Here is a 53,733-nt window from a genome sequence, read left to right on the forward strand (position 1 = left end):
CCGGGTGCTGGCCAGCGTCCGCCGCCGTCACGGCCCGAAGGCGCTGCTCTACTTCGGCGGCAATGCCGAGGCTGTGGCGGGCCAGTTGCCGCTGCTGGAGGCCGCTTTCCCGGATCACGCCCTCTACCTGATGCACTACCGGGGGTACGGCGGCAGCAGCGGCCAGCCCTCGGAGCAGGCCCTGTTCGCCGATGCCCTGGCCCTGTTCGACCGGGTGCGCACCGACCACGACCACATCGCGGTGCTGGGCCGCAGCCTGGGCAGCGGCGTGGCGGTGCATCTGGCGGCCCACCGTCCGGTGGCCGGGCTGGTGCTGGTCACACCGTTCGACAGCATCGAGGCCGTGGCCTCCCAACAGTTCCCGCTGGTGCCGATGGCCCTGCTGCTGCGGGACAAGTACCGCTCCTGGGCGGACGCCCCCCGCGTGAACGCTCCCACCCTGCTGATCGCGGCCGAGCGGGATGAGGTGATCCCGCGGGCCAACACCGACGCCCTGCTGTCCCACTTCCGCCCCGGCCTCGCCTCCCTGGTGGTGTTGCCCGTCGACGGCCACAACGCCGTGGAGGGATCCCCCAGCTATATCCCGCTGCTGCGGGAGTTTTCGGCGTCGCGCTCGGCGCTGTAGGCCCCGCGGGCCCCCTGGCCGTTCCAGGGGGTGAGCCGCACCATCAGCAGGAAGGCGGGCAGGGCTGCGGCGGTGGTGGCCAGGAAGAAGCCCGGCCAGCCGAGTCGTTCGGCCACCAGCCCGGCGGGTGCGGCCAGCAGCGAGCGGCTCAGGGCATAGACCCCCGACAGCAGGGCGTACTGGGTGGCGGAAAAGCGGGGGTTGCAGAGGCTCATCAGCAGCGCCACGAAGGCGGCGCCCACCATGCCACCACCGATGTTCTCCAGCGCCACGGCCATCAGCAGGCCTGGCATGCCGCCGTCGAAACGGGCCAGGGCCCAGTAGGCCAGGTTGCCCGCCGCCCCCACCAGGGCGAACAGCCACAGCGAACGGTTCATGCCCAAACGGCCGAACAGCAGGCCCCCCAGCAGCGTGCCCACGATGGTGGCGCCGATGCCCCAGCCCGCCAGCACCGACCCCACCACCTCGGGGCTGAAGCCCTTCTGGATCAGGAACGGCACCGCCATCAGGCCCAGCAGCCCATCAGGCCAGCGGTAGAGCAGCACCAGGGTGAGCAGGGCCACGGCCCTGGGGCCGCCGCTGCGGTGCAGGAACTCCCGCGCCGGACCCAGCACCGCCTGGCGCAGGCTGCTCACCGGCACCGCCAGGGGTTCCAGGCGCGGCGCCGTGAGGGTGAAGGGCACCACCACCAGCATCAGCAGGGCCGAGAACACAAAGGCCAGGGGCCAGTCGTAGCGGCCGGCCAGGATGAAGCCGCCGGCGCCCACCGCCAGCATCGCTGCGCGGTAGCCGAGGTTGGAGGCGGCGGCCCCGGCGCCACGCTCCAGATCCGGCAGCAGGTCGGTGCGGTAGGCATCGACGGCAATGTCCTGGGTGGCGCTGACCACGGCCAGCAGGACGGCCATCAGGCCGATCGCCGTCAGGCTGGATGGATCTGAAGAGGGCCGCAGCAGAGCCATGGCGCCGATCACCGCCACCAGGGTGAGCTGCAGCACCAGCAGCCAGCCGCGGCGGCGGTCGGGCCAGGGCAGGGGCCAGCGGTCAAGGGCCGGAGCCCAGAACATCTTCAGGGTGTAGGGCAGCTCCGCCAGCCCGAGCAGGCCGATCAGGCTCAGGGGGATCTGGCTGGCGGTGAGCCAGCCCTGCAGAAGCTTGGTTCCCACCATGTAAGGGGTGCCGCTGGCCACCCCCTCGGCGGCCACCGCCAGGAGGCGACGCCATGGCCGGACGCTGCTGGAGGCACGGGTGGCCATGGCCGCTTGCGGGTGGCCGAACCCTAGAAGCGACCGCTCGGACCACAATGCAGCCAGCATCGCCGCACGGCCCCCCATGTCCTTCCTGCGCTCCAAGCTCCTGCCGGCTGCCATCGTGCTGCTGTTCGGCCTGGCCCTGTTCGCCGTCAGCGCCCGCATCTGGCTGCCCGGCGACATGGCCGCCCCCGCGCCCCTGGGCTGATCGCCTGGCCGTCCTCCTTTTACGATGCCGTGACCTGGATGGCTCCATGCCGGAAGACGGCCTGCCCTTTCCCGAAACCACCCATGAGCTGGCCCTCGACCCGGAGGTGCTGGCGAGGGAACTGGCGCAGGAGTTGCTGGGTGATCCGCTTGATGAGATCGACAGCGTTGCCCCCTCCAGCTCCGATGTGGCCGCCGAGTGCGACTTCGGCATTGAGCTGCTGAAGGGGGGGCGTGAGGAGCGGCTGCAGGGGCTGCGCATCTTCTGCGAGCACCGGGACCCCCGGGCCATTCCCCTGCTGCTGCCGTTGCTGAAGGCCGGCTGCCCGATCGTGCGCATGAGCGCCGTCTACGCCCTGGGGCGCAACCCCCACCCCCTGGCGGTGGAGCCCCTGCTGGGCCTGCTCGGGGCCGACGACAACGGCTATGTGCGCAAGGCTGTGGCCTGGAGCCTGGGGAACTACCCCGAGGCCCCCGTGCTCAACCCACTGATCCGTGCCCTGGAGATGGACATCTCGGCGGTGCGGCTGTGGGCCGCCAGTTCCCTGGCCGATGCCGGCGCCACCGGCGTGGCCAAGGCCGACCCCGCCGCCGCCCAGTTGCTCCTCACCCTGCGCATCGACAGCGAGCCGGCCGTGCGCAGCAACAGCGCCTGGTCGCTGGGCCGCCTCTATAGCGATCTGGTGGAACCGCGCCAGCGGGACGTGGTGGAAGCTTTGTTGCACACGATGCTGCATGACGGCGATTCCACCGTCCGGGACGAAGCCCGGATGGCCCTGGAGCAGCTGGAGCAGCCGGAGGTGCTTGAGCGGCTCCAGACCCTGGTGGATGAGGGCCTGATCAGCTGAAGGGCCTGTCGCCGGGGCGATCGACTCGACCGCGGCCACCGGAAATCGCGGTTAAGATCCGGCTCTCACCTGTACCGCTCGCCCGGGATGGCCCAACGCACCATCCGCTTCCGCATTCGTCCTGACGGACGGGTTGAGGAGCTCGTGGAGGGCGTGCAGGGCCAGGGTTGTTCGCAGCTCACCGAGCGGATTGAGGCCCGGCTGGGCAGCGTGCAGCAACGTCAGAGCACCTCAGACGCGTTCCAGGTCCAACCCCTCGATCTCCAGGACCCCCAGGTGGTCGTCCAGCACCACGGCACCTGAGCCACCGCACCTCCTTCCCTTCCGTCCCATGTCGCACTTCAGCACCGTCAAAACAGAGTTGCGCGATCGCGAGGCCCTGGTCGAGGCCCTCCGCGACCTGGGCCTTCCCCCCGCTGAGGGTTCCCGCCAGGTGCGTGGCTACCGCGGCCAGACGGTGACCGCCGACCTCGCCATCCCCCAGGCCGATGGCGTTGACATCGGCTTCCGCTTCAACCCCGACAGCGGCAGCTACGAGCTGGTCACCGACCTGGAGCTCTGGAAACAGCCCATCCCGGTGGAGCGTTTTCTGGCCAAGCTCACCCAGCGCTACGCCCTGCGCACCATCCTGGCCAGCACGGCCGAGGAGGGCTTCCAGGTGAGCGAGCAGACCAGCCACCTCGACGGCAGCATCGAACTGGTGGTGACCCGCTGGGACGCCTGAGACCATGAGCGCGACGGGCCCCTGCGCCGGCCTTGATCCCGCCCTGGCCTTCCGCACCGTGGCGGCCCCGGAGTCTGAGGCGACAGGCCGCGAGCCGGTGCTGGGAGGTGCCCTGCGGCAGCAGGCTGTCTGGGTGGATGAGGCCGTCTGCATCGGCTGTCGCTACTGCGCCCACGTGGCCGGCAACACCTTTGTGGTCGAACCCGACTGGGGCCGTTCCAGGGCCCTGCGCCAGGACGGCGACAGCACTGAGAGGATCCAGGAAGCGATCGACACCTGCCCCGTGGACTGCATCCACTGGGTGGCCTACGAGCAGTTGCCCGCCCTGAGGGCCCAGCTCGACGAGCAGGAGATTCACCCCCTGGGTCTGCCCTCCCAGGGTCGCCGCCGCCGCACCCTGCCCCGCTCCGCCCCGCCATTGCCGTGATCATCCCCAGCCGGCGTTTCGGCCGCACGGGATTGGCCATGCCGGTGCTCTCCCTGGGGGGCATGCGTTTTCAGCAGAGCTGGAGCGACCTGCCGCCTGAAGCGGTGGAGGTCGAGAGCCAGGATCGGCTTGCGGCCACTCTCCAAGCCGCCATGGCGGCGGGCCTGCACCACATCGAAACCGCCCGCCACTACGGCACCTCGGAGCGGCAGCTGGGTTGGTTGCTGCCCAGGCTGCCGGATCCCCGACGCCTCCTGCAGACCAAAGTCCCCCCCAGCGCCGACCCGGCCGCCTTCGAAGCCGACCTGCAGACCAGCTTCGAGCGGCTGGGCCTGAATGGCGAAGGGGGCCGGGTTGACCTGCTGGCCATCCACGGCCTCAACACCCCGGAACTGCTCGATCAGACCCTGCGTCCCGGCGGTTGCCGAGAGGTGGCCCGCCGCTGGCAGGAGGCCGGCCGGATCGGCCACGTGGGTTTCTCCACCCATGCGCCGCTGCCCCTGATCCTGGAGGCGATCGCGAGCGATCAGTTTGATTACATCAACCTGCACTGGTATTTCATCCGCCAGGACAACCGGCCCGCGATCGAGGCCGCCACCGCCCACGACATGGGGGTGTTCGTGATCAGCCCCACCGACAAGGGGGGCCACCTGCACAGCCCGTCGCAGCGCCTCTGCGAGTTGTGCGCGCCGTTGCATCCGATCGTCTTCAACGACCTGTTCTGTCTGTCGGCGCCCGGAATCCACACGATCAGCGTCGGCGCCGCTTGTCCAGAGGATCTGGCCCTGCACTTGGAGGCGGTGGCGCTGCTGCCCAGGGCCGGGGAGCTGCTGCCGCCGATCCTGGCCCGGCTTGATCAGGCCCGCCGAGAGGCCTTGGGGGAGACCTGGCTGGCCAGCTGGGACCGGGGTCTGCCGGCCTGGCAGGACACCCCTGGCCGCATCAACCTGCCGGTGCTGCTGTGGCTGCACAACCTGCTGGAGGCCTGGGACCTGGAGGTCTACGGCCGGGCCCGCTACGGCCTGCTGGGCCAGGGGGGGCACTGGTTTCCGGGGGAGAACGCCGATGCCCTTGATGGCACGGTGAGCGAGGCCGAGCTGCGGGCGGTGCTGGGGGGCAGCCCCTGGGCCGCCGAGATCCCTGACAAGCTGCGGCGGTTGCGCCAGCGGCTGGGGGGTGAGGCTGTGAAACGCCTGCAGTTGGCCTAGGTCCCGGGGGTGCTGGCACCCGGCGCGATCGGCGTCTTCTGGGGCACACCGACGGCCCGGGGGTAGGCGGCCGGACAGCGGCCGGAGGGCCGCAGCCACAGGCCATGGCGCACCCCCCGGCCTGCGGGTAGATCGCGGCGCTGCACGGGATCCACGGTCGCCCGCAGCACTCCCACGGCGGCCTCCAGGTCGCGCTGACCGTCGGCCCCCCACTGGCCCCGGTAGAGCAGGGCCAGGCCGTCCGGCTTCAGGAGCGGCACCAGGTATTCGGCCACCACCGGTGCACTGGCCACGGCGCGGGCCATGGCCCGATCAAAGCGGCCGCGGCAGTCCGGGGAGCGGCCGGTGCGCTCGACCCGTTCGCAGCGCAGGTGCAGCCGTCCCTCCTGGAGCCCCAGGCTGCGGGCCATGGCCCGCACCGCCTCCAGCTTGCGGCCCACCGAATCCACCAGGGTGATCCGTGCTGTGGGCAGGGCGATCGCCAGAGCCAGGCCAGGAAAGCCGCCGCCGGTGCCCACATCGATCAGATCGAGGCCGTCGGGGACGCCGCCGGGGGCGCTCAGCAGGGGCACCCAGGGCCAGAGGCTGTCGAACACCTGGGCGATCCAGAAATCGTCGCCTTCCACCAGGCGGGTGAGGTTCACCCGGCCGTTCCAGAGCCTCAACTGCTCCTGCAGGGCCACCAGCGTCGCAAGCTGGCCGTTGTCGGGGGTCCAGCCCAACGCTTGCCAGAGGCCGGCATCGGGGGGGGCGCTGGGGTCGGGACTGGCGGCCATCCGCTACGGCAATGGGGCTTCTCCCTAGGATCCCTCACGCCGGGCAGGCTGCCATCGCCGCCTCAGGGACCATGTCCTCCACAGCCAAGCCCCCCACCCACTACCAGGTGCTGCAGCTCCAGCCCACCGCCACCGATCAGGAGCTGCGCCAGGCGTTCCGGGGCCTCAGCAAGCGCTACCACCCAGACACCACGGCCCTGCCGGCGAGCGAGGCCGAAGTGGCCTTCCAGCAGCTTCGGCAGGCCTATGCCGTACTGAGTGATCCAGCCGCCCGGAGGCTCTATGACGCCGCCCTGGCCCAGCCGGCCCCCACGGCGCCGATGCGGCCTGCCCCGGCGTCCGTCGTCCGGCCCGTGTCGGTGCGGCGGGCCTTGTCGGGCGGTGAGTGGTTCGCCCTGCTGCTGCTGGCCCTGGCCCTGGTGCTCAGCCTGGTGCTGGGCCTGGGTGTGGCCTGGGCGCGCGGCGCCGAACTGATGGCCTGGCCCAGCTGGTGGGCCGACCTCGAGACAGCTGCCGTTCCGGTGTCCCCGTCCAGCGCCCCCCCCCAGATCCAACCGTGACCCTGCCTACCGCGGCCACCCCCCTTTACAACCACCCCCTGCCCGCCCTGGAGGCCTGGTTGCGCCAGCTGGGCGCCAAGCAGTCGCGAACCAACGTCGCCCACTGGGACCTGCACCGCCCCGAATGGAGTGCCCGCATCGAGCTGGAGGTGGAGGAACTTCGGGTGAGCTGGCACCAGGAGGGACGCAGCACGGCGCGTCAGTTCCCCTATGGACTCTCGCGGGCCGATGTGGAGGCGGCGATCCTGGCGGGTCCCTGATCTCCAGAAGGGCTAACCCCTTCAGAGGCTGGAGAGGGCTGCCTCGATGACGGCGTAGCAGTGGGCCAGCTGGTCGTCGTCGATGCACAGGGGCGGCAGCAGGTAGACCACCTGCCCCAGGGGCCGCAGGAACACCCCTTTGGCCAGGGCCTGGCGTTGCAGCCGCTGGCCGACGGGATTGAGGTAGCCGGGGGCGTCGGTGGCCACCTCGAAGGCGGCGACGCTGCCCAGCAGCCGCGGCCGCCGCACCAGGGGGTGGCGCGCCAGGGCCTCCAGGTGGGGGCGGTGGCGGGCCTCCAACTGCTGGTGGCGCTCCGGACGCTCCTGCAGCAGGGTCAGGCTGGCCAGGGCGGCGGCGCAACCCAAGGGGTTGGCGGTGAAGCTGTGGCCGTGGAAGAGGGTCAGGCCGGGGGTGGTGCCGATGAAGCCCTCGAAGATGGCCTCCCGCGCCAGGGTGACGCCCATGGGCAGGAAGCCGCCGGTGAGCCCCTTGGAGAGGGCCATGAGGTCGGGGTGGATGCCGGCCCGCTGGCAGGCGAACAGGTGGCCGCTGCGGCCGAAGCCCGTCATCACCTCATCGGCGATCAGCAGGGTGCCGCTGGCGCGCACCAGCGTTTCCACCTGGCGCAGGAACCCCTCCCGCACCAGGGCCATGCCGCCGGCCCCCTGGAGCAGCGGTTCGAGGATCACCGCCGCGGTGGGCGTTTCCAGCAGCTGCTCCAGCCGCTCCAGGGCGGCGGCCTCCCGCGCTTCCACCCCGTCGTCGCCCCACCAGGTGGCGGGCCAGGGGGCCCGGGCCACGGCGAACAGCAGCGGCTCGAACGCTTCGGAGAACAGGGAGCGCTCCCCGACCGCCATGGCGCCGAAGGTGTCGCCGTGATAGGCCCCATCGAAGGCGATCAGCTGCCGGCGCGGTTCGCCCCGGTTGCGCCACCACTGCCAGGCGATCTTCAGGGCCACCTCCACCGCCGTGGAGCCGTTGTCGGAAAAAAACAACCGCTCCAGGCCGCTGCAGGCGGCCAGCCGCTCAGCCAGCTGCTCGGCGGCCGGGTGGCGGAAATCGGAGAAGCCCACCTGCTCCAGGGTGCGGGCCTGGCGGGCCAGGGCGCCGGCGATGGCGGGCTCCCCGTGGCCGTGCAGGGTCACCCACCAGCTGCTGATGGCATCGATCAGCCGGCGGCCGTCCTCCAGTTCGAGCAGGGCGCCTTCACCACGCACCACCCGCAGGGGCGGGTCGGCGGTGGCCACCTGGGTGAAGGGGTGCCAGAGGTGGGGATGCCAGCCGGGGCGATTCAGCGGCAGACCTCCGAACGGCGTTCGCCCTCGGTGGCGATCGGCCCGCAGTTCACCCAGCGGATGACGCTGGTCTCGATGTCGGTGAACAGCACCAGGATGCCCGCACAGAGCGCGGCCACGGCAGCTGTCACGAGCAGATGCTTTCGGCTCATGGCTGCAGGCTACGGGCCAGGCCACTGCGCTGCCATTGCCGCTCCAGGGTCTCGCGGTTGAGGGGATCCAGGGGCGGCAGCTCCGCCAGCACCGGCACGCCCCCGAGGGCTTCCAGGGTGCGGGGATTGTCGGGGTGGGGGTCGCCGTTGAGCACCAGCCCGAGCACGGGGATCGAACGCCGGGAGAGGGCCTCGAGGGAGAGCAGGGTGTGGTTGAGGGTGCCCAGGCCGCTGCGGGCCACCAGCAGCACCGGCAGACCCCAGACGGCGATCTGCTCGATCTGCAGCCAGTTGCGCCGCAGGGGCACCAGCAGCCCGCCGGCCGTCTCCACCACCAGGGGGCCGTCCCCGGCCGGCAGGGCCAGCCGGGCCGGATCGATGCTGACCCCGTCCCGCTCGGCCGACCAGTGGGGGGAGACGGGGGCGGTGAGGCGGTAGGCCTCCGGCCACACCCGCTCCGGCGGCAGCCCCAGCAGCTGCTGCACCCGGCCCGTGTCGCCGCCCCCCTCCATCCCGCTCTGCACCGGCTTCCAGTAGGTCGCCCCCAGCCCCTGGACCAGCAGGGCGCTCACCACCGTCTTGCCCACGTCGGTGTCGGTGCCGCAGACCACCAGCTGCAGGGGGGTGCTCATGGGACGGGGACGCCGGGGTGGTCGCGCTGGCCCAGCAGCAGCAGCACCTCCCAGGTGAGGGGCGTCTCCTGGGGCCAGTGGGCCAGGAGTCGGCGCAGCTCCCCGGCCGACAGGGGCGGCCGCTGGCTGGCGTCGGCGCCGAGGCGCCGCAGGTGGCGCAGGGCGGCCAACCCCCCCTGGTGGGGCCGGCTGAAGCGCAGCACCCGGCTGTGGCGGGGATGCAGACCCGCGGCGGCGGCGGCGCGGAGCAGGCGCTCGGCCGCCGGCAGCTCCAGGGCCGTGCAGGCCACGCCGGCGGTAGCGGCGGCCCTATGCCACTGGGGGAAGCTGCCGGCGGTGGGCACCGCCAGGGCCAGCCAGCCGCCCGGGGCCAGCGAGCGGCACCAGTGGCCCAGCTGGTCGGCCGGGTCGTCGAGCCACTGAAGCGCGAAGCCGGAAGCCAGCAGGGCCGCCCCCTGCAACGCCGCCGGCAGCCCGTCGTTGAGGTCCCACACCAGATGGGGTTGCAGGGGGTTGCGCTGCAGCAGTTCCGGGCAGAGGTCCAGTTGCAGCAGCCCCTGGGCCGGCAGCGCCCGCGACAGCAGGCCGCTGCCGGCCCCCAGGTCGGCGCGGGGGCCGGCAGGCAGGGGCAGATCGCGGCAGAGGCGCCCCAGCCGACAGGCCACGGCCCGCTGCAGCAGGGCCTGGGCCTCGTAGCCTGCCGCCCCGCGCCCGAAGTGACGGCGCACCAGGTTGTTCACGCCGCGCCAAGGCCCTGCAGCCACTCCAGCACCGTCGCCATCACCGGGCTGCGCAGCAGGCAGTGGCCGGCCCCCGCCAGGCTCACCACCTCGGCCTGGGGCAGTGCCTGCCGCAGGAGGGCGCGGACCTGGGGGCCCACGATGCGGTCGGCTTCGGCTTCCACGATCAGTACCCTGGCGCCGCTGGGAAAGCCGGCCGGCAGGCCATCGCAGCGCTCCAGCAGCGCCAGGTCCTGCCGCAGCCGCGCCCGGCCCGCCGCCGACACCGGCTGGTCGGCGGGCCCGGGAGGCAGCAGTTCGGCGGGATCGGGGCTGGCCGCCTCGATCAGAAAGCGCCGCAGCAGGGTCTGGGCCCGCAGGGCCGTTTCGGCGTCGCTGGGGCCCTCGGCCAGCTGGGCGGCCATGGCCGCCAGGGCGGCGCGCACCTTGCGGCCCTCCGCCCCCGGCGGTACGAAGCGGCCGAAACCGGCCAGCAGCACGACGGCGTCGGCCCCGGCGAGCACCGCGGCGTCCAGCAGGTGGGGGCCCATGGAGTGGCCGATCACCACCCGCCGCCCGGCTCCTTCCCAGGCGGGGCTGCGCGGGGCGTGGGGGCCGTAGCCACGCTCTCCGCAGGCCCAGAGCCAGCCCAAGGGAGCGCTCATCTCCTGCCAGGCGGTCCAATTGGTGCCATCGCCGGCCCAGCCGTGCATGGCGATCACCTGGAGGCTGGCGGGGGCGCTGGAGGCCATCAAGGGGTGAGGGGGGACGGGGCCGGGCCGAGGGCCTTGAGCAGGCGAGGAAGGGTTCCGCTGGGGAGATCCTGGCGCAGCACCAACCGCAGCCGGGCCGTAGCGGCCGGCACCGTGGGGGGACGGATCGCCACCGCCAGCAGACCGGCGGCCTCGAGGCGCCCCTGCAGGGCCAGGGCGGCCCCGTCGTCCCCCACCAGCAACGGCAGGACCGGCCCGTGGCCGGCGGGCCGTGGCCAGCCCGCCGCCGCCAGCACCTGCCGCCAGCGGCTTGCCCGCGCCAGCAGCGCCGTGCCGATCTCGGGCTGGGCCTCGACCTGCCGCAGGGCCGCCAGGGCCCCGGCCGCCAGGGGCGGCGCCAGGGCCGTGGTGTACCGGAAGGCTCCGCTGGCCTGCAGCAGCCAGTCGCCCAGCAGGGCGTCACCGGCGAGGAAGGCGCCACCGCTGCCGAAGGCCTTGCCGAAGGTGCCGCAGACCAGGTGCACCCCCTCCAGGCCATGGCCCAGGCCGCGGCCGCCCGGGCCCAGCACCCCCAGGGCATGGGCCTCATCGAGCAGCAGCAGGGCCCCGTGGCGCCGGCACAGGGCGGCCAGGGCCGGCACGTCAGGACTGGTGCCCTCCATGCTGAACAGGCTCTCGCTGAGCACCAGCCGGGTCTGGTCGGGTTGGTTGGAGCGGGCCTGGGCCAGCCGCCGCTCCAGATCCTCCAGGTCGTTGTGGGCGAAGCGCACCAGCCGCGCGCCGCTGGCACGCACCCCGGCCAGCAGCGAATGATGCACGTGGCGGTCGGCGCAGACCAGGGCACCCCGATCGGCCAGGGCCGTGACCGCCGCCAGGTTGGCCTGGAAGCCACTGGGGAACAGCAGCACCCGCTCCCGATCCAGCCAGGCGGCCAGGGCGGCCTCCAGCTGCAGATGCACCGGCCGGGTGCCGGTGACCAGCCGCGAGCCGCCGGCTCCCAGGCCGCTGCTGTCCAGTTCCGCCCGGGCAGCGGCGATCACGCAGGGATGGCGACTCAGGCCCAGGTAGTCGTTGCTGGCCAGATCCAGCAACGGCACGCCAGCGCCTGTCTCCGGCCCGGCCTCCCCGATCTCCTCCTGCAGGGCGATGCCATCGGTCGGACGGAAACTGCGCAGCCGCCGGTGTCGCTGCTGGTGCAGGGCGGCCAGCCCGTCATGGAGCCGCTGTCGCCAGGGGGGCCTCAGGCCGTCGGCATCCAAAGGACGACCCCGAACAAGGGTGCAAAAAACCCTAAGTGGCTGGCAGGTCGCGGCCAGCCCATAAGATTCCCCCATGCTCGACCGCCCCGACGTTGGCAGCACCACCCGCGCCGACGGGCCCAGCAACAACGCGATCGGCAGCGACGTGACGAGCAGCATGGCCATGGCCGCGAACAACGCCGTGCCGCCGGTGGAGGAGTTGTTCCCCTTCCCCCTGGATGATTTCCAGCTGGAGGCGATCGATGCCCTGAACCAGGGCCACTCGGTGGTGGTGAGCGCCCCCACCGGCTCCGGCAAGACCCTGGTGGGCGAGTACGCCATCCACCGCGCCCTGGCCCATGGCCAGAAGGTCTTCTACACCACCCCGCTCAAGGCGCTCTCGAACCAGAAGCTGCGGGATTTCCGCCACCAGTTCGGCCACGAGAAGGTCGGCCTGCTCACCGGCGATCTCAGCCTGAACCGGGAGGCGCAGGTGGTGGTGATGACCACCGAGATCTTCCGCAACATGCTCTACGCGGAGATCGACCACGCCGACGACGATCCCCTGGCCGATGTGGAAGCCGTGGTGCTCGATGAGTGCCACTACATGAACGACACCCAGCGCGGCACCGTCTGGGAGGAATCGATCATCCACTGCCCGACACGGGTGCAGCTGGTGGCCCTTTCGGCCACGGTGGCGAACGCCGGCCAGCTCACCGACTGGATCGAGCGGGTCCATGGCCCCACCCGGCTGATCCACAGCGACTTCCGCCCCGTCCCGTTGGCCTTCAGCTTCTGCAGCGCCAAGGGCCTGCACCCGCTGCTCAACGACGAGGGCACCGGCCTGCATCCCAACTGCAAGGTCTGGCGCCCTCCCAAATCCACCCGCCGCAAGGGACCGAAGGAACCGCGGCCGCCCCAGCCGGAGGCCCCCCCGATCGGCTTCGTGGTGGCCCAGATGGCGGAGAGGGAGATGCTGCCGGCCATCTATTTCATCTTCAGCCGCCGCAACTGCGACCGCTCCGTGCGCGATCTGGCCAAGGTGTGCCTGGTGAACGCCGAAGAGCAGGCGCGGATCCGCCAGCGGCTGGACGCCTTCATGGCGGTGACCCCCGAGGCGGTGCGGGAGGGCGGCCATGCCGAGGCCCTGCTGCGGGGCATCGCCGCCCACCACGCCGGCGTGCTGCCGGCCTGGAAGGAACTGATCGAGGAGCTGTTCCAGCAGGGGCTGATCAAGGTGGTGTTCGCCACCGAGACCCTGGCCGCCGGCATCAACATGCCCGCCCGCACCACGGTGATCTCGGCCCTCTCCAAGCGCACCGAGCGGGGCCACCGGCCCCTGATGGGCAGCGAGTTCCTGCAGATGGCGGGCCGTGCCGGCCGCCGCGGCCTCGACACCCAGGGCTACGTGGTGACGGTGCAGAGCCGCTTCGAGGGGGTGCGGGAGGCCGGGGCCCTGGCCACCAGCCCGGCCGATCCCCTGGTGAGCCAGTTCACCCCCAGCTACGGCATGGTGCTCAACCTGCTGCAGCGCTACGACCTGGCCAAGGCCCGGGAGCTGGTGGAGCGCAGCTTCGGCCGCTACCTCGCCGGGCTGGATCTGGCCGAGGACGAAGCCCGCATCGCCGAGCTGATGGCCCAGCTGGCCACGCTCGAATCCAGCGGCGGCGAGGTGCCCTGGGACGATTTCGAGGACTACGAGAAGGTCCGCGGCCGCCTGCGGGAGGAGCGGCGCCTGCACCGGATCCTGCAGCAGCAGGCCGAGGAGACCCTCGCCCACGAGCTCACCCTGGCGCTGCAGTTCGCCAGCGAGGGCACCCTGGTGAGCGTCAAGGCGCCGGCCCTGCGCAGCCGGGTCACGCCGGCGGTGATCGTCGCCAAGGTGCCGGGCTCCGGCCAGTTCCCGCTGCTGCTCTGCCTCACCGACGAGAACGTCTGGATCCTGCTGCCCTGCCACGCGGTGGTGACCCTGCACGCCGAGCTCAGCTGCCTGCAGGTGAACCAGCTGGAGTCGCCGGAGCTGCACCACGCCAATGAGCTGCGCCACGGCGACAACGCCAGCGGCGGCCTGGCCCTGGCGGTGTCCTCGATGGCCCGCCGCCACGACATGCACACCCCCCGCTACGACCTGGCCGGCGAGGTGCAGCAGCAGGGGCAGCTGGTGCAGCAACTGGAGCAGGAGCTGGAGGCCCACCCCGCCCACCGCTGGGGTGACCGCAAGCACCTCAAGAAGCACCGCCGCCGCATGGAGGAACTGGAGGAGGAGATCGGCGAACGGCAGCGGCTGCTGCACCACCGGGCCAATCGCCACTGGGACACCTTCCTGTCCCTGATCGACATCCTGCGCTTCTTCGGTGCCCTCGACGGCGAGGAGGGGCTGGAGCCCACCGAGGTGGGCCGCACCGTGGCGGCCCTGCGGGGCGATAACGAGCTCTGGCTGGGGCTGGCCCTGATGAGCGGCCACCTCGATGGCCTGAATCCGGCCGAACTGGCGGCGGTGCTGGAGGCCATCTCCACTGAGGTGAACCGGCCTGATCTCTGGTGCGGCTACCCGCCGCCACCGGCCTCCGAGGAGGCGCTCCACGACCTGCGTGGCCTGCGGCGCGAGCTGCAGCGCCAGCAGGAGCGGGCGTCGGTGGTGGTGCCGGTGTGGTGGGAGCCGGAGCTCACCGGCCTGGTCCACGCCTGGGCCCGGGGCGCCAGCTGGAACGACGTGATCGCCAACACCTCCCTCGACGAGGGCGATGTGGTGCGGATCCTGCGCCGCACAGTGGATCTGCTGGCCCAGGTGCCCTACTGCGAGGCGATCAGCGAGCAGCTGCGCCGCAACTCGCGCCTGGCCCTCAAGAGCATCAACCGCTTCCCGGTCTGCGAGATCGAGGATCTGCTGGCGGGTGGCAACGGCAAGCTTGATCCAGCGACGGAACGGCCTCCGGCCGCTTAGATCCCCAGCCGCTCCCAGATCACATCCAGATTCGCCCGGTGCAGGTCGGTGGCGAAGCAGGCGTCGAGCGACTCGGGGCCCAGGTGGCTGGTCACCACAGGATCTCCCGCCAGGTTGGCGCGGAAGTCGCCGCCCTCGGTGTTCCAGGCGGCATGGGCGTGGCGCTGCACGATCCGGTAGGCCTCCTCGCGGCTCAGCCCCGCCTCCACCAGCGCCAGCAGCACCCGCTGGCTGAACACCACGCCGCCGTAGACGTTCATGTTGCGGGCCATGTTCTCGGGGTACACCCCCAGGCCTTCCACCACGGCGGTCATCTCCCGCAGCATGAAGTGCAGGGTGACCGAGCAGTCGGGCAGCATCATCCGCTCCACCGAGCTGTGGCTGATGTCACGCTCGTGCCAGAGGGCCACGTTCTCCAGGGCCGCCACGGTGTAGCTGCGCAGCACCCGGGCCAGGCCGCTGATGCGTTCGCTGCGGATCGGGTTGCGCTTGTGGGGCATGGCCGAGCTGCCCTTCTGCCCCTTGGCGAAGTTCTCCTCCACCTCCAGCACGTCGGAGCGCTGCAGGTTGCGGATCTCGGTGGAGAAACGCTCCAGGGAGGTGCCCACCAGGGCCAGGGTCTGGACGTACTCGGCGTGGCGGTCACGGCCGATCACCTGGGTGCTGGCGGTGTCGGGCACCAGGCCCAGCAGCCGGCAGGTGATCGCCTCCACCTGCGGATCAGTGTTGGCGTAGGTGCCCATGGCGCCGCTGATCTGGCCCACGGCCACCACTGTGGCGAGCCGCTCCAGCCGCTCCCGGTTGCGCTCCGTTTCGGCCAGCCAGCCGGCCACCTTGAAGCCGAAGGTGATCGGCTCGCCGTGGATGGCGTGGGAGCGGCCGATCATCACCGTGTCCTTGTGGGCCCGGGCCAGCCGGCGCAGGGCATCGGCGAGGCCATCGAGCTCGGTGCGCAGCAGGGCCACCGAGGCCTTCAGCTGCAGGGCCAGGCCGGTATCCAGCACGTCGGAGCTGGTCATGCCCACGTGGATGTAGCGGCCCGCATCACCGACGTGCTCGTTGACGTTGGTGAGGAAGGCGATGACGTCGTGGCGCACCTCCTCCTCGATCTCCAGGATGCGGGGCACCTCGAAGGCCGCCTTCTCCCGGATCGTGGCCAGCGCCTCGGCGGGCACCCGGCCCAGCTCCACGTTGGCGGCGGTGGCGGCGATCTCCACCTCAAGCCAGCTCTGGAACTTCGCTTCCTCGCTCCAGAGGCGGCCCATCTCGGGCAGGGTGTAACGCTCGATCAATGGCCGGGCGGTGGTGAACGATCCACCAACCTATCGAGCCGCCCTTACCGGCTCAGGCGGCGGCGGTGAGGCGGCGGTAGGGCAGCTCCAGGTGCACCATCGATCCCCAGGCCTGCTGTCGCACCCAGCAACGGGTGCCGCGGCGGCGGATCAGCTGGAAGGGGGGCAGGTCCTCCGGATGGTCGCGCAGCCTGACGAAGCTTCCTGGGTGGAGCAACTCCACCACGTTGGATCCGGGGGCAGCCGTGGATCCGGGGGCAGCCATGGGAGGAAGCGAGAGAGACTGTGTCGCCATCCTGCGACTGTTCCGAGCCGAACCCTCCGGTCATCGGTTTTTGTTCGGTATGGGTCGCAGTTCGATGACAACATTCCGGTGGAGCGGTAGCACCCATGGCCGAAACGCACGATGGCCCGTAAGGAACGGCTCGATCGCCGGCTGGTGGATCTGGGTCTGGTCACCAGCCGCCAGCAGGCCCAGCAGTTGATCCGGGCCGGTCGGGTGCGCGGTGGCGGTGAGGTGCTCGACAAACCGGGCACCGAGGTGCCCGAGACCCTGCTGCTGGAGGTGGAGCAGCCGCCCCGGTTCGTCTCCCGGGGGGGGGAGAAGCTGGAGGGGGCGCTGGCGGCCTTGCCGGTCCAGGTGGCAGGCCGTGTGTGCCTCGACGGCGGCATCTCCACCGGCGGATTCAGCGATTGCCTCCTGCAGCACGGTGCCGTGCGCGTGTATGGGATCGATGTGGGCTACGGCCAGACCGCCTGGAGGCTGCGCACCGATGAACGGGTGGTGTTGCGGGAGCGCACCAACCTGCGCCACCTCACTCCGGAGGCCCTCTACGGCGAGGGGGACCCCTGGCCCGACCTGGCCGTCGCCGACGTGTCGTTCATTTCCCTCACCCGGGTGCTGCCGGCCCTGCGGGCCTTGCTGCTGCCGAGCGGCGAAGCGCTGCTGCTGGTCAAGCCCCAGTTCGAGGTGGGCCGCCAGCGGGTGGGCAAGGGGGGGGTGGTGCGGGATCCAGCGGCCCACGCTGATGCGATCGCCACCGTGATCGCGGCGGCCAGGGAACTGGCGTGGCAACCGGCGGGACTGGTGGCCTCGCCCCTCACTGGGCCGGCAGGCAACCACGAGTACCTGCTTTGGGTCGTCCCGCCCGGCCACGCCGAGCACGACGCCGAGAGCCGGGATTGGTGCGAAAGGATCGCCAGCCTGGTGACGGCCACCCTGGCGTAGGGAGGCCGTCACCAGGCTGGCGGGCGATGGGGCCGTTCAGATGGCGCCGCTGTCGAGGTCGCCGGTACGGATCCGGATCACGGAATCGACGGTGCTGATGAAGATCTTGCCGTCGCCGATCTCGCCGGTGCGGGCGGCGTCCTGGACCGCCTGGACCACCGTGGCCACCCGGTCATCGTCGACGACGATTTCGAGCTTGAGTTTCTGCAGGAATTCGACCGTGAATTCGGAACCGCGATAGCGCTCCACCTGCCCTTTCTGCCGACCGAATCCGCGAACCTCGCTGACGGTCATGCCAACGATGCCTGCATTGACAAGGGCGATCTTCACGTCCTCGAGTTTGAAGGGGCGGATGATGGCCTCGATTTTCTTCATGGCTGTGCTGCGGTCAGGAAGGCGACGGGTGGAGTCTCTCAGAGTCCCCACCTGCGGAGGGGACGGCTCCATTACCGCCGAGCCTTGCCGGGGTCGTCGTAACGGTTGCTACGCGGACTCCGGGCCGCTGACCGCGGCTGGGCGACCCCGTGGGTCCAGTACGGTCGAAAACCGACCCCTTCCCCCCACCGACCATGGCCACGCCAACGCCGGCGGCCCTGTCTCAGACCGTGACGCCTCTCTACGGCGAGCGGGCCATCGCCGAGGCCCAGCTGATCTGTTTTCCCAATCCCCGGGTGGGTCGGCCCTACGAAGTGGCGATCGAACTGCCGGAGTTCACCTGCACCTGCCCCTTCTCCGGCTACCCCGATTTCGCCGTCCTGCGGCTCCTCTATCAGCCGGGGCCCCGGGTACTGGAACTCAAGGCGCTCAAGCTCTACGTCAACAGCTACCGCGATCAGTCCATCTCCCACGAGGAGGCGGCCAACCGGATCCTCGACGATCTGGTCAGTGCCTGCGATCCAGCCTGGATGCAGCTGGAGGCCGATTTCAACCCCCGTGGCAACGTTCACACCGTGGTGCGGGTCAGCCACGGCGTTCGCCAGCCCTGCTGAGTCAGGGCTGGGGTTCCAGACGCTGCAGCAGGGCCGGTAGCTCGGCGGCGAAGGCGGTGAGGTTGCGGTTGCAGAGGCCCGCCACGTGCAGCCGGCCGCCGGCCCCATCGGCGATGGCCCAGAGCTGGCGGGTGGCCACCAGGCTGAGGCCACCGCCCAGCAGGGCAATGGCGAAGCCGGTGTAGACGAGGGGCACGCCGGGATCGCGTTTGAGCAGGATGCCGCTGGCCGGCAGCACGCTCGCCACCCGGATTGGCAGCCCCTTCACCTCCTGGGCCTCCCCGCCGGGCACCAGCTGGGCCAGGGCCACCCCATCGGGGCCGAACACCTGCACCGGCCCCTGTTCGCTGGTGAGGCTCAGCAGCACCGGCTCGGAGCCATCGGGGCGGGTGGGCAGCACCAGCCCCCAGAGCTGATCGCCGAGCTGGGGGAAGCTCTGCAAGGGCAGCTCCAGCACCGGGCTGCGGCCCAGCTGCAGGCTGATCGTCGCCAGGGACCAGTCCGCCTGGTACAGGGTCATGCCCCGGTAGCGCAGGGGGTGGTTGACGCTGATCGCGGCTTCAGTGGGCGGGGCGGTGTCGGTGGGGGGGATCAGCCGCAGGCTGGAGGAGAACTGCTCCGGCCTGCCGGCCGGATCCCGCTGGATATGGAAGTCGTCAAGGGCCAGGGTCACCTGGGTGTTGCCGCGGCTGTCGAGCAGTTCCAGTTCCCGGCCAGGGGCCAGAAAACGCTCCAGCCGCTGGCCGCCCAGGGCGCCCCAGGCCGCCCCCACCATCAGCACCACCATGCCCGCATGCACCAGCAGCGGGCCGACCCGGCCGAGCACCCCCCGGCGGGCCGCCAGGCGGTCGTCCTGCCGATGGATCTGCCAGCCCGAACGGCGCAGATCGGCCTCCAGCCGCTCCAGGCCGGCAACGGGCTCCGCGGTGATCAGGGTTTCGGCCACGCTGAGTTTGCTGAGCTGGCGCGGGCTGCGGTAGTCGACCCAGCGCCGGGAGGCCTGCAGGGCGGGCCACTGGCGCCGCCAGCTGCAGAGGATCAGGGACAGGCCCAGCCAGGCCAGCAGGCCCAGGAACCAGCCACTGGAATAGACGTGATCCAGCTGCAGCCGCAGCACCCCGTCCCCGCCCAGCAGGCCCAGCCAGGGTTTGGGGTCATAGAGCTGGTGGTAGAAGACGGCCTCTTCCTTCTGGGGGATGGCCGTGCCGACACCGCTGGCCAGGGCGATCAGCAGCAGCAGGCCAATGGCCAGGCGCAGGTCGGAGATCCAGCCGGCCAGGCGTTGCAGGGGGCGCCAGGGCGAGGCGGCGGTGCTGGTCATGGCAGCACCGACAGCAGGGTGAGGCCGCCGCTGGCGAGCAGCACCACGCCGCTGATCGGTGGCACCCACTGGCCCAGCCGGCGCAGTTGCAGCAGCCCGGGCAGGGAGGCGGCCACGGTGCCCGCCAGCAGCAGGGGCACCACCTGGCCGGCGCCGAAGCTGCAGAGCAGCAGCATGCCGACCAGGGGCTGGCCGCTCTGGGCCATCCAGGCCAGCAGCACCGCCAGGACCGGGGTGGTGCAGGGGGTGGCGGCCAGGCCGAAGGCCAGGCCGGCGGCCAGGGGCGCGAGCGGGGCCGGCACCAGGCGTCGCCAGCGCTCGGGATCGGGTCCGGCCGGCAGGGGCAGGCGCAGCAGACCCAGCAGGTTGAGGCCCATCACCACGGCCACGACGGCCACCAGCAGGGGCAGCTGGCCGGGGATGCGCCCATAGAGGCTCCCCATCAGGCCACTGGCCAGGCCGAGCAGCACCAGGGCCGCCACGATGCCGGCGGCGAAGCTGACGCTGCGCTGCCAGGGTGCACGGCCCTGCCCCTCAGCGCCGAAACCGGCCAGGTAGGCGAGGGTGACGGGCAGGAGCGAGAGGGAGCAGGGGCCGAGGCTGGTGACCAGGCCGCCGCTGAACACCAGCGCCAGGGTCAGGGGGCCGGGGTGGGCCAGGGAGCCCTGGAGCAGCAGTTCACTGCTGCGGGCCCAGTCGGCGAACGGCAGCCCGGAGCTGAGCATGGCCGGTCAGGTGTGGCAGCAAGGCTCAGCCTATCGGGGCAGGCCGTGGGGCCCGGCGCCGGGGCCGGACGGGTTCCAGTCCGGAGGACTCCAGGGAGCAGCGCAGCAGCAGACCCGCCAGGAACAGGCTGCTCAGCAGCGAGTTGCCGCCGTAGCTGATCATCGGCAGGGGCAGGCCGGTGGTGGGCATGGAGCCGCTGGCCACGGCGATGTTGAGGATCGACTGGCCCACCAGCAGGGTGGTGCAGCCAATGGCCACCAGCCGGTGCTGGTTGCTGCGGCAGGCCAGGGCCACCCGCAGACCCACGAAGCCGAAGATCACCAGGAACAGCAGCAGCATCACCGAACCGATGTAGCCGAACTCCTCAGCGAAGACAGCGAAGATGAAATCGGTGGTCTGGATGGGTAGGTACTGCAGCTTCTGGGTGGAGAGCCCGAAGCCCGAGCCAAGCACCCCCCCTGAGCCGATGGCCAGCAAGCTCTGCACCAGCTGATAGCCGTCCCCCTGGGCGACGCGCCAGGGGTCCAGGAAGGAGGTGACCCGGGCTAGCTGGTAAGGGTTGATCATGATGCTGAGGCTGCCCAGGACGACACCGCCGCCGGCGGCCCCCAGCAGCAGCGTCAGGGGCAGCCCGCCGGCCAGGGCCATCAGCCAGAGCAGCAGTCCGAGCAGGGCGGCGGTGCTCAGGTTGGGCTGCTTGAGGATCAGCAGGATCACCACCCCGAAGATGCCGATCCAGAGGAGTTTCTGGTCGAGGGCGATGCGGCGCCAGTGGGAGAAGATCACCGCCCCCTGCAGCACGATGAAGGGCTTGATCAGCTCCGAGGGCTGCAGCTGCACCGGGCCGAGCACCAGCCAGCGACTGGCCCCGTTCACGGTGGTGCCCACGACAAGGGTGGCGGCCACCATCAGGGCACCCACCAGCAGGGCCGGTGCCGCCAGGTGCAGCCAGCGCCGCATTGATGTGCGCAGGCCCAGCCAGAGCAGCCCCCAGCTGGCCACCAGCCAGATCGCCTGACGCTTCACGTAATAGGCCCCGTCCCCCATCTCCCGCTCGGCCACCCACCAGCTGGCGGAGGTGAGCACGAGAAGGCCCACCAGACTCCAGAGGGCCACCAGGCCCAGCAGCAGGCGGGATTCTGCCGGCCACTGCTGCCAGGGCAGCGGCATCAAGCCCGCGCCCGGGCGGCCGTGGAGCAGGCGTGGCGAAGAAGGGGACAAAGCCGCGGCGGGGATCCGGGAATGGCCCATTCAGCCGTGACGAAGGCGGGTTTGTCGAGTCGCGCGGCACATTTCTCCGTCTCCACCGCTTGCCATGGGTCGAGCCACAAAAAAGCCCGGCCATGGGCCGGGCGCTGGAGGAGTGGTGCCCGGGGGCACTCAGTTGCCGCAGTTTTGCTGGCGACGACCGGTAGCCAGTTCCACCTTCAGGATCCTGCCGCCCTGCTTCATGATCCGCTGCTGTTCGGCGAACCAGCTGTGGTAAGGCACCCACTTGGTGAAGTAGGTGTTCTGCAGCTCCCTCTGACTGCGTGCCTTGTCGGGGCAGGGGATGCAGGCTGTGATCTTGAACAGGCGCATGGGGTGATCCTCGGAAAACGTGCCGTGGTGGGGGCGTTGCTGGGGATCAGTTGCCCAGGCCGGAGCTGATGTAATCGAAATAGACGCCCATCTCACGACCGGCATCGGGGCCGACGAGGGAGGCGGTGGTTTCCTTCATGGCCTGGATCGACTGCACCGTGGCGCCGATGGGCACGCCCAGGGAGTTGTAGGTCTCCTTGAGGCCGTTCAGCACGCGCTCGTCGAGGATCGACGTGTCACCGGCCAGCATGGCGTAGGTGGCGTAGCGCAGGTAGTAGTCGAGGTCGCGGATGCAGGCCGCGTAACGACGGGTGGTGTACATGTTGCCGCCCGGACGGGTGATGTCCGAGTAGAGCAGGGCCTTGGCGACGGCTTCCTTGATGATGGCCGAAGCGTTGGCGCTGATGGTGGCGGCGGCCCGCACCCGCAGCTCACCGCTGGCGAAGTACTGCTCGAGGCGGCCCATGGAGCCGCCGTCGAGATAGAGCCCCTGGACGTCGGCCTGATTGATGACGTTGGTGATGGCGTCTTGCATGGATCCTGGGTTTGATGGCGATGGACGGGAGGGAGGTGAAACCTCAGGAGAGGGCGCCGACCACGTAGTCGAAGTAGAAGCCGGCCTCTTCGGCATCGGAGCCGGTGAGGAGACCTGTGGCTGCGGTCTTCATCTCGCGCACGGCTTCCGCCATGGCTTCGAGGGGGGTGCCGAGGGCGCGATACATCTCGCGGGCCCCGATGACGCCGATCTCTTCGATCGGGGTCACATCCCCGGCAACCACGCCGTAGGTGACCAGGCGCAGGTAGTAGTCCATGTCGCGCAGGCAAGAAGCCGTCATCTCCTCCCCGTAGGCGTTACCGCCGGGGGAAACGAGATCGGGGCGCTTCTGGAAAAGCTGGCCTCCGGCCTGCTTCACGATGCGCTCCCGGCTTTCGGCCAGGACCTGGGCGACGCGCAGACGACGCTGACCTCCTGCCACGAACGACTTGATCTGGTCAAGTTCGCCAGGGCTGAGGTAGCGGGCTTCGGCGTCCGCGTTGATGATCGAGTTGGAGACGATGCTCATGCAGTTCTGCCTCGAAACAAGCGGTCACCGTGAAGGAGACCGGTATCCGGTGGGTAAGGGTGATCGGCTTGGCCGACCGTCGCATCATTCTGTGGCAAGGCCCGTCGCTCCCATGGGGGCCGGTAACAGTTCTTCACGGCAGATGTCTTGGCGAGATCCCTTGGCTTGCAAGGGCTTTCGCGGGAGTTCTTAACACCGGACAAGCGCAGCAATTGTTCATCTTTTGTTGTCGCGGCCCAGCGCACCGCACGCGCATTCACAGACGAATCTCCCCGTCTCGTTGTAGAGACAGGCCATAAGAAACCCCCCGGGGCTGACCCGGGGGATCGCTCAAAGCATGGGGACCGCTCCCTTCAGGGGCGAGCCTCGATCGGCTGGGAGGCAATCAGATCGCGCCCCTCACCGAGGGGGTGAGACCGCCATTGCCGCCATAGAGAGAAGCGGTGCGGTTCACGGTGGTGAGGGGCACGCCATCTTCGGTGGCCAGGCCGCGAAGGTAGGGCACCGTGTCCTGGCCGAAGGCCGTGGCGTATTCCCGGGCGTTGAGCAGTTCGGCCACGGCGGCCTGCTGGCCGGCTGTGGCACGGGTGGCGAGGAACTGGCTCACTTCGGCGGGCATGGCGGCACGGCCGAGCAGGGCCAGGTAGGCGGCCGAGGCCGCCCGCAGGGGGGCCATGCGCTGGAGCCGTTGCTGGAACAGATCACTGCCGGCGATCTGGGACACGAATTCGGCCACCGAAAGCTGGCCGTCCCGCAGCTGGGATTCGGGATCCATCTGCCGTTCGGCGGCGAAGGGCACGCGATTGAGGAGTTGGCGATAAGCGGCCTGCACCACCTCCTGGACCTGGGTTTCGCTGGGATCCCTCAGCAGCTGCACGGGACGCGACAGGCTCTGACGACGGCTGAAGCCCTGGGGGGAGCCGGGCCGCAGGGCCTTGGCCATCGCCCCGTCGGGAGCCACGGCGGCGCCGCTCAGCAGGCTGGTGCCCACCGAGGCTTTCCAGTTGCCGGCGATGCCGAGGCTGGCGGGGGCCAAGTAACCATTGCTGCCGCCCGTCGTGGAGACGCCGCTGCGCCAGACCGGGGCGGATCCGCCGCCGGGCTGCCAGCGGGACTGGCTCCAGCTGCGGGTGGGGGCCGGCGGCTGTTTGACCGTCTGGGGACCACTGGGGACCCCGGATGGGGCCGTGGTGCTCTGGCCACCGGCCACATCGGCCTTCCACTGCCCGCGCACGGTTGGCCTCGCCGTCAGGTTGCGCGGCACCAGATCGCCCACGGTGCGTAGCGCCTGGGCCACGGGGACGGTGGGACGCTGGAGGGGGGTGATGTCGGCGACCGGCACCAGGGTTTCCACCAGGCCTGGCACCCGGCGGGCATTGCGATCGGCCGGAGTGATGAAGCGCTCGTAGGGGACGGTGTCCTCGCCGAAACAGTCGTTGTATTCGCGGCTTTCGAGCATGGCGTCAACGACGCCATAGAACCCCTTACGGGCCGCCGTGTCGAAGTAGGCGTTGATCTCCCAGCGGCCGAAGCTGGGCCGGCCGAGCAGGCGGCGGTGCATCACCTCGATGGCCTTGGTGATGTAAAGGTTGCTCCAGTAACGACGACGGAAGGCCGTGGAGCGGGCCACCTGGCGCACGAACTCCCGCAGGCTGATGTCACCGTTCTCAAGCTTGATCTCCTCCACCTTGTTGCGCTCGCCGGCGTAGCCGGCGGTGCCCAGCACCTGCACATAGACCGCATTGATGACGGCCTGGGTGCTGGATTCGGTGCCACGGATGCTGGGCTGGCCGCCGCGACGGGGCGTGGAGCTGCCGCCGGTGGCGATCTGCCGCAGGCGTACCACCTTCGGACCCACCCGGCGTGGGACGGCCTTGCGGAACTGGGCGCTGTCCATGGGCCCGGGCTGGGCCATGCCGTTGCCAATCAGGATCCGACGGGTGTCGTAGCTGAAGGGCGCCGGCCGGGTGGCCACCGAGGCCGTGCTGGAGGGGAAGATCGCCCCGTAGGTGAGGGCCAGGGGATCGTTGCCGCCGCCGTAGGGGTGCTGGTCGGCGAGGGGTTGGCGGTAGGAGGCGTAGAGAGTGATGTACTGGGGGGCGCCCTCAAACGGGGCGCTGAAGCGGAAGAGGTTGCGGTTGGACCCCCAGCCAGCGCTCTCCTGGGCTTCCTCGCCGATGTCGCGAAGGTAAGGAACCGTTTCCTCACCGAAGACCCGGGCATATTCCATGCCGTTGACAAGGGCATCAACGAGGCCGTTCAGACCCTTGGCGCTGACGATGGCGAAGTACTGGCGGAACTCCTCGATCGAGCTGACACCGCGGCCGAGGAAATGGCGGAAGGCCAGTTCCACCACCCGGCTGTTGGAGAAGCGGCCATAGAACTGCCGCTGATAGACCTTGCTGCGGCCCAGGGCGCGGATGAACTCCCGCATCGAGAGTTGGCCCTGGCGCACCTGGGTGGCCTCCACCGGGCAGACCACCTGGGAATAGCCCTTGACGATGTCCCGCTCGAACACCTGGCGGTAGGCGGCACGGATGATCTCGGCCTTCTCAGCGCCGGATAGGCGTGGCCGCATCACGAAGCGCTGGGCACCTTCGGCGGCGAGGGCATAGGTCGCCGGAAGCTGCAGCCCCTGGTTGACGGGGCTGCCGAGGCGGGCGCGGGTGGAGGGGGTGGCCACCTCGAGCTCCTTGAGGAGCACGTTGAAACAGTCGATCACCAGCTGGCGGGCTTCTGCCTCGCCCTTGAACAGGCCGGCGGCGGCGGCGCGCATCTCCTGGAGCGCCACGTTCGTGGCCGAAAGAGAGCAGGCCTTCTCGAGCACATCGCGGAGGCCGCGGGTGTTCACCGCCAGGATGCTGGGATCGCCGGCGATCACCGCGTAGCCCACATAGCGCAGGAACCAGGCCATGTCCCGCAGCGACTTGCGCATGCGGGCGTTGCCGTAGATCGCCACCGAGATGGGGCTGAAGCCACTGGGCAGAACGACCCGCACGTCGGCGTCGGCCTGGACGCCCTCAAGGATCCGGCCGAGCAGACCACTGCCCCCGGAGCCCTGGGCGAAGGTGCGCACCGAGCGCTGGAAGGCGGCCTGGTCGGCGGCGAGGGCGACACCATCGGCGGCCCCGGCGCTGGGGGTGCTGAGGGGGGCGTCGAGGTAGGAGAGGGGGGTGCCGCCCGTGAAGATGCGGTTGGCGGCCCGGGCCACGATCGCGTCGGCGTTGGCGGAGATCCGTCGGGCGGCTTCGACGCGGATCTGGCCGCTGCGGAAGAAGGTGGTCAGGGCATCCAGTTCGCCGCCGTCGGGGAAACGGTCCTGCTGCTCCGCCTTCCGGACGCTGGAGAGCGGCAGGGTGTCGTAGCGCTGGGGGGCGACCCTGGTGCTGCCGCTGCTGGCGGTCACGGTCATGAACGAGAGCGAGCCGGGCTGGGTCACGTTACGGCTGCCCCCCTGGCCCCCCGGCGGGGGATGAACAAATGTTTGCAGCCTTGCCTGAGGCTCAGGCTGAACGGCGGCCGGCGCCGTGGAATGCTGCCGGACCCCGCACCTAGGCACGGATGAATCACCCCCCGGAGGCCCCATTGGATGCCGCCACACCGGTGGTGAGCGCCTTCTACGACCGTTTCCCCTACCCGGGGGACCCCCTCCAGGACGGCCCGCCACCGGGGTACAACTGGCGCTGGTGTGTGGACAGCGTCGTGGCGTCCGTCGACGGGGCCCTGCCGCCGGCGCCGCGCCCCTGGCGGATCCTCGACGCCGGCTGCGGCACGGGGGTGAGCACCGACTACCTCTGCCATCTCAACCCGGGGGCCGCCGTGCTGGCGGTGGACATCAGCGCCGGTGCCCTGGCGGTGGCCCGGGAGCGCACCGCCCGCTCCGGAGCCGCCGGCCAGGTGGCGGAGCTGCGCATCGAGCAGCGCAGCCTGCTGGACCTGGCGGGGGAGGGCCCCTTCGATTACATCAACTCCGTGGGAGTGCTGCATCACCTCGACCAACCTGAGGAGGGCCTGCGGGCCCTGATCCCCCTGTTGCGGCCGGGGGGCCTGCTGCACCTCTTTCTCTATGCCGATGGCGGCCGCTGGGAGGTCCACCGCACCCAGCGGGCCCTGGCCCTGATGGGGGTGGGCACCGGCCCGGCGGGCCTGCGGCTGGGGCGGGAGCTGTTCACCACCCTTCCAGAGACCAACCGCCTGCGGCGGCATCACGAGCAGCGCTGGGCCCTCGACACCGCCGCCGATGCCAACTTCGCCGACATGTATCTCCACCCCCAGGAGACCAGCTACGACCTGGCGCGCCTGTTCCGTTTCATCGATCAGCCCGGGGTCCGCTTCGCCGGTTTCTCCAATCCCGAGGTCTGGGATCCGGCCCGGTTGCTGCGGGGGGAGCTGCTGGAGAGGGCCCAGGCGTTGCCGCCAGCGCAGCAGTGGGCCCTGGTGGAGAACCTGGATCCCGACGTCAGCCATTTCGAGTTCTTCCTGCGGCGCCAGGACGACGACGGAGCAGTGGTCGCGGCGCCGGAAGTTTGGAGCGACGCGGTCCTGCTGGCGGCCGGCGGCGAGCGCAACCGTTGTCTGTGGGGTTGGCCGTCCACCGCCTTGCTGGGGCCGGAGCTGCGGCCCCTGACCATCACCGAGTCCGAGCTCGCCCTGATGGAGGCGCTGGAAGTGGCCCCCGCCGGCACGCCGATCGGGGCGCTTGCCCTGGACCAGGGCCCCGAAGAGCGGCTGTCGGCGGCGCGGCGGTTGCTGGCGGAGCAGGTGCTTCTGTTGCTTAGAGCCTGAACGGGCCGAGTGATAAAGTCCGCACGCCAAGACAGAGCCTCGACGGTTGCAGGCTGCCCTGACCCCCTCTCCGGATGCCGTTCCCCCCGCGGAGACGTCGGCCGAAGCGGTCGCAGGGCATCCGACCAACGACGCTTCACCCCAGCCTGAAGACACCAACGTTTCCTCGTCGGTGAATAACGGCATGGACGGTTACCTGCGGCTGCAGCGCCGGATGCTTCTTTCCACGGTCTGTGCCACCGCCCTGGCGGTGCCCATCACGGCCCTGTGGTTCGACCTTCCCACCGCGTTCAGCCTGCTGGTGGGAGCCCTGGCGGGTCTCCTGTACCTCCGCCTCCTGGCCCGCAGCGTCACCCGCTTCGGCGTCGAAACCAAGGGGGTGGGCAAGGCCCAGCTGCTGGTGCCGGTGGTGCTGGTGCTGGCGGCCGCGAAGCTTCCCATCCTTGAAATCCTGCCGGCTCTGGTGGGATTCCTCCTCTACAAACCCGCCTTGATCGTTCAGGCCGTCCTCGACACCTGACCGCCTATCTCCTTCAGCCGCCTCGGCGGTATCGACGTTCCGCCAGGTCCTATCCCCGATGGCTCCGTTGCCCTTCGCCCTTCCCTTCGCCGCCCTTGAGGTCGGCCAGCACCTGTACTGGCAGCTCGGCAATTACAAGATCCACGGCCAGGTTTTCCTGAGCTCCTGGGTCGTGATCGGCGCCCTGCTTGCCGTTGTGGTGGTCGGCACGCGCCGCCTGGAGCGTGACCCCAGGGGCGTGCAGAACCTGCTGGAGTTCCTCTGGGATTACCTGCGCGACATCGCCCGCGAGTACATCGGCGAGAAGGCCTATCGCGACTGGCTGCCCTTCATCGGCACCCTGTTCCTGTTCATCTTCGTGAGCAACTGGGGCGGTGCCCTGATCCCCTGGAAGCTGGTCCACCTGCCCAGCGGTGAGCTGGGTGCTCCCACCGCCGACATCAACACCACCATCGCCCTGGCGCTGCTGGTGTCGCTGGCCTATTTCTACGCGGGCCTGAGCCGCAAGGGTTTCCGGTACTTCGAGTACTACGTGGAGCCCACGCCGATCATGCTGCCGTTCAAGATCGTCGAAGACTTCACCAAGCCCCTCTCGCTCTCCTTCCGTCTGTTCGGCAACATCCTTGCCGATGAACTGGTGGTGGCCGTGCTGGCGTTCCTGGTGCCTTTGATCGTGCCCCTGCCGGTGATGTTCCTCGGCCTCTTCACCAGTGCGATTCAGGCCCTGATCTTCGCCACGCTGGCTGCCTACTACATCGGCGAGGCTGTCCACGAGGAGCACCACTAGCTCCCGCCCACGCTGGGCCGGTCCCCCGGTCTGGCAAACTCCTTGCGCGCAGGTCCGGCACGATCCGGGCCCGCCTTCCCAGGTGTCCCCGGCGCAGGGTTCTCGACAAGGTTCCTTCCGCGCTTCCCCGGCGCCCCACATTTCTAACCCCACCATGGATTCCCTTACTTCCGCTGCGTCCGTCGTGGCTGCTGGTCTTGCCGTCGGTCTCGGCTCCATCGGTCCTGGCATCGGCCAGGGCACCGCTTCCGGCGGCGCCGTTGAAGGCATCGCCCGTCAGCCCGAAGCCGAAGGCAAGATCCGCGGCACCCTGCTGCTCTCCCTGGCCTTCATGGAATCGCTCACCATCTACGGCCTGGTGGTCGCCCTGGTGCTGCTGTTCGCCAACCCCTTCTCCTGATCGGAGGCCGTCGCGGGGATGACAGGGCCGCGCATTCGTTGCGGCCCTTCTCCACCCCCGGCTCCATTCACGCCTCCACCATCGCCCGCCTTTTTGCCCCATGACCAGCTGGCTTCTGCTTGCCGAGGCAGGTGCGACCGCAGGGTCGCCCGAGGGAGGTCTGTTTGACCTCGACGCCACCCTGCCGCTCATGGCGCTGCAGGTGGTGCTCCTCACCTTCATCCTCAACAGCCTTTTCTTCCGACCGGTCGGCAAGGCCGTGGAGGACCGTGAGGGGTACATCGCCACCAGCCGCACCCAGGCCAAGGAGAAGCTGGCCCAGACCGTGCGCCTCGAGACCGATCTCAAGGAGCAGCTGAAGGGGGCTCGCCTCGAGGCCCAGAAGGTGATCCTTGAGGCTGAGCAGGCTTCCGATCGTCTTTACCGTGAGGCCATGGCGGTGGCCCAGGCGGAGGCCATGGCCAGCCGCGAGAGCGCCCGCACCAAGATCGATGCCCAGCGGTCCGATGCCCTGAGCCTTCTTGAGGCCGATGCCGACAGGCTCGCCGACCTCATCGTCGACCGTCTGCTGCCTGCCTCATGACTCTCTCCTCACTTCTTTCCACGGTGACGACGCTGTTTGCCAGCCACGGCACCTTCGGCCTCAACCTCGACGTCTTCGAGACCAACATCATCAACCTGGCGATCGTGATCGCTGGTCTGGTGTGGTTTCTGCGGGGCTTCCTTGGAGGCATTCTGGAGCGCCGCCGCGAGCGGATCCTCGGGGAGCTCCAGGACGCTGAGGAGCGCCTGAGCGCCGCCAGCGCCTCCCTCGCCGTGGCCCAGAGCAGCCTCGGTGAAGCCCGTGCCCGCGCCGAGCAGATCCGCGCCGATGGCAAGGTCCGCGCCGAGGCGATCCGCCTCGAGACCGAGAAACGCACTGTCGAGGAGATGGCGCGGCTCAAGCAGGATTCCAAATCCGATCTGGATTCCGAGGTCTCCCGCGTCAGCAAGCTGCTGCAGCGCGAGGCCGCCGAGATGGCGATCGCCAAGGCCCTCGCCAGCCTCCCCGGCCGCCTCGACGCCAAAACCCAGGCCCAGCTGATCGATCAGTCCATTCAATCGATGGGGAACGCCTGATGCCTCTGCTTAACACCATCACCACGCCCTACGCCGACGCGTTCCTCCAGGTCTGCGACGCCAATGGCGACACCGAGGCGGTGATCGATCAGGCCCGGGCGATCCTGGCCCTCTGGCACGACTCCAGCGACCTGCGCGAGGCGATGGCCTCCCCCGTCCTGGAAGTCGAAGGCAAGAAGGCGGCCCTCGAGCAACTCTTCGGCGGCAGCATCTCCCCGTCCTTCCTCAACCTGCTCAAGCTCCTGGCCGACCGCCAGCGGATCGGGTTCCTCGATGCCGTCCTGGAGCGGCTCCTGGATCTCTACCGCGAGCAGAACCAGATCGCCCTGGCCACGGTGACCTCCGCCAGCCCCCTGAGCGACGACCAGCAGGCCCTGCTCGCCGAGAAGGCCAAGGTCGTGGCCGGAACCGACAAGGTGGAGATCAGCCTCGCGGTGGATCCTGCCCTGATCGGTGGGTTCGTCCTCAGCGTCGGCTCCAAGGTGATCGACGCCAGCCTCGCCGGTCAGGTGCGGCGCCTCGGCCTGACGCTCGCCAACGTGAGCTAGCGCTTCGCTCCCTTTCTTCTCTCCTTCTCACTTCATCGCCTCCCCTCCGGGGACTCCCACCCATGGTTTCCATCCGCCCCGACGAGATCAGCGCCATTCTCAAGAAGCAGATCGCCGACTACGACAAGTCGGTGTCTGTCAGCAACGTCGGCACCGTCCTGCAGATCGGGGATGGCATCGCCCGGGTCTACGGCCTGGAGCAGGTGATGGCCGGTGAGCTGGTGCTGTTTGAGGACGGCACCGAGGGCCTGGCCCTGAACCTGGAGGACGACAACGTCGGCGTCGTGCTGATGGGCGAGGGACTGGGCATCCAGGAGGGCAGCACCGTCAAGGCCACCGGCCGAATCGCGGCGGTGCCAGTGGGTGACGCCATGCTGGGCCGGGTGGTGAACGCCCTGGGCCAGCCGATCGACGGCAAGGGTGAGATCCCCACCACCGAGACTCGCCTGATCGAGTCGATGGCGCCTGGCATCATTCAGCGCAAGTCGGTGCATGAGCCCATGCAGACCGGCATCACGGCCATCGACGCCATGATCCCCATCGGCCGCGGCCAGCGGGAACTGATCATCGGCGACCGCCAGACCGGCAAGACCGCCATCTGCATCGACACCATCCTCAACCAGAAGGGTGAGGACGTGGTCTGCGTCTACGTGGCCATCGGCCAGAAGAACGCCTCGGTGGCCAACGTGGTGGAAGTGCTGCGTGAGCGTGGCGCCCTGGATTACACCGTGGTGGTGGCGGCCAGCGCCTCGGAAGCGGCTGCCCTCCAGTACCTGGCCCCCTACACCGGTGCGGCCATCGCCGAGTCCTTCATGTACAAGGGCAAGGCCACCCTGGTGGTGTACGACGACCTCACCAAGCAGGCCCAGGCCTACCGCCAGATGTCCCTGCTGCTGCGCCGTCCCCCCGGCCGCGAGGCCTACCCCGGCGACGTCTTCTATTGCCACAGCCGCCTGCTGGAGCGGGCCGCCAAGCTCTCCGATGCCATGGGCAAGGGCAGCATGACCGCCCTGCCGATCATCGAGACCCAGGCTGGCGACGTCTCGGCCTACATCCCCACCAACGTGATCTCGATCACCGACGGCCAGGTGTTCCTCAGCTCCGACCTGTTCAACTCCGGCCTGCGGCCCGCCATCAACGTGGGCATTTCGGTGAGCCGGGTGGGCGGCGCCGCCCAGACCAAAGCCATCAAGAAGATCGCCGGCACCCTGAAACTGGAGCTGGCCCAGTTCGACGAACTGGCCGCCTTCTCCCAGTTCGCCTCCGATCTGGATGCCGCCACCCAGGCCCAGCTGGCCCGGGGCAAGCGTCTGCGTGAGCTGCTCAAGCAACCCCAGTTCAGCCCCCTGATCCTGGCCGAGCAGGTGGCGGTGGTCTATGCAGGCGTCAAGGGTCTGATCGATGACGTGCCCGTGGACCTGGTGCCCCAGTTCGCCCGCGAGCTGCGCGAGTACCTCAAGAACAGCAAGCCCGAGTTCATCAACAAGGTCCAGACCGACAAGGTGCTGAGCGACGAATCCGAAGCCATGCTCAAGGAGGCCATTCGAGAGGTCACCTCCTCGATGCTGGCCGCCGCCTGAGGAATTTCCACCCATGGCCAATCTCAAGGCAATCCGTGACCGGATCAGTTCGGTCAAGAACACACGCAAGATCACCGAAGCCATGCGGCTGGTGGCCGCGGCCAAGGTGCGTCGTGCCCAGGAGCAGGTGCTGCGCACCCGCCCCTTCGCCGATCGCCTGGCCCGGGTGCTGCAGAACCTGGAATCCCGCATGGGCTTCGAGGGGGCCGATTCCCCCCTGCTGGCTGAGCGCCGTCCCGTTGGCACCATCACCCTGCTGGTGGTGACAGGCGACCGGGGCCTCTGCGGTGGCTATAACGCCAACGTCATCCGCCGGGCCGAACAGCGCTTCGCCGAGCTCAAGGCCCAGGGCTTCGCGGTGGACATGGTGCTGATGGGCCGCAAGGCCATCACCTACTTCACCAACCGCTCCTACCCGATCCGGGCCACCTTCACCGGCCTGGAGCAGGTTCCCACCTCCCAGGATGCCAACGAGATCTCCAACGAAGTGCTCGCCGAGTTTCTTTCGGCCAGTACCGACCGGGTCGAGATCGTGTTCACCCGTTTCATCAACCTGGTGAGCTCCCAGCCGGTGGTCCAGACCCTGCTGCCTCTCGATCCCCAGGGCATCGCCAGCTCGGATGACGAGATCTTCCGTCTCATCACCCGTGATGGCCGCCTCGGCGTTGAGGTCGGCACGGTGGAGAACGTGGAGCCGGCCCTCCAGCCCGACTTCGTGTTCGAGCAGAGTCCCGAGCAGTTGCTCAATGCCCTGCTGCCCCTCTATCTGGCCAACCAGCTGCTGCGCTCCCTCCAGGAAGCGGCCGCCAGCGAACTGGCCAGCCGGATGACGGCCATGAACAACGCCAGCGACAACGCCAAGGCGCTCGCCAAGACCCTCACCCTCGACTACAACAAGGCCCGCCAGGCGGCCATCACCCAGGAGATCCTGGAAGTGGTGGGTGGCGCGGCCGCGATGGGCTGATCGTCAGCTCCAGGTGGCCGGTGGCGGCATCCCGCTCCCGGCCCAATGCCCAGCCCTCCGGGCAGAGCAGCAGGATTTCCATGGTTGTGCGCACCCGGCTGCCGTGGCAGAGGTGCCCGCCACGTGTTCGCCCTACGGAGTCGGCGACCACCAAGTGCAGGTGGGCCCCATCGCAGTTGACGCTGCCCGCCAGCGACACCACTTCCTGCGGACCTGCCAGGCCCACGCCTTCAGCTTCATCAGCGAAGCGAAGCACGGCATTCTCAAGGCTGCCGATGCCGCAGACGATGAAGCCGCAGAGCCTCGGATCCTCCTTGGCCATCGCCTCAAGTTCCCCGCGCAGATCAACCCCTGGCAAGAGACGAAGCGGCCAGTGGCACCCGGCGGTCATTGAGAGGTTCCCTTCAGTGGTCAACACCCACAGACATACCGCTTCTCGTTGAACAGCCGCAGACAGGCATCCACCACCTCGGGGTCGTAGAGCTTGCCTCGGTTTTTGGTGATCTCCGCCAGGGCGGCATCGCTGCCGAGGCCGGCACGATAGGGGCGATGGGCGCACATGGACTGCACCACGTCGGCGACGGCCACGATGCGGGATTCCAGCAGTTGTTCATCGCCAGGGATCCCATTCGGATAGCCGCTGCCATCCATCCGTTCGTGGTGTTCAAGGACGATGCGGGCAATCGGCCAAGGAAAGTCCACGTCTTTGAGGATGTCGTAGCCCGCTTGGGCATGGTCCTTGATCAGGTCGTATTCATGGCGGGTCAGTTTTGTTGGCTTGCAGAGAATCTCCGCTGGCACCATGATTTTGCCGATGTCGTGGACGGAGGCGGCCAATTGCAGGCCTTCCAGCTGCCGCACCGGGAGTCCCAGTTCCACCCCGATGGCCAAGGCCAGTTTGTCCACACTTTGTTGGTGGCCCGCGGTGTAGGGATCCCGCATCTCTGCCATCCCCCCAAGGACCGTCAGCAACTTCTTGTATAGCCTCTCGTTTTCTTTGAGGGTTTTGATCAATTCCTCCTCGGCGATCGCTCGAGTGATCAGGCTGCCGAGCCGTATCGCGATCGTGTCGAGCAGCACCCTTTCTTCCGCCAGAAAAGGACTTTTGGCGGCCCCATCAAAGCGTTCGGTGTAGCCAACCTCCACTAATCCGTAGAGGTGGTCGTTGGCTTTGATCTGGGCTGACTGAACCGACTGACAACGATCCAGGTCGCCAGTCTGATAGACCTTGGACCCCTTGGTGATCCTGGCGACGGTGTTGGCGGAATGCAGCCAGGCTTTCGGAATGGCCTCAACCGTCTGCCAAAGAATGTCGTCAAGTGTTCCTTCACTGGCGGCGATGATTTGCTCCATTTGCTGGAGACAGTTGAGTTCCTTTGTCCGCTCCGTCAGCGCCAACTCAAATGGCAAGGTGGCTTGGGCTTTGGTTGCGACCTGAAGGGGTGTCGGCCGCCCGCCATTGGGGCTATAGCTTTTCTTTATCGCGGCCTTCATCTCGCCTTCCCTTGAAGAAGATCAGACCAGCACGTAGCAAGCAGCAACGGTGGTCTGTGCCTTTCTGTTTCCTTTACATTACTCCTCTGTCAGCAACCTCGGACGCGTTTCACGCCCTGCGGCGCCGCGGGGCGTTCTTGTCTGGGGATGCCATGGCCCAGTTCCTGGCATGGGAGAAAGAACGCCTCGAGCGACGGCTGCACCGCATTTCCCACCACGGCGATGCCTTCCCGTTCGAGCAGCTGCGCTTGGCTGTCGCCGTAGGGACCCCGTTTGGACGCGCCAAGGCGGCCATCCCCTGACACGACGCGATACCAGGGCACGTCCAGTTTTGCACCGTCATCCAGCTGGCTGAGGATGTACGCAACATGCCTGGGCATCACGGCCAGATGCTCCCCGATGGATTGGTAGGTGGTGAGCTTCGATTCGGGAATCGTCGCGACAATCCTCAGCACCTGACCCTTGATGCGCGCGAAAGCCTCGGACTTTGCCATGGGTGACTAGCTCGGGTCGCGCACGGAGATGATGACATTCCCCTTCTTTCGTCCCGTGTCGACATAACGGTGGGCTGCCACGATCTGTTCAAACGGATAGATCCGATCGATCACCGGTTGGATGTCTCCTGCTTCTGCCAGTGCCGCCAGTTGGAGCAGGTCGTCGCGTTTCACAGCAACAGGCCCCGCAATGATCGTGTGGCGGCTGATCAGCGACACCCACACGCCCAGCAGCATGTCCGGCAACCCGGCCACCACCATCAGCAGGCGCCCCCCATCCTTCAGTGACCGCTTGCAGCGTGAATAGGTCACCGTGCCGACCGTATCGACAATCAGGTCATAGGTTTCACCGTTGTGGGTGAAATCCACTTTGGTGTAGTCGATGACGTGGGCCGCGCCCAGAGCGATGACCAGATCGCGGTTCGCCATGCTGCACACCCCGGTGACCTCGGCTCCGAAGTGCCGGGCCAGCTGCACAACGGCTGTACCCACAGCTCCAGAGGCCCCATTCACCAGCACCTTGTCGCCGGCCTGAACCTTGCCTTGGCGCAGAAAATCCAAGGCCGTTGTTCCGCCGAAGGAAAGGGCGGCGGCCGCTTCATCGGTGAGTCCGGGCGGTGTGGCCACCACCAGGCCGTCCTGGGGCAGGCAGATGACCTCGGCATGGCAGCCCATGCGGGCGTCGCTGAAGGCGAACACCCTCTCTCCCACCTTGAACCGGGTGACGTCGTTGCCGATCGCGGCGACAACGCCGGCCAGCTCCGAGCCGAGGATGGGTTGCCTGGGTTTTCGAATACCAAACACCAGCCGCATGATCAGCCCGAAGCCCGTCGGAACCGTCAGGCTCCTCACCCGCCAGTCCGCTGATGTGACGGTAGTGACGTGGGTCCGGATCAGGATTTCGTCGTCTTTGGGCGTGGGTGTGGCGATCTCCTCGATGCGCAGCACCTCGGGCGGCCCGTAGCGGTCGTAGACAACGGCTTTCATGGTGGATGGGCTTCAGTGATGGGTGGGATTCCGGTGCAGAGCTCGAGGCTGCCACCGAGAAAGGCCATGTAGGCCTTGGCGAGGCTCTCCTTGCCGCCCGTTTCGACAATGGCCCCATGGGCCACGATGACCCTGTCGAAGTCCCACTGCAGGACATCTTGCAGGGCCCTGGCCAGGGAAGCCCTGTCGGATGTGGCCAGTCGCTCGAGAATGGTGGGCTCCAGGCGATTGAAACCGCCGCCTATCCGCGTGATGAACCGGGTGAGCCAGGGAGCGGAGGCATCGAAGTTGAAGGCACTGTCCGTGAGGATGAGGGTCCTGCTGGGTGTGTGGCAAAAGGCCACTTCGTGAAGGGGTGACGGCCCTGTGGGCCCCAAGGTGTGGAGCCCCGTCAGGCCGCACAGCAGCATCTCTGGCCATGGGGAGGGGGCTTCCGCGCTGAGAAGACGATCCAGCTCCAGATAGGGACATTTCTGCCTCAGGACGGGCGGACCCCACAGGACTGCCTGGGGGAAGCGCTGTTTGAATGCCTTGAGATAGAGATGGTGGAAGGCGTTGGGCGCCACGATATCGCTGACGACACCCAGCGCGGCCAATTCCTGTTCGAGCTCAGCAGATGGCTGGATTGGCGAAACGACCACCAATCTGTTGCTATGCCGCTGGCGGATGACTGTCATCCTGGTGCCGATGCTCAGGCCGAAGTAGGTCTGCGGTTGTTCAGCAACCCAGAGATCATCGGCAAGGCAACGGAGGCTGGTCACGACAGGTCTGTCACTCGGGGCTACGGCGAGGAAGCAACCAGCCGCCGAAGGCGGCATAGAGAGCTGGAAGCACCAGCAGGGTAAGGGTGGTGGAGGTGATCAAGCCTCCGAGCACCACAATCGCCAGGGGTTGCAGGATTTCGTTGCCCGCCCCGAAGGCCAGGGCCAGCGGCACCATGCCCAGGGCTGAGGTGAGGGCTGTCATCAGGATGGCGTTGAGGCGCTGGAGGCTGCCAGCGCGGATCACCTCCTTGAGCTCCATGCCTTCGGCATGTCGGCGGTTGTAATTGTCCACCAGCAGCAGGCCGTTGCGCACTGCCACCCCGAACAGGGTGATGAACCCGATCAGGGAGGCCACCGACAACACACCGCCGGTGAGAAGGATGGCCACCAGGCCACCGACAAGGGCCAGGGGCAGATTGATCAGGATGGCAATCGTGGCCGGCAGAGATTTGACGGACACGAAGATCAACACGGCGATCACCACCGTGGCCAGTGCGCTGTAAAGCACCAGGTTGGCGGTGGCCCGCTCCTCCGATTCGAACTGCCCGCCGTAGCGGATCAGGTACCCAGTTGGCAGTTTGATCGTGTTGTTGATGGTGTTCTGGATGTCGCCGATGACCGTGCCAAGCGGCCGGCCGCTGACATTGGCAGACACCACGATCAAGCGGGACACATCCTCCCGGTTGACCACATTGGCGCCAAGTCCGTTGTCGATCCGGGCCAGGGATCCCAGTGGCAGCATGGTGCCGGCGGGGGTAGCGATAGGAGTAGCCCGCAGGGCATCGAGGCTGTTACGGGATGGCTCGGGCAGCATCACCACCACATCGGTGCGATCGGTGCGGTTGCTCACCACCTGGCCCACCGTCTTGCCGTTGAGGGCGATCTCCACCACATCAGCGAGATGCTGCATCGTCAGTCCGTTGGCGGTGGCGGCCTTGCGATCGAAAGTGATCTGCACCTGCTGGATGGGCAACTGGGGTTCGAGTTGCAGATCCACCACCCCCTCGATCGGTTCGATCGCGTCACGCACCTGCTCGCCGATCCTGCGCAGCTCCGCCAGATCGGGTCCGTAGATCTTGATCGCGATCGCGCTGCGCACCCCTGAGAGCACCTCATCCATGCGGTGGGAGATGAAGCCGCCGATGTTCGGAGCCACGCCAGGCAGCTTCAGGAAGGCTGCTCGAAGTTCGGCGATGGCGGCAGGGCGATTCTGCATCGCCGCATCGCTCAACTCCACATCCACATGGGCCAGGTTCACCCCGGCGCCATCGGCATCGCCCGGGGCCCGCCCCGCGCGCACCTGCACCCACTCAAACAGCGTGCTGGCCTTGAGGGTGTTGGACAAGGCCAGACCGGCGCGGTTGGTCATCTCCAGTGACACCCCTGGGTAGAGCACCATCGAATTCACCAGGGATGTCTCGCGGAACTCCGGCAGGAACACCCGCCCGAGGCTGGGCAGGATGGTGCAGGACGCCACTACCACCGCGAGCGCTGCGGCCAGAACCCGTCTGGGGGAGATCAGCGCCCTCTCCAGCAGGGGCCGGTAAGCCCGCTCGGCCCAGGTGGCGATCCAGGTGTTCTCGGCGGGGAGTCGCGTGTTCGCCAGCAGAATCGCGCAGAGCGCCGGCGTGAGGGAGAGCGCCACCAGGGTGGAGGCGGCGATCGAGAACAGGTAGGCCAGTCCCATCGGCGCGAAGATCCGCCCTTCCACTCCCGTGAGGCTGAAGATCGGCGCGAACACCACCACAATGATCACGGTGGAGAGAATCACCGGCTGGCGCACCTCCACCGAGGTTTCGTACACCACCTCCAGGGGATTCCTGGGCTGGGCGGCCACCTGATTGCGGCGCAGCCCGCTGTAGCAGTTCTCCATATCGACGATGGAATCGTCCACCACCGAGCCGATGGCGACCACCAGCCCACCGAGGGTCATGGTGTTGATCTCCAGCCCAAAGGCATGCATCAGCATCAGGCCGATCAGCAACGACAGGGGGATGGCACTGAGGGTGATCACAGCGGTGCGCCAGTTCATCAGAAACAGCACCATCACCACCGCAACAATCGCGATGCCTTCGATCAGCGATCTGGCCACATTCCTGATCGCCGTATCAATGAAACTGGCCTGCCGGAAGCTGCGCTTCAGCTGAATGTCGCCGGGCAGGGTCTTGCTGAGGGCGGCGATTCGCTGCTCCACCTCGCGGGTCACCCTTGGCGTGTCGATGTCCGGCTGTTTGTTGATCATCAGCACCACCGCCGGCGTGCCGTTGAAGCTGCCATCGCCGCGTTTGAGGGCGCTGGCCAACCGCATCTCGGCAACATCACCAAGCCGCAGCGATTGACCGTTGCGATCCATCACCACGGAATCGGCGAGCTCCCCAGGACTGCTGGCCTGGCCGCTGGCGCGGATCAGTTTCTCCTGCCCGCCTGCGATCAGAAAGCCGCCCGGGGCATTGGCGCTGGCGGCGGCGGCCGCCTCAGCCACGGCTTGCAGCGAAACATTGCGTGCCCGCAGTTGCTTGGGATCGATCTGGATCTGCTGCTGGGCCTCCTCGCCGCCGTAGAGGGTCACCTGGGAGACACCGGGCACCGCCAGGATCTGGTTGTTGAAGGTGGTGGCAACGATCCGGCGCAGCTCCATCGCCGTGGTGGGGCCGCCGCCTTTGAGTGTGAAGGCATACTGCAGGATCGTGCCCAGCGGCGACACGAGTGGCGAGATGGCCGGGGCGCTGGCAGTGGCGGGCAGCTCCACCTCGATCTGCTGCAGGCGTTCCGCCACCGATTGACGCGCCCGGTGGATGTCGGCGTTCTGAGCAAACACCACCTGCACCATCGAGAGCCCCACCTTCGAGGAGGAGCGCACCGTTTCCACTCCCGGCAGTCCGTTGACGGCCGATTCAATCGGCACGGTGATGCGTTGTTCCACCTCTTCGGGCGCCAGACCATCGGCTGTGGTCTGCACATCCACCTGGGGCGGAGCGAACTGGGGGAACACATCCAGCGGCATCCGGCTCAGGATCGACAGGCCCCAGAGGGTGATCAGGATGGCGGCCACAACCACCAGCCAACGCCTGGCGATCGACGTGCGCAGCGTCTGGTTGAGCAGGCGTTCAAACATGGGAATGGCTTGGGGGGCGGGAGAGTGCGCAGGTCGCGGAGGTCAGTTCTTCTTCCCCATGCGAGAGACCACGACCACACCGCCCAGCACCACCACCGCAGCGGCGGCGCCGATCGCCACGGGGTTAGGGCCTGCGGCGGGTGCGGGGGTGACGGCAGCTGGTGGGGTTGCTGGGGCGTCAGCAGAAGCGGCGGGGGGTGCTTCGTTGCTGGCTGCAGCGCTGTCGCTCTTCTTCGACTCGGCGTAAAGGGAGAGGGCGCCTTGAATCACCACGTCTTCTCCGGCGGTCACGCCATCGATGACCTCGATTTGATCGCCCCGGCTGGCGCCGGTCTTGATGAACACCGGGTCGTAGGTGGTGCCGCTCTTCATGAAGGCCAGTGGCTTGCCGTCCGCCTGCACCACCGCGGCGACGGGAATCGAGACAACGCCGCCGGCTTCGCTGGCAGGAGCGGTGGTGATTCCCATCAGGGCATCGATCTCGGCGCTGGCCTTCACCTGGCGCACATTCCCCTGCTGTTGAAACTCATCGCCATGGCCCACGTGAGCCACGGCCGGAGTGAGGCTGCCGAGGGCCAGGCTTGCGAGGCTGAGGCCGCCGGCCAGAAGAAGAGCGCGCATGCTGCGGCTGCCGCAACGGCAGGACAAGGTCCAGCAGAGGATGGTGCAAAGGGGATGAAAAACAGGTGAAACCGCCTGCGCTGCCTAGGATCAGCCGCAATCTGTTTCTCCTGGCCCAGGCCATGCCCCTGCGCATCCTGTTGGTGGAGGACGAAGCGGAGCTGGCCGGCGCGATCCAGGCGGTGCTCAGGGCACAGCAGCACATCGTCGATCACGTGGCGGAGGGCCTGGGGGCCTGGAGCCTGATCCGCAGCGAGCTGGCCACCTACAACCTGGCGATCGTCGATTGGATGCTGCCGGGTCTTTCAGGCCCGGAGCTCTGCCGGCGGCTGCGCGGGGCCGGGTTGACCCTGCCGGTGCTGATGCTCACGGCCCTGGCCGACACCAGCCACCGGGTGCAGGGCCTGGATGCCGGCGCCGACGACTACCTGAGCAAGCCGTTCGCGATGGAGGAACTGCTGGCAAGGATCCGGGCGCTGCAGCGGCGCCAGCCCAACTATCGCGAGCTGATGCTCAGGGCCGGCCCCTACCTCCTGGATCCAGCGGAGAGCTGCCTCTCCGTTCAGGCGGCGGCGGGGATCACCAGGATCGTGCTGTCCGCCAAGGAATTGCAGCTGATGGCCTATTTCATGGAGCATCCGCGGCAGATCATCCCAGGGGCGCGGTTGCGGTCCCAACTCTGGTCGTTGGAGGAGGACCCGATCAGCAATGTGGTGGCGGCCCAGGTGCGTCTGTTGCGGCGCAAGCTCGCCAGCCATGGGCTGCCCTCTCCGATCGAGACGGTGGCCTCGAAGGGCTATCGCTTCGAGCCGGAGCCCTAGGACGCGCCGATGGTGTGGCCTGGTCCCATTCCCCGCAGCCGACTGCGGCTGGCAGCGGCCTATCTGGCGGTGATCGGCTTGATTCTCTACGGCGCCGGCTACGGACTGTTTGGCCTGTTGATGCGCTCGAACTGGTCGGCCCTCGAGAGCGAGGTGGAAACCCTGGCCGGCACCTTGCACGACAGCCTCAAGCCCCTGCTGCCGGCTGAGGCCAGGCCTTCAGCCCAGCTCGCCGCCGTCCTCCCCGGCCTCTGCCTGGTGGAGCAGCCCTGCCCGAAGCCCTCCACGCTGCTGCCACGTCATGCCGTCAGCATTACGGATTCGGAGCGCTTCTATCTGCGTCTGCTGGATCGACGTGGCGCTTTGATCGCCCACTCCCCTGGATCTCCCAAAGCCGGAGCTCAGGATCCGAACCTGACCTGGATGGTGGTGGCAGGCCAGGGAGGCGAACGCTTCCTGCAGTATTCGATCCACCTGCACCGTTCCCACCCGCCAGCGCAGGTCGATGGGGCGCCGATGGAGCTGGATTGGGGTTACCTGCAGATCGGGCGCAGCTTGCGCGAGCTGGACGCGGAAAGGGAACGGCTGTGGTGGGCCACCCAGACGATCGTGGTGCTGGCCCTGCTGGTGGCAGGCCTGGCCAGCTGGTGGTTGTCCGGCCTGGCGATGCGGCCGCTGCTGGCGGCCTATCGGCAGCAAGAGCAGTTCACCGCTGATGCGGCCCATGAACTGCGCGCACCTGTGGCCAACCTGCTGGCCGTGGTGGAGGCCCACAGCGCCTTGATGCCCGATGAGCGCACCGCCACGAGAGAGATGCTGGCGGTGGTCCACGGGCAGGGGAAACGGCTCAGCAGCCTGATCACTGACCTCTTGCTGCTCGCCCGGCTCGAGGGATCTGAGGCAGCTGCTGCACGGCAGCTGTGCTCCTTGCCGCAGATTGCGCGCGACCTGATGGAAGAGACCAGTGAGGCGGCGGCTGCGGCAGGGCTGCAGCTGAGGCTGGTGGGTGGCGAGGATGATCTCGTCGTGTTGGGGGTTGAATCGGAGCTCTATCAGCTCGTGTCCAACCTGCTGCTGAACGCGATTCAGTACACGCCGCCGGCAGGGGAGGTGGTGCTGAGCCTGGGGCGAGAGAGAGGTCAGGCGGTGTTGCAGGTGCGGGACAGTGGCATCGGCATCACCTCGGCCGATCAGCAACACATCTTTGATCGTTTCTTCCGCAGTGATCCAGGGCGTTCCCGTCGCCAGGGCGGCACCGGCCTGGGGCTCTCCATCGTGGCGGCGATCGTGCATCGCCATCGCGGAGAGATCTCCGTGGCTTCCCAGCCGGGTTCGGGGAGTGTCTTCAGCGTGAAACTGCCCCTGGCTGGCTGAGAAGCCTGCGCTGGGTATTCCTATGGTCCCCCGGCATCAATACTGGCGAGTCGGTAAGGCTGAACGCCTCCAGGATGACGGCCGATGGGTTGCTCAAGCCTGGATCGAACGCGAACGATCAATGCGGTGATGGCACAGCATGTCGTTTTCGCCCCTCTGGCACTTGGCCATTCATTCGCTTGGTCGGTCCAACGCTCAAGATCAGCGGCGGGAAGCAGCCCAGTGCTTTCAACAGGGATCTTTGGCCCCGGCCGCTTGATCTTGATGCTGGACAGCCGTTGGATTCGTCATAGAAGGTCTTGCAATCCAGATCTTGAGAGCTTGACATCACGAAGGATGCTTGCCAAGAGACCAGGCCCCAAAGTTTCATTCGAATGAATGGGAACAACTGTCGTTCTTCCGTCTGGGTGCTTCAGGAAATGGTGGCTGCCTTTGACCCTGATTTCTTCAAAGCCAATTCTCTTGAAGACTGCGATGAGAGTCTTTCCTGAAACCGCAGAATATCTCGTCACACTTCCACTGTAATTCGCTGCACTCCTACAAAGTCAAGTGACTCAGGGTCAGTGCCTTCAACCTCAAGGCAAAGTTCAATGGCTTCCTTGATTCGCTCCATTAATTGATCCAGTGATTTTGCTTGCGTATGGCAACCGGGGAGAGCAGGGACTGTCGCCACGAAGAACCCTTCTGAATCCTTTTCGACGACTACATCAAACTGTCTGGACATTGAGCTCACCTCCTCATGTCACTGTAGCTGCTTGGCCGTGGACTGGTACCGGGCCCCGCTTACTGGTCGGTTCAACGCTGCCCCTGAGTGGCAGGCAAAGAGTTTTTGGTGGCGAAGCAGAGAGTTGATGGTGGCCTGTCCACTCAAGGGGCTTGTTGGGCAACATTTACATTTGTCTTGCCTCTAAATGGTCATAATGCCTAGTCGCCAAAAGAGCGTGGCTGCTGCCGCTCAAGATATTCTCCGAGACAGATGAAGAAATCACCAGTGAGGTTACGAAGCTTGGCAACGTCCTTGCCAAGCCGACTGATGAGTTCGCCGAACGAAATCACCAGCGATGAGTCTGTTGCAAAGTCAAATAAACCAAGCAAGTATAGAGCGTCGCAGCCTCTTGCGTCGAAATGTGGACGACTCTCACAATCGATACGATAAATCGCCATTTCTCTAGGTTGGCCGTTTCCATTTTCACATCTTCTCCAATACTGAAGCGAATTGGATACTGCATTGTATTCGTTTGGGTGGAACGAATATTTGTTCCGAAGATGCCTCACAATATTCATTTCTGGTGTTCCTTTGGTGGGCCGCGAATGGAACTTCCGAAGTTTGGCGACCGCGTCTCGCAGCTTCACATCCGCCAAGATCTCCTTTTTGAAGCAAGTGCTGACCTTGCCCTTCTTGCTGAAAAACAAGTGTCCCTCTGACACAAGGCCAGCAATCATCCAAATTGGAGCCGACGCGTAATCTGTGTGGTCGTGCTCGATGAGAAGTTGGTGTATCTCGTCGAGCTGGTTAATCTTGTGCATCCATGCAGACAGACACACAACCAGCGCGGTCTTCTCCTCTCCCCACACGCGAAGCAGAGCATCAATGTCGGCATGAACAGCCAACGACGTACTGGTTCTAGTGACTCGTATCGGGCAAACCATTGTTCTCATTGTATTCATGCCGCATCGTCTTTATCCATCGTAACTGGCGGGCCGACTTTGATTCGTGAATGCCACTGACTAACTACTAAATGGGTGGTTCCGTAATGCACTCCCGAGGCCATTGGCAACGACACCTATGCAATGGATATTCAGTCCAGTTAATCGAGATCCTTCGGCGCAGGCTGGGCTTCCCTGGCTCAGTGAGCCCGGTCTTGGGTGCATAAAGGAACCTTGATGCATTCAGGACAAGTCGTCCCGGTCAAGGTAGCTGCCCCGGATCGGTCTTGCCCATTCAGGTTCAGGGGGGATCGGGGTGACTCTCTGCCGCCTATGTCGCCGATTGACACCTGACTTGAGGCCCCAAAGCCATTCCTCTGCAGGCATGCTGGCCAGCTGTATGCGTGCGGCGGTGCCCATCACCGGTCACGTGATGCACGCCATCGCACCGCCCTTGGTGGATCACAGCAGGTCGGCGGGGCTGCGCACACCGCAGGGGCCCCGGTTGATCACATGCATGTAGATCATCGTGGTGCGCAGGTCGTTGTGGCCCAGCAGCTCCTGAATGGTTCGGATGTCGGTGCTTCTTTCCAGCAGGTGGGTGGCGAAGGAATGGCGGAAGGTGTGGCAGCTCACCCGTTTGGCCAGCCCCTCAGCCTGCACTGCCCTTCGCACGTCCTTCTCTGCCGGTGGCTGGATCACGCCATCGGCGGGTCTGGGGAAACCCCCATTGCCAGCGCCATTCCACGGCGGCGTTCGGATACTTGCGCTCCAGCGCCTGAGGGAGCACCACCCGACCCCAGCCGGCGGCCAGGTCGGCGGTGTGCAGCCGCCGAACCCCCTCCAGGTGCGCTCCCAGTGGTTCCATCAGCCGCTCCGGCATCAGGGTGACGCGGTCCTTGTCCCCCTTGCCGCTGCGCACCGTGATCTGCCGCTGCCCGACGTCGAGATCCTGCACCCGCATCCGCAGGGCTTCCATCAGCCGCAGTCCGCTCCCGTAGAGCAGGCCGGCCACCAGGGCCGTGATGCCTTCCAGATGCCCCAGCACCCGCTGCACCTCCGCCGGTGTCATCACCACCGGCAGGCGCCGCCGCACGCGGGCGCGTACCACCCCCGTCAGGTCGCCCGGAGTCGTCCCCAGCACATGGCGATAGAGGAACAACAGCGCCGAGAGGGCCTGGGTCTGGCTGGAGGCACTCACCCCCTCCTCCACCGCCAGGTGGGTGAGGAAGGCATTGATCTCGGCCTGCCCCCATCTCCCGGGGCGGCCGCAGGCCGTGGAAGCGCAGGAACCGCCGCACCCACTGCTCATACGTTCCTGCGGTGCGGCGGGCGTCGTGGCGCACGGCCAGCTCCTCCCGCAGCTTCTCCAGCAGGCGCGGCGCTCGTGGTGGGCTGGCTGGTGGCTGGATGGTTCGGTGGCGGATCCTTGAGGCAGCATTCCCCGGCCCGGTCGGCTTCGGCGCTTCGGGGCGCTGAGTCGCCGAGTCGCTGGGTCGCCGTCAGGATCGTTCCTTGGCCGCACCCTCTCGCCCCAGCCCATGGCTTCCCCCGCCCCTCTGGCGATCCAGCCCCTCTTCCCCATGGCCCTGGGCCGGGTGCAGCTGGCCCCCGACCCGCTCGACACTGCCCTGCTGCTGCAGCGGATCCTGCTCCTGCGCGGTGAGGCGCCTCAGGAGGAGGGCGTGGCCTGGACCGGAGACGTGCACGGCGCCGGCGAGCTGCACCACGACCCCCTTTTCGTCCCCCTGATCGCCGAACTGGCCGGCCATGCCCGGGCCTACCTGGACGCGCTGGGCTTCGATCGCCGGCGGCTGGCGCTGCATGTTCAGCGCTGCTGGCCGGTGATCAGCGAGCCCGGCGAGCAGGTGGGGCGCCACCATCACCCCAACGCCCACCTGAGCGCCATCTACTACTTCAATGGCGACGGCAGCGGCCGCAGCGGCTGCCTGCGCCTGTTCCCTCTCCGGCCGGTGAACGAGCTGGTGCCGGGGCTGGCCGTGGGCCAGGACGGGCCGATCGACCCCACCGCCGCCCTCAACCGGCCCTGGCACGACGTGGCCCCCCGGGCCGGGCTGCTGCTGCTGTTCCCCTCCTGCGTCGACCATGCGGTGTTGCCCAACGGCGACCCGGACGACAGCCGCTTCTCCCTCAGCCTCGACTTCGTGCTCACCGCCGCGGCGACCGCGCCGGACCCCGGCGAATACCTCGCCCCCCACCCCGGCCGCTGGCTGGCGATCGGAGAGGATGGCCCGACGCCGGGAGCCTGAGCCCCGCTCCGCCTTCCCCCCAGCCCGCCCGCCTGACCGTGTCCGAGCCCGTGTCCGAGACCTCCCCCACGCCCGCCGCGACGGTCTCCGTTTTCCAGATCAGCGCCAGCCTGGATGGCGTGGCCCACAGCTTCTCCTGCCGCAGCGACCAGACGGTGCTCAACGCCGCCGAGGCCGCCGGGGTGCCCCTGCCCAGCTCCTGCTGCTCGGGGGTGTGCACCACCTGCGCCGCCCTGCTGCGCAGTGGCACGGTGCACCAGCCCGATGCCATGGGCGTGAAGGCCGAGCTTCAGACCAAGGGCTACGCCCTGCTCTGCGTCTCCTATCCCCTCTCCGACCTCGACCTGCTGGCCGGCCAGGAGGACACCCTCTATGAGGCCCAGTTCGGTCAGTTCCAGAAGTGAGCACTCTGGTGCCCCTGGAGCTGTGGCTCCAGGCCTCCCCCGGCCTCCTGTTGCCCCAGCTGCGCCAGGCGCTGGCGCGGGAAGCTTGCCGCCTGGCCGGTACGGGCGCTGAGCCCCTGCGCTGGGCGATCACAGCGGTGGATCCCCAGCGCGGCCTGCGGCTCGAGGGGATCGTGGTGGGGCCAGCGTCGACTCCCGGACCTTGAGCGCAGCGGCCCCGCCCCTGCCCACCCTGCTGGTGATCCCCACTGGGGTGGGCTGTGCCGTGGGGGGCTTCGCCGGCGACGGCCTGCCGGCGGCCCGGCTGCTGGCGGCGGCCAGCGGCTGCCTGATCACCCACCCCAACGTGATGAACGCCGCCTCCCTTTACTGGAGCGACCGGCGCCTGCACTACGTGGAGGGCTGGAGCCTCGACCGCTTCGCGGCTGGCGAGCTGGCCCTCTCTCCGGTGCCCAGCCAGCGGGTGGGCGTGCTGCTGGATGCGGGCATCGAAGCGGCGCTGCTGCTGCGCCACCGCCAGGTGATCGAGGCCTGTCGCGCCAGCCTGGGGCTGACGATCGGCCCGGTGCTCACGAGCGCGGTGCCCCTGGAGGTGAGCCTGTCGATCGGCCCCAGCGGCAGCAGCTGGGGCCGCCTGGGCCGCCCCGATGCCCTGCTGCGGGCCGGTGAAGCGCTGCTGGCCGCCGGCGCCACGGCCATCGCCGTGGTGGCCCGCTTTCCCGAAGCGCCCGGCAGCGAGGCCCTGGCGGCCTACCGCCACGGCACGGGGGTGGATGCCCTGGCCGGGGCGGAGGCGGTGATCAGTCACCTGCTGGTGCGCCATCTGGGGGTGCCCTGTGCCCATGCCCCCGCCCTGGCGCCGCTGCCGCCCGATCCCGGGCTGGATCCGCGGGCGGCGGCCGAGGAGCTGGGCCACACCTTCCTGCCCTGCGTGCTGGTGGGCCTCAGCCGGGCCCCATCCCTGCGGCCCGAACCGGCCAGCGGCAACGGCTTGCTGCATGGTGCCGATCTAGGCGCGGTGGTGGCGCCGGCCGGGGCCCTGGGGGGTGAGGCGGTGTTGGCCTGCGCCGAGCGGGGCGTGCCCGTGATCGCGGTGGAGGGCAATCCCTGCCTGCTGCAGGTCAGCGGTGAAGCCCTGGGGTTGGAGGTGATCCCGGCCGCCACCTACGCGGAGGCGGCCGGTCTGGTGCTGGCCCTGCGCGAGGGTCTGGATCCGTCGGCGTTGCGACGGCCGCTGGCCTGAGGGCCTCAGGGCTCGCCCAGGAAATCCCGCTTGCCGAGCTCCACGCCGTTGTGGCGCAGGATGGCGTAGGCGGTGGTGACGTGGAAATAGACGTTGGGCAGCACGAAGAACAGCAGGAAGCTCTGGCCGCTGAAGTGGAGGGTCTCGCTGCGGATCGTCAGCTCGATCGCCTTGGTTTCGCTGCCATCGATCTGATCAGGCAAGAAGCCCTCCAGGCTGGCGAGGGTCGTTTCGATGCGGCTGATCAGCTCCGCGAAGCTGGCTTCGTTGTCGGCCATCGCCGCGCTCTCCACCCCGGCCAGCCGGGCCAGGCCGCGGCGGGCGATGTCGGTGGCGATCTGGACCTGGCGCACCAGGGGGAACATGTCGGGGTAGAGGCGGGCCTGCAGCAGCACCGCCGGATCAATCCCTTTGGCTTCGGCGTGGGCGGCCGCCTTGGCCAGGATGGCGCTGAGGTTGCTCAGGCTGCGGGCCAGGGGCGGAACAGCCGCCTCGAACATCGAGAGGGACATGGCTGGGGTGGTGGGCCGGGGGGCTGGCGAGGCGGACTGTAGGGCGGGTGTCGGGCTGGATTTGGGGAGACGATGAGCAGAAACACTCAGCCGGTTTCCACCCTAAGGCGGATCGATTATGAGTTAAGCTCCCTTCGATCGCTGCTCCGGGCGGCGCGTCGTCAAGTCGTTCTTCACACCTCCACATGGCTTTCATCGAAAAGGTCCCCAGCGTCGTCTTCAAGACCCGTGTGCGCGATGAATCCGTGCCCGGCCCCAACCCCTTCCGCTGGCAGGACTTGAGCACCGACGACATCTTCAAAGGCAAGAAGGTCGTGGTGTTCTCCCTCCCCGGCGCTTTCACCCCCACCTGCTCCTCCAACCACCTGCCCCGTTACGAGGCTCTGCTCGAGGAGTTCAAGGGCCTGGGCGTCGACAGCATCGTCTGCGTGTCGGTCAACGACGCCTTCGTGATGTACCAGTGGGGCAAGCAGGTGGGCGCCGACAAGGTGTTCCTGTTACCCGACGGCAACGGTGAGTTCACCCGCAAGATGGGCATGCTTGTCGAGAAGGGCAACCTGGGCTTCGGTGAGCGCTCCTGGCGTTATTCGATGCTCGTCAACGACGGCACGATTGAAAAGATGTTCGTGGAGCCCGGGCTCGAGGACAACTGCCCCACCGACCCGTTCGAGTGCTCCGATGCCGACACCATGCTGGCCTATCTGAAGGGCACCTCCCCCGCCGGCGTGTCCGCCCCCAGCCGCGAGTTCGTCGGCTGAAGCCGCCACAGGGCTGGCCTGATCAGGCTCCGTCCCCCGCTCCTTCTCCGGAGCGGGGTTTTTTCATGCCCCGAATCGATGCCGGTTCAGCGCCTCTGGGTCAGCATGGATCCAACGGATGGTGGTGGCTGAGGCGGTGAAGCTGGAGACGGCAACGCCAACCTTTCGCTTCCGGCCCCTGGGTCCGGGTCGTTTCTTCATGGCGGCCTTCCTGGCGTTCTGGCTGTGCGGCTGGCTGGCGGGCGAGGTCTTCGCCTTGTCGCTTCTCTGGAGGTTTCTCAGCACGTTTCTGTCCACCGGCCAGGGGGCGCTGCCGGCGGCCCTGTTTCTGCTGGTCTGGGTCAGCTTCTGGAGTGTCGGTGGCGCCGCCGCCCTGCACCATCTCCTCCGCGCCATCTGGTCGGAGGATCGGCTCAGCGTCGCGGCGGACGGGAGTCTGGAGCGGCGGGTGCAGCTGGGACCCTTCCGCCACCGGCGTGCCCTGCCCCGGGGGGGCATTCTTCGTTTCCAGGTACGTGATGGGGGCCTCGGGGGGCCGCTGGTGGCCGAGCTGCCCGGCCGCAGCCTCGAGATCACCCGACTCGGCAGCCTGCAGCAGCGGCAGGAGGCCGCCGAGCAACTCAACCGGCTTCTGGGTCTGTCTCCGGCGGATCCAGGCGATCAGCCCTCGGCCCCGGCGGTCCTGCCGGCGGGCTGGCAGGAGCTGACCCCCTCCTTCGGCAGTCCGCTGCTGGTGCCCGATTTGGCCCAGCGGCGGCGGCATCGCCTCGTCATGGGCCTGATCAATCTGGTGCTCTGGGGCCTGTTGGCCCTGTTGGTGCGTGGCGGCGGTTCCGGGCCCGGGTTCTGGGCGATGGGGATTCCGCTAGCGCTGGTGGTCTTGGCCTGTGGCTGGGCCCAGGTGTGGCTGACCTATGGCCGCCGCGAATGGCGTCTGGAGCCCAGGCTGCTGGTATTGCAGCGTCGGTTTGGTCATGGCCTGCGGACCTTGGGGGAAGGCCGGGCCCTGGAGTTGATCGAGTTGGTCGATTCCGATGGGGATCGCTCCTATCGGTTGCAGGCCACCCGGACCCCCGGTAACCCCCTGCGGATCGCTCATCACAGCAGTGATCCGTCCACCCTGCGCCAGCTGGGGGCCTGGCTGGCGGCGCGCTCCCATGTGCCGTTCGAGGATCGGGTGCCCACCGAAGCACAACGCCGGGAGCAACGGACCGCTGAACTGGAGCGCCTTCGCCAGCAGCTGGTCGCCTCCGGGCGCCTGGGTCGCTGGGCGGCCAAGCAGCTTGATAAGACCGTGGCGACCGGGGCCGGCCGGGTGAAACAGCGGCCTGAAAACTGACCAAACCCAGGCCTTGTCTGCCGACAGATGGCCCGATCCGCCGGGTTGGAGTCGACAACTCGCGCCGTCTGATGGAATCCCAGGCGATGGCCTTCGCCGCTTCGATGTGCCTGAGGCCAACCGGATCATCATCCAGTGATGACAGCCATCGGCCCTTGCTCCCTGGTCACCCGATTTTCACCTTCCGTCAACATCTCCCTGGGAGCCTTCCGATCTAGGCGCGAAAGGCAAGGCCGCAAGTGGTTGTTCTCCGGAGAGAAACAGCTAGGATTTTGTGGCAACTTCCTGGAGATTTGCCGCAGACGCGCTCGATAACCATCCCGCTTCTGCCACAGATCAGCATGACCCCTCATGGAGATGGTGAACGGGTTCGATGGGTTTTTCAGACACGTTTCCTTTCCTGCATCCGGTTCTCGGGATGCGACGGCTCAGAGAAGTGATCACCGATACCGAGAGAGGTCAAGAGCCTTCCCTTGACGCTCGCGCTCAGCCACTCACCACAGTTGTTGGACCTGTCCCCGCTGGTCTTGGGGCCTGGTCGGGGAGCCAGCTGATTTTCGAATCCTTGCCGGACCCCTTTCTTTTGCTGGTGCCCGAGAAGAGCCCCTCTGGCACGATCGTCAACTTTGTCTGCGTGTATGCCAACGCTCCAGCCTGCGCCCTGCACGGCCGCACGCAGCAAGGGATGCTGGGGACGCGTCTGTTGGATGTTCAACCGTCCACCGACCTCTTCACCCATGGCCTCCTTGTCATGGAGACGGGGCAGGCTGCTGTTATCGAAGGGCTCGATGGGTCCGGCCATGGGGGGACTCTCCCCAGGCACCCTGCCGAGATCCGCCTGTTTCTTGCCAACGGGCTTCTCTGCTGCCTCTGGCGGCAGGCCAGCCCTGGGAGGGAGATTCCGCCACAGTCGGCGGTGGCGGAGCGGCGCTATCGCCTGCTGGCGCGTCACGCCTCCGATGTGGTCGTCGAAGTGGACAGCGATCATCGGATCGTCTGGGTCTCCGAGTCGATCGAAGCCAGGCTGGGCTGGTCTGCCGCCGCCCTGCTCGGCACGCCCGCCATCGCCTTTGTGCACCGGGACGACCGTGGCCGGGCCCTGCGCGCTGGCCTCGGCCGTTCGGGCCAGGGTTCGTTCCAGGGGGATCTTCGGATCTTGTGTGCCGACGGGGGCTGGCGCTGGATGGGGGGCAGCGCCCATCCCCTGCCGCTGGAGAACGCTGGAGGCTTGGTGCTGTCCTTCCGTGACATCCACGACGAGCTAAGGATCCGCGCCGAGCTGGAGCACAGCCTTCAGCACGACCCCATGACCGGCCTGGCTGTCCGCAGTCTCGCCCTGGATCGGATCCGACGCGCCCTCGACGGGCTGGAGGGCACGGGGTCGACGCTGGCGGTGTTGAGCATCGGCGTGGACGGCCTCACCCAGGTCAACGATGCCCTCACCCATGTGGGAGGCGACAAACTGATCGCCTTTCTGGCAGCGCGGATCGTCAGGGAGATCGGCCACCCCGAGCACGTGGGTCGGGGCACCGGAGACGAATTCATCGTGCTGCTGTGCGATCCGGCTTCCGGTGTCGAGGCCACCCTCACTGCCGAGAGGGTCCTGAGGGCCTGCCGTGCACCGATCACCATCGGCGGCCAGCGCATCGATCCCACGGTGAGCATCGGCATCGCCACCGCCGGGGCCGGTGCCCTTCCCGATGAACTGCTGCGGGACGCCAGTCTGGCGATGCGTCAGGCCAAGGCCCGCGGCCGCAACTGCTTCGCCCTGCTGGACGACGAGCTGGCCACCGAAGCCCACACCCTCCTGCTGTTCGCGGCAGAAATCCAGCGGGGGCTGCTGATGGGGGAGTTCGCGGCCTGGTACATGCCGATCGTGGCGTTCGACACCGGCCAGGTCACCGGCTACGAGGCCCTGGCCCGTTGGGTGCGGCCCGATGGCATCGAAGTGGAACCGAGCAACTTTCTGCCCTGCGCCGAGTGCCGTGGTCTGATCTCACGCATCGACCTGCTGGTACTGCGGCAGGCCCTGGCGGCGCTTTCCCTGCTCCCCCCGTCCCTCACCATGGCGGTGAACGTGTCCGCGGCCACCCTTGCCCTGCCGGATTACCCCCGCCTGGTGAGCGAAGCCCTGCGGGCGGCCGGGGTGCTCCCGCAGCGTCTGCACCTGGAGGTCACCGAGACAGCCCTCATCACCGTGACCGACCGCATCAGCCAGCAGATCCAGCAGCTGGCCTCCAGTGGGGTGCGTTGGTATGTGGATGACTTTGGCACCGGTTACTCGTCGATCAGCCATCTGCGGGATCTGCCGATCGCCGGGCTGAAGCTGGATCGCTCCTTCACCTGCGCCATGCGCGCCAAGGACACCAAAAGTCTGCGGCTGGCCCAGGCGCTGGTGGGGATGGCCGAA

At 68.0% G+C, this 53,733-nt stretch carries 61 protein-coding genes (2 of these 61 only partly in view); 30 read left to right on the plus strand and 31 right to left on the minus strand.

Annotated features, from left to right (window positions below; genetic code table 11):
- On the plus strand, nt 1-625 hold the 3' portion of the coding sequence (locus KBY95_RS03535; RefSeq protein ID WP_254963359.1) for an alpha/beta fold hydrolase. The gene continues 182 nt to the left of window position 1, outside the view; only the last 625 of its 807 coding nucleotides appear in the window; its start codon lies beyond the left edge, outside the window; it ends in the stop codon at nt 623-625.
- Here the strand turns inward: KBY95_RS03535 and KBY95_RS03540 are convergent.
- Nucleotides 577-1,878, minus strand: a complete 1,302-nt coding sequence (locus KBY95_RS03540) for an AmpG family muropeptide MFS transporter (RefSeq protein WP_254963360.1) — start codon at nt 1,876-1,878, stop codon at nt 577-579. The genes KBY95_RS03535 and KBY95_RS03540 overlap by 49 nt on opposite strands.
- A gap of 76 nt (nt 1,879-1,954) precedes the next feature.
- Here KBY95_RS03540 and KBY95_RS03545 point away from each other — a divergent pair, with 76 nt between their 5' ends.
- The 6 genes from KBY95_RS03545 (at nt 1,955) to KBY95_RS03570 (ending at nt 5,286) form a co-directional block, all read left to right on the plus strand.
- Entirely contained in the window at nt 1,955-2,080 is a 126-nt protein-coding gene (locus KBY95_RS03545) for a hypothetical protein (protein ID WP_254963361.1), read from the plus strand.
- A gap of 46 nt (nt 2,081-2,126) precedes the next feature.
- A complete protein-coding gene (locus tag KBY95_RS03550) occupies nt 2,127-2,927 on the plus strand; it encodes a HEAT repeat domain-containing protein (protein ID WP_254963362.1) in 801 nt (266 codons plus the stop codon).
- Nucleotides 2,928-3,014: 87 nt separating this feature from the next.
- A complete protein-coding gene (locus KBY95_RS03555; protein WP_254963364.1) occupies nt 3,015-3,230 on the plus strand; it encodes a DUF2997 domain-containing protein in 216 nt (71 codons plus the stop codon).
- Between the two features lie 28 nt (nt 3,231-3,258).
- On the plus strand, nt 3,259-3,651 hold the full coding sequence (locus KBY95_RS03560; protein ID WP_254963366.1) for a DUF1257 domain-containing protein: 393 nt from the start codon (nt 3,259-3,261) through the stop codon (nt 3,649-3,651).
- 4 nt (nt 3,652-3,655) lie between these two features.
- On the plus strand, nt 3,656-4,078 hold the full coding sequence (locus KBY95_RS03565) for a ferredoxin (RefSeq protein ID WP_254963368.1): 423 nt from the start codon (nt 3,656-3,658) through the stop codon (nt 4,076-4,078).
- Nucleotides 4,079-4,116: 38 nt separating this feature from the next.
- Nucleotides 4,117-5,286, plus strand: coding sequence for an aldo/keto reductase (locus KBY95_RS03570; RefSeq protein ID WP_254963703.1), 1,170 nt, complete (start codon nt 4,117-4,119; stop codon nt 5,284-5,286).
- Here the strand turns inward: KBY95_RS03570 and KBY95_RS03575 are convergent.
- Nucleotides 5,283-6,062 (minus strand): 16S rRNA (guanine(527)-N(7))-methyltransferase RsmG, encoded by a 780-nt coding sequence (locus tag KBY95_RS03575; protein ID WP_254963370.1) that lies wholly within the window; start codon nt 6,060-6,062, stop codon nt 5,283-5,285. The genes KBY95_RS03570 and KBY95_RS03575 overlap by 4 nt on opposite strands.
- Nucleotides 6,063-6,133: 71 nt before the next feature.
- On the opposite strand from KBY95_RS03575, the gene KBY95_RS03580 reads away from it, so the two are divergent.
- Entirely contained in the window at nt 6,134-6,622 is a 489-nt protein-coding gene (locus KBY95_RS03580; protein ID WP_254963372.1) for a J domain-containing protein, read from the plus strand.
- Nucleotides 6,619-6,882 (plus strand): DUF3143 domain-containing protein, encoded by a 264-nt coding sequence (locus KBY95_RS03585; RefSeq protein WP_254963374.1) that lies wholly within the window; start codon nt 6,619-6,621, stop codon nt 6,880-6,882. The genes KBY95_RS03580 and KBY95_RS03585 overlap by 4 nt, the downstream gene beginning before the upstream one ends.
- Nucleotides 6,883-6,903: 21 nt before the next feature.
- Here the strand turns inward: KBY95_RS03585 and bioA are convergent, their stop codons facing one another.
- The 6 genes from bioA to KBY95_RS03615 are packed head-to-tail and all read right to left on the minus strand — an operon-like array spanning nt 6,904 to nt 11,602.
- Nucleotides 6,904-8,178 carry an adenosylmethionine--8-amino-7-oxononanoate transaminase gene (gene bioA, locus KBY95_RS03590; protein ID WP_254963704.1) on the minus strand — a complete coding sequence of 425 codons (1,275 nt, stop codon included), beginning with the start codon at nt 8,176-8,178 and terminating at the stop codon, nt 6,904-6,906.
- Nucleotides 8,175-8,330 (minus strand): hypothetical protein, encoded by a 156-nt coding sequence (locus tag KBY95_RS03595; RefSeq protein WP_254963706.1) that lies wholly within the window; start codon nt 8,328-8,330, stop codon nt 8,175-8,177. The genes bioA and KBY95_RS03595 overlap by 4 nt, the downstream gene beginning before the upstream one ends.
- Entirely contained in the window at nt 8,327-8,962 is a 636-nt protein-coding gene (gene bioD, locus KBY95_RS03600; RefSeq protein ID WP_254963376.1) for a dethiobiotin synthase, read from the minus strand. The genes KBY95_RS03595 and bioD overlap by 4 nt, the downstream gene beginning before the upstream one ends.
- Entirely contained in the window at nt 8,959-9,726 is a 768-nt protein-coding gene (locus tag KBY95_RS03605; RefSeq protein WP_254963378.1) for a methyltransferase domain-containing protein, read from the minus strand. Before KBY95_RS03605 ends, bioD begins: the two co-directional genes overlap by 4 nt.
- Nucleotides 9,699-10,433 (minus strand): alpha/beta fold hydrolase, encoded by a 735-nt coding sequence (locus KBY95_RS03610; protein WP_254963380.1) that lies wholly within the window; start codon nt 10,431-10,433, stop codon nt 9,699-9,701. Before KBY95_RS03610 ends, KBY95_RS03605 begins: the two co-directional genes overlap by 28 nt.
- Complete coding sequence (locus KBY95_RS03615) at nt 10,433-11,602, minus strand: aminotransferase class I/II-fold pyridoxal phosphate-dependent enzyme (RefSeq protein WP_396094872.1); 1,170 nt, start codon at nt 11,600-11,602, stop codon at nt 10,433-10,435. Before KBY95_RS03615 ends, KBY95_RS03610 begins: the two co-directional genes overlap by 1 nt.
- Before the next feature lie 208 nt (nt 11,603-11,810).
- Between KBY95_RS03615 and KBY95_RS03620 the strand changes: the two genes are divergently transcribed.
- Entirely contained in the window at nt 11,811-14,576 is a 2,766-nt protein-coding gene (locus KBY95_RS03620; protein ID WP_254963708.1) for an RNA helicase, read from the plus strand.
- Here the strand turns inward: KBY95_RS03620 and purB are convergent.
- Entirely contained in the window at nt 14,573-15,868 is a 1,296-nt protein-coding gene (gene purB, locus KBY95_RS03625) for an adenylosuccinate lyase (protein WP_254963383.1), read from the minus strand. The genes KBY95_RS03620 and purB overlap by 4 nt on opposite strands.
- Nucleotides 15,869-15,920: 52 nt before the next feature.
- Nucleotides 15,921-16,133 carry a hypothetical protein gene (locus KBY95_RS03630; protein ID WP_254963385.1) on the minus strand — a complete coding sequence of 71 codons (213 nt, stop codon included), beginning with the start codon at nt 16,131-16,133 and terminating at the stop codon, nt 15,921-15,923.
- Nucleotides 16,134-16,274: 141 nt separating this feature from the next.
- Between KBY95_RS03630 and KBY95_RS03635 the strand changes: the two genes are divergently transcribed.
- The gene (locus tag KBY95_RS03635; RefSeq protein WP_254963387.1) at nt 16,275-17,096 is read left to right on the plus strand and encodes a TlyA family RNA methyltransferase; all 822 of its coding nucleotides are present in this window, start codon (nt 16,275-16,277) and stop codon (nt 17,094-17,096) included.
- A 36-nt stretch (nt 17,097-17,132) separates the two neighbouring features.
- On the opposite strand, the gene KBY95_RS03640 is transcribed toward KBY95_RS03635, so the two are convergent.
- Nucleotides 17,133-17,471 (minus strand): P-II family nitrogen regulator, encoded by a 339-nt coding sequence (locus KBY95_RS03640; RefSeq protein WP_015110582.1) that lies wholly within the window; start codon nt 17,469-17,471, stop codon nt 17,133-17,135.
- A gap of 194 nt (nt 17,472-17,665) precedes the next feature.
- Between KBY95_RS03640 and queF the strand changes: the two genes are divergently transcribed.
- Nucleotides 17,666-18,085: a preQ(1) synthase gene (queF, locus tag KBY95_RS03645; protein ID WP_254963389.1), complete on the plus strand. Its 420-nt coding sequence runs from the start codon at nt 17,666-17,668 to the stop codon at nt 18,083-18,085.
- A gap of 1 nt (nt 18,086) precedes the next feature.
- On the opposite strand, the gene KBY95_RS03650 is transcribed toward queF, so the two are convergent.
- The 7 genes from KBY95_RS03650 to KBY95_RS03680 form a co-directional block, all read right to left on the minus strand.
- Nucleotides 18,087-19,406: a cytochrome c biogenesis protein ResB gene (locus KBY95_RS03650; protein ID WP_254963391.1), complete on the minus strand. Its 1,320-nt coding sequence runs from the start codon at nt 19,404-19,406 to the stop codon at nt 18,087-18,089.
- Nucleotides 19,403-20,131, minus strand: a complete 729-nt coding sequence (locus KBY95_RS03655; RefSeq protein WP_254963393.1) for a cytochrome c biogenesis CcdA family protein — start codon at nt 20,129-20,131, stop codon at nt 19,403-19,405. Before KBY95_RS03655 ends, KBY95_RS03650 begins: the two co-directional genes overlap by 4 nt.
- A gap of 25 nt (nt 20,132-20,156) precedes the next feature.
- Nucleotides 20,157-21,302, minus strand: a complete 1,146-nt coding sequence (locus tag KBY95_RS03660; protein ID WP_254963395.1) for an FtsW/RodA/SpoVE family cell cycle protein — start codon at nt 21,300-21,302, stop codon at nt 20,157-20,159.
- 210 nt (nt 21,303-21,512) lie between these two features.
- The gene (locus KBY95_RS03665) at nt 21,513-21,713 is read right to left on the minus strand and encodes a phycobilisome linker polypeptide (protein WP_216906015.1); all 201 of its coding nucleotides are present in this window, start codon (nt 21,711-21,713) and stop codon (nt 21,513-21,515) included.
- A 46-nt stretch (nt 21,714-21,759) separates the two neighbouring features.
- Entirely contained in the window at nt 21,760-22,248 is a 489-nt protein-coding gene (apcB, locus tag KBY95_RS03670) for an allophycocyanin subunit beta (protein ID WP_216906017.1), read from the minus strand.
- Between the two features lie 43 nt (nt 22,249-22,291).
- Nucleotides 22,292-22,777 (minus strand): allophycocyanin subunit alpha apoprotein, encoded by a 486-nt coding sequence (locus tag KBY95_RS03675; protein ID WP_015110589.1) that lies wholly within the window; start codon nt 22,775-22,777, stop codon nt 22,292-22,294.
- 385 nt (nt 22,778-23,162) lie between these two features.
- Nucleotides 23,163-26,189: a phycobilisome rod-core linker polypeptide gene (locus KBY95_RS03680; protein ID WP_254963397.1), complete on the minus strand. Its 3,027-nt coding sequence runs from the start codon at nt 26,187-26,189 to the stop codon at nt 23,163-23,165.
- Nucleotides 26,190-26,338: 149 nt separating this feature from the next.
- Between KBY95_RS03680 and KBY95_RS03685 the strand changes: the two genes are divergently transcribed.
- The 9 genes from KBY95_RS03685 to KBY95_RS03725 all read left to right on the plus strand — a co-directional run bounded on the left by KBY95_RS03685 (nt 26,339) and on the right by KBY95_RS03725 (nt 33,480).
- Nucleotides 26,339-27,562 carry a bifunctional 2-polyprenyl-6-hydroxyphenol methylase/3-demethylubiquinol 3-O-methyltransferase UbiG gene (locus KBY95_RS03685; protein ID WP_254963399.1) on the plus strand — a complete coding sequence of 408 codons (1,224 nt, stop codon included), beginning with the start codon at nt 26,339-26,341 and terminating at the stop codon, nt 27,560-27,562.
- A 184-nt stretch (nt 27,563-27,746) separates the two neighbouring features.
- Nucleotides 27,747-28,082 carry an ATP synthase subunit I gene (locus tag KBY95_RS03690; RefSeq protein ID WP_254963401.1) on the plus strand — a complete coding sequence of 112 codons (336 nt, stop codon included), beginning with the start codon at nt 27,747-27,749 and terminating at the stop codon, nt 28,080-28,082.
- 58 nt (nt 28,083-28,140) lie between these two features.
- Nucleotides 28,141-28,869 carry a F0F1 ATP synthase subunit A gene (gene atpB, locus KBY95_RS03695; RefSeq protein ID WP_254963402.1) on the plus strand — a complete coding sequence of 243 codons (729 nt, stop codon included), beginning with the start codon at nt 28,141-28,143 and terminating at the stop codon, nt 28,867-28,869.
- A 154-nt stretch (nt 28,870-29,023) separates the two neighbouring features.
- Nucleotides 29,024-29,269 (plus strand): ATP synthase F0 subunit C, encoded by a 246-nt coding sequence (gene atpE / locus KBY95_RS03700; RefSeq protein ID WP_015110594.1) that lies wholly within the window; start codon nt 29,024-29,026, stop codon nt 29,267-29,269.
- Between the two features lie 100 nt (nt 29,270-29,369).
- Entirely contained in the window at nt 29,370-29,852 is a 483-nt protein-coding gene (locus tag KBY95_RS03705) for a F0F1 ATP synthase subunit B' (RefSeq protein WP_254963403.1), read from the plus strand.
- Nucleotides 29,849-30,388 (plus strand): F0F1 ATP synthase subunit B, encoded by a 540-nt coding sequence (locus KBY95_RS03710; RefSeq protein WP_254963404.1) that lies wholly within the window; start codon nt 29,849-29,851, stop codon nt 30,386-30,388. The genes KBY95_RS03705 and KBY95_RS03710 overlap by 4 nt, the downstream gene beginning before the upstream one ends.
- A complete protein-coding gene (atpH, locus tag KBY95_RS03715) occupies nt 30,388-30,936 on the plus strand; it encodes an ATP synthase F1 subunit delta (protein WP_254963405.1) in 549 nt (182 codons plus the stop codon). The genes KBY95_RS03710 and atpH overlap by 1 nt, the downstream gene beginning before the upstream one ends.
- A 62-nt stretch (nt 30,937-30,998) precedes the next feature.
- Nucleotides 30,999-32,516: a F0F1 ATP synthase subunit alpha gene (gene atpA / locus KBY95_RS03720; protein ID WP_254963406.1), complete on the plus strand. Its 1,518-nt coding sequence runs from the start codon at nt 30,999-31,001 to the stop codon at nt 32,514-32,516.
- Between the two features lie 13 nt (nt 32,517-32,529).
- Complete coding sequence (locus KBY95_RS03725; protein ID WP_254963408.1) at nt 32,530-33,480, plus strand: F0F1 ATP synthase subunit gamma; 951 nt, start codon at nt 32,530-32,532, stop codon at nt 33,478-33,480.
- On the opposite strand, the gene KBY95_RS03730 is transcribed toward KBY95_RS03725, so the two are convergent.
- From KBY95_RS03730 to KBY95_RS03760, 7 genes are all read right to left on the minus strand, one after another.
- Nucleotides 33,431-33,838 carry a PPC domain-containing DNA-binding protein gene (locus KBY95_RS03730; RefSeq protein WP_254963410.1) on the minus strand — a complete coding sequence of 136 codons (408 nt, stop codon included), beginning with the start codon at nt 33,836-33,838 and terminating at the stop codon, nt 33,431-33,433. The two genes, KBY95_RS03725 and KBY95_RS03730, sit on opposite strands and share 50 nt — an antisense overlap.
- A 53-nt stretch (nt 33,839-33,891) precedes the next feature.
- A complete protein-coding gene (locus tag KBY95_RS03735; protein ID WP_254963412.1) occupies nt 33,892-34,974 on the minus strand; it encodes an HD-GYP domain-containing protein in 1,083 nt (360 codons plus the stop codon).
- A gap of 89 nt (nt 34,975-35,063) precedes the next feature.
- Nucleotides 35,064-35,468, minus strand: coding sequence for an MGMT family protein (locus tag KBY95_RS03740; protein ID WP_254963414.1), 405 nt, complete (start codon nt 35,466-35,468; stop codon nt 35,064-35,066).
- 6 nt (nt 35,469-35,474) lie between these two features.
- Nucleotides 35,475-36,455: an NAD(P)-dependent alcohol dehydrogenase gene (locus KBY95_RS03745; RefSeq protein WP_254963416.1), complete on the minus strand. Its 981-nt coding sequence runs from the start codon at nt 36,453-36,455 to the stop codon at nt 35,475-35,477.
- Nucleotides 36,452-37,273 carry a DUF4336 domain-containing protein gene (locus KBY95_RS03750; RefSeq protein ID WP_254963417.1) on the minus strand — a complete coding sequence of 274 codons (822 nt, stop codon included), beginning with the start codon at nt 37,271-37,273 and terminating at the stop codon, nt 36,452-36,454. Before KBY95_RS03750 ends, KBY95_RS03745 begins: the two co-directional genes overlap by 4 nt.
- The gene (locus tag KBY95_RS03755) at nt 37,227-40,334 is read right to left on the minus strand and encodes an efflux RND transporter permease subunit (protein ID WP_254963418.1); all 3,108 of its coding nucleotides are present in this window, start codon (nt 40,332-40,334) and stop codon (nt 37,227-37,229) included. The genes KBY95_RS03750 and KBY95_RS03755 overlap by 47 nt, the downstream gene beginning before the upstream one ends.
- A gap of 42 nt (nt 40,335-40,376) precedes the next feature.
- The gene (locus KBY95_RS03760; protein WP_254963419.1) at nt 40,377-40,955 is read right to left on the minus strand and encodes a hypothetical protein; all 579 of its coding nucleotides are present in this window, start codon (nt 40,953-40,955) and stop codon (nt 40,377-40,379) included.
- Nucleotides 40,956-41,083: 128 nt separating this feature from the next.
- Here KBY95_RS03760 and rppA point away from each other — a divergent pair, with 128 nt between their 5' ends.
- The gene (gene rppA / locus KBY95_RS03765; protein WP_396094873.1) at nt 41,084-41,776 is read left to right on the plus strand and encodes a two-component system response regulator RppA; all 693 of its coding nucleotides are present in this window, start codon (nt 41,084-41,086) and stop codon (nt 41,774-41,776) included.
- A 9-nt stretch (nt 41,777-41,785) separates the two neighbouring features.
- On the plus strand, nt 41,786-43,150 hold the full coding sequence (gene rppB / locus KBY95_RS03770; protein ID WP_254963423.1) for a two-component system sensor histidine kinase RppB: 1,365 nt from the start codon (nt 41,786-41,788) through the stop codon (nt 43,148-43,150).
- 287 nt (nt 43,151-43,437) lie between these two features.
- Here the strand turns inward: rppB and KBY95_RS16475 are convergent, their stop codons facing one another.
- From KBY95_RS16475 to KBY95_RS03785, 5 genes are all read right to left on the minus strand, one after another.
- Nucleotides 43,438-43,662 (minus strand): type II toxin-antitoxin system HicA family toxin, encoded by a 225-nt coding sequence (locus KBY95_RS16475; protein ID WP_396094868.1) that lies wholly within the window; start codon nt 43,660-43,662, stop codon nt 43,438-43,440.
- Nucleotides 43,659-43,874, minus strand: a complete 216-nt coding sequence (locus tag KBY95_RS16480; RefSeq protein WP_255024588.1) for a type II toxin-antitoxin system HicB family antitoxin — start codon at nt 43,872-43,874, stop codon at nt 43,659-43,661. The genes KBY95_RS16475 and KBY95_RS16480 overlap by 4 nt, the downstream gene beginning before the upstream one ends.
- Before the next feature lie 200 nt (nt 43,875-44,074).
- A complete protein-coding gene (locus KBY95_RS03775) occupies nt 44,075-44,761 on the minus strand; it encodes a hypothetical protein (RefSeq protein WP_254963425.1) in 687 nt (228 codons plus the stop codon).
- A 498-nt stretch (nt 44,762-45,259) separates the two neighbouring features.
- On the minus strand, nt 45,260-45,433 hold the full coding sequence (locus KBY95_RS03780; protein ID WP_315858886.1) for a tyrosine-type recombinase/integrase: 174 nt from the start codon (nt 45,431-45,433) through the stop codon (nt 45,260-45,262).
- Between the two features lie 16 nt (nt 45,434-45,449).
- Complete coding sequence (locus KBY95_RS03785) at nt 45,450-46,109, minus strand: phage integrase N-terminal SAM-like domain-containing protein (protein ID WP_254963429.1); 660 nt, start codon at nt 46,107-46,109, stop codon at nt 45,450-45,452.
- A gap of 229 nt (nt 46,110-46,338) precedes the next feature.
- On the opposite strand from KBY95_RS03785, the gene KBY95_RS03790 reads away from it, so the two are divergent.
- The 4 genes from KBY95_RS03790 to KBY95_RS03805 all read left to right on the plus strand — a co-directional run bounded on the left by KBY95_RS03790 (nt 46,339) and on the right by KBY95_RS03805 (nt 48,714).
- Nucleotides 46,339-47,067, plus strand: a complete 729-nt coding sequence (locus tag KBY95_RS03790; RefSeq protein ID WP_254963431.1) for a putative 2OG-Fe(II) oxygenase — start codon at nt 46,339-46,341, stop codon at nt 47,065-47,067.
- Nucleotides 47,068-47,165: 98 nt separating this feature from the next.
- A complete protein-coding gene (locus KBY95_RS03795; RefSeq protein ID WP_254963710.1) occupies nt 47,166-47,471 on the plus strand; it encodes a 2Fe-2S iron-sulfur cluster-binding protein in 306 nt (101 codons plus the stop codon).
- A complete protein-coding gene (locus tag KBY95_RS03800; RefSeq protein WP_254963433.1) occupies nt 47,468-47,677 on the plus strand; it encodes a hypothetical protein in 210 nt (69 codons plus the stop codon). Before KBY95_RS03795 ends, KBY95_RS03800 begins: the two co-directional genes overlap by 4 nt.
- On the plus strand, nt 47,674-48,714 hold the full coding sequence (locus tag KBY95_RS03805; protein ID WP_254963436.1) for a DUF3326 domain-containing protein: 1,041 nt from the start codon (nt 47,674-47,676) through the stop codon (nt 48,712-48,714). The genes KBY95_RS03800 and KBY95_RS03805 overlap by 4 nt, the downstream gene beginning before the upstream one ends.
- A gap of 5 nt (nt 48,715-48,719) precedes the next feature.
- Here KBY95_RS03805 and KBY95_RS03810 read toward each other — a convergent pair whose 3' ends face one another.
- Nucleotides 48,720-49,226 (minus strand): DUF1993 family protein, encoded by a 507-nt coding sequence (locus KBY95_RS03810; protein ID WP_254963438.1) that lies wholly within the window; start codon nt 49,224-49,226, stop codon nt 48,720-48,722.
- 185 nt (nt 49,227-49,411) lie between these two features.
- On the opposite strand from KBY95_RS03810, the gene KBY95_RS03815 reads away from it, so the two are divergent.
- From KBY95_RS03815 to KBY95_RS03825, 3 genes are all read left to right on the plus strand, one after another.
- The gene (locus tag KBY95_RS03815; RefSeq protein ID WP_254963439.1) at nt 49,412-49,984 is read left to right on the plus strand and encodes a peroxiredoxin; all 573 of its coding nucleotides are present in this window, start codon (nt 49,412-49,414) and stop codon (nt 49,982-49,984) included.
- A 118-nt stretch (nt 49,985-50,102) separates the two neighbouring features.
- Nucleotides 50,103-51,323 (plus strand): hypothetical protein, encoded by a 1,221-nt coding sequence (locus tag KBY95_RS03820; RefSeq protein WP_254963441.1) that lies wholly within the window; start codon nt 50,103-50,105, stop codon nt 51,321-51,323.
- Nucleotides 51,324-51,888: 565 nt separating this feature from the next.
- A protein-coding gene (locus KBY95_RS03825) for a bifunctional diguanylate cyclase/phosphodiesterase (protein WP_254963442.1) crosses the window boundary here: on the plus strand, nt 51,889-53,733 show its 5' portion. The gene runs 147 nt beyond the window's last position; only the first 1,845 of its 1,992 coding nucleotides appear in the window; it begins with the start codon at nt 51,889-51,891; its stop codon lies beyond the right edge, outside the window.

It is taken from the genome of Cyanobium sp. Aljojuca 7A6, from assembly GCF_024346455.1.
GTDB lineage: Bacteria > Cyanobacteriota > Cyanobacteriia > PCC-6307 > Cyanobiaceae > Cyanobium.

Bases quoted from the DNA above. Each gene is read 5' to 3' on its own strand.
- KBY95_RS03660 (WP_254963395.1), bottom strand. From the start codon at position 21,302: ATGCCGCTGCCCTGGCAGCAGTGGCCGGCAGAATCCCGCCTGCTGCTG.
- atpE (WP_015110594.1), top strand. From the start codon at position 29,024: ATGGATTCCCTTACTTCCGCTGCGTCCGTCGTGGCTGCTGGTCTTGCC.
- KBY95_RS03545 (WP_254963361.1), top strand. From the start codon at position 1,955: ATGTCCTTCCTGCGCTCCAAGCTCCTGCCGGCTGCCATCGTGCTGCTG.
- KBY95_RS03580 (WP_254963372.1), top strand. From the start codon at position 6,134: ATGTCCTCCACAGCCAAGCCCCCCACCCACTACCAGGTGCTGCAGCTC.
- KBY95_RS03785 (WP_254963429.1), bottom strand. From the start codon at position 46,109: ATGAGCAGTGGGTGCGGCGGTTCCTGCGCTTCCACGGCCTGCGGCCGC.
- KBY95_RS03620 (WP_254963708.1), top strand. From the start codon at position 11,811: ATGGCCATGGCCGCGAACAACGCCGTGCCGCCGGTGGAGGAGTTGTTC.
- KBY95_RS03565 (WP_254963368.1), top strand. From the start codon at position 3,656: ATGAGCGCGACGGGCCCCTGCGCCGGCCTTGATCCCGCCCTGGCCTTC.
- apcB (WP_216906017.1), bottom strand. From the start codon at position 22,248: ATGCAAGACGCCATCACCAACGTCATCAATCAGGCCGACGTCCAGGGG.
- KBY95_RS03650 (WP_254963391.1), bottom strand. From the start codon at position 19,406: ATGACCAGCACCGCCGCCTCGCCCTGGCGCCCCCTGCAACGCCTGGCC.
- atpB (WP_254963402.1), top strand. From the start codon at position 28,141: ATGGCTCCGTTGCCCTTCGCCCTTCCCTTCGCCGCCCTTGAGGTCGGC.
- KBY95_RS03555 (WP_254963364.1), top strand. From the start codon at position 3,015: ATGGCCCAACGCACCATCCGCTTCCGCATTCGTCCTGACGGACGGGTT.
- KBY95_RS03640 (WP_015110582.1), bottom strand. From the start codon at position 17,471: ATGAAGAAAATCGAGGCCATCATCCGCCCCTTCAAACTCGAGGACGTG.
- queF (WP_254963389.1), top strand. From the start codon at position 17,666: ATGGCCACGCCAACGCCGGCGGCCCTGTCTCAGACCGTGACGCCTCTC.
- KBY95_RS03760 (WP_254963419.1), bottom strand. From the start codon at position 40,955: ATGCGCGCTCTTCTTCTGGCCGGCGGCCTCAGCCTCGCAAGCCTGGCC.
- KBY95_RS03540 (WP_254963360.1), bottom strand. From the start codon at position 1,878: ATGGCCACCCGTGCCTCCAGCAGCGTCCGGCCATGGCGTCGCCTCCTG.
- KBY95_RS03740 (WP_254963414.1), bottom strand. From the start codon at position 35,468: ATGGCAAAGTCCGAGGCTTTCGCGCGCATCAAGGGTCAGGTGCTGAGG.
- KBY95_RS03595 (WP_254963706.1), bottom strand. From the start codon at position 8,330: ATGAGCCGAAAGCATCTGCTCGTGACAGCTGCCGTGGCCGCGCTCTGT.
- KBY95_RS03735 (WP_254963412.1), bottom strand. From the start codon at position 34,974: ATGAAGGCCGCGATAAAGAAAAGCTATAGCCCCAATGGCGGGCGGCCG.
- rppB (WP_254963423.1), top strand. From the start codon at position 41,786: ATGGTGTGGCCTGGTCCCATTCCCCGCAGCCGACTGCGGCTGGCAGCG.
- KBY95_RS03630 (WP_254963385.1), bottom strand. From the start codon at position 16,133: ATGGCTGCCCCCGGATCCACGGCTGCCCCCGGATCCAACGTGGTGGAG.
- KBY95_RS03635 (WP_254963387.1), top strand. From the start codon at position 16,275: ATGGCCCGTAAGGAACGGCTCGATCGCCGGCTGGTGGATCTGGGTCTG.
- KBY95_RS03705 (WP_254963403.1), top strand. From the start codon at position 29,370: ATGACCAGCTGGCTTCTGCTTGCCGAGGCAGGTGCGACCGCAGGGTCG.
- KBY95_RS03680 (WP_254963397.1), bottom strand. From the start codon at position 26,189: ATGACCGTGACCGCCAGCAGCGGCAGCACCAGGGTCGCCCCCCAGCGC.
- KBY95_RS03685 (WP_254963399.1), top strand. From the start codon at position 26,339: ATGAATCACCCCCCGGAGGCCCCATTGGATGCCGCCACACCGGTGGTG.
- KBY95_RS03750 (WP_254963417.1), bottom strand. From the start codon at position 37,273: ATGCCGCCTTCGGCGGCTGGTTGCTTCCTCGCCGTAGCCCCGAGTGAC.
- KBY95_RS03820 (WP_254963441.1), top strand. From the start codon at position 50,103: ATGGTGGTGGCTGAGGCGGTGAAGCTGGAGACGGCAACGCCAACCTTT.
- KBY95_RS03570 (WP_254963703.1), top strand. From the start codon at position 4,117: ATGCCGGTGCTCTCCCTGGGGGGCATGCGTTTTCAGCAGAGCTGGAGC.
- KBY95_RS03665 (WP_216906015.1), bottom strand. From the start codon at position 21,713: ATGCGCCTGTTCAAGATCACAGCCTGCATCCCCTGCCCCGACAAGGCA.
- atpA (WP_254963406.1), top strand. From the start codon at position 30,999: ATGGTTTCCATCCGCCCCGACGAGATCAGCGCCATTCTCAAGAAGCAG.
- KBY95_RS03710 (WP_254963404.1), top strand. From the start codon at position 29,849: ATGACTCTCTCCTCACTTCTTTCCACGGTGACGACGCTGTTTGCCAGC.
- KBY95_RS03675 (WP_015110589.1), bottom strand. From the start codon at position 22,777: ATGAGCATCGTCTCCAACTCGATCATCAACGCGGACGCCGAAGCCCGC.
- atpH (WP_254963405.1), top strand. From the start codon at position 30,388: ATGCCTCTGCTTAACACCATCACCACGCCCTACGCCGACGCGTTCCTC.
- KBY95_RS03725 (WP_254963408.1), top strand. From the start codon at position 32,530: ATGGCCAATCTCAAGGCAATCCGTGACCGGATCAGTTCGGTCAAGAAC.
- KBY95_RS03560 (WP_254963366.1), top strand. From the start codon at position 3,259: ATGTCGCACTTCAGCACCGTCAAAACAGAGTTGCGCGATCGCGAGGCC.
- KBY95_RS03655 (WP_254963393.1), bottom strand. From the start codon at position 20,131: ATGCTCAGCTCCGGGCTGCCGTTCGCCGACTGGGCCCGCAGCAGTGAA.
- KBY95_RS03810 (WP_254963438.1), bottom strand. From the start codon at position 49,226: ATGTCCCTCTCGATGTTCGAGGCGGCTGTTCCGCCCCTGGCCCGCAGC.
- KBY95_RS03790 (WP_254963431.1), top strand. From the start codon at position 46,339: ATGGCTTCCCCCGCCCCTCTGGCGATCCAGCCCCTCTTCCCCATGGCC.
- KBY95_RS03815 (WP_254963439.1), top strand. From the start codon at position 49,412: ATGGCTTTCATCGAAAAGGTCCCCAGCGTCGTCTTCAAGACCCGTGTG.
- bioD (WP_254963376.1), bottom strand. From the start codon at position 8,962: ATGAGCACCCCCCTGCAGCTGGTGGTCTGCGGCACCGACACCGACGTG.
- KBY95_RS03550 (WP_254963362.1), top strand. From the start codon at position 2,127: ATGCCGGAAGACGGCCTGCCCTTTCCCGAAACCACCCATGAGCTGGCC.
- KBY95_RS03690 (WP_254963401.1), top strand. From the start codon at position 27,747: ATGGACGGTTACCTGCGGCTGCAGCGCCGGATGCTTCTTTCCACGGTC.
- KBY95_RS16480 (WP_255024588.1), bottom strand. From the start codon at position 43,874: ATGTCCAGACAGTTTGATGTAGTCGTCGAAAAGGATTCAGAAGGGTTC.
- KBY95_RS03745 (WP_254963416.1), bottom strand. From the start codon at position 36,455: ATGAAAGCCGTTGTCTACGACCGCTACGGGCCGCCCGAGGTGCTGCGC.
- KBY95_RS03575 (WP_254963370.1), bottom strand. From the start codon at position 6,062: ATGGCCGCCAGTCCCGACCCCAGCGCCCCCCCCGATGCCGGCCTCTGG.
- KBY95_RS03755 (WP_254963418.1), bottom strand. From the start codon at position 40,334: ATGTTTGAACGCCTGCTCAACCAGACGCTGCGCACGTCGATCGCCAGG.
- KBY95_RS03610 (WP_254963380.1), bottom strand. From the start codon at position 10,433: ATGGCCTCCAGCGCCCCCGCCAGCCTCCAGGTGATCGCCATGCACGGC.